55 protein-coding genes and 1 tRNA gene are annotated in these 57,027 nt (G+C 61.8%); 30 read left to right on the forward strand and 26 right to left on the reverse strand.

The window, feature by feature from the left end:
* Positions 1-320, forward strand: a 320-nt coding sequence (locus KZO83_RS16415; protein ID WP_336296569.1) for a hypothetical protein, incomplete at its 5' end; no start/stop codon positions are given.
* Between the two features lie 108 nt (positions 321-428).
* On the opposite strand, the gene KZO83_RS06380 is transcribed toward KZO83_RS16415, so the two are convergent.
* The 3 genes from KZO83_RS06380 to KZO83_RS06390 form a co-directional block, all read right to left on the reverse strand.
* Positions 429-1,247 (reverse strand): Tim44 domain-containing protein, encoded by an 819-nt coding sequence (locus tag KZO83_RS06380; RefSeq protein WP_247620190.1) that lies wholly within the window; start codon positions 1,245-1,247, stop codon positions 429-431.
* 119 nt (positions 1,248-1,366) lie between these two features.
* Positions 1,367-2,155 (reverse strand): peroxide stress protein YaaA, encoded by a 789-nt coding sequence (yaaA, locus tag KZO83_RS06385; protein ID WP_247620191.1) that lies wholly within the window; start codon positions 2,153-2,155, stop codon positions 1,367-1,369.
* A 110-nt stretch (positions 2,156-2,265) separates the two neighbouring features.
* On the reverse strand, positions 2,266-3,297 hold the full coding sequence (locus KZO83_RS06390) for an NADP(H)-dependent aldo-keto reductase (RefSeq protein WP_178999110.1): 1,032 nt from the start codon (positions 3,295-3,297) through the stop codon (positions 2,266-2,268).
* A 261-nt stretch (positions 3,298-3,558) separates the two neighbouring features.
* Between KZO83_RS06390 and KZO83_RS06395 the strand changes: the two genes are divergently transcribed.
* Together KZO83_RS06395 and KZO83_RS06400 are read left to right on the forward strand one after the other, a co-directional pair.
* Positions 3,559-4,068, forward strand: a complete 510-nt coding sequence (locus KZO83_RS06395) for a tetratricopeptide repeat protein (protein ID WP_247620192.1) — start codon at positions 3,559-3,561, stop codon at positions 4,066-4,068.
* Between the two features lie 131 nt (positions 4,069-4,199).
* On the forward strand, positions 4,200-4,697 hold the full coding sequence (locus tag KZO83_RS06400; RefSeq protein ID WP_040243142.1) for a hypothetical protein: 498 nt from the start codon (positions 4,200-4,202) through the stop codon (positions 4,695-4,697).
* A gap of 92 nt (positions 4,698-4,789) precedes the next feature.
* On the opposite strand, the gene KZO83_RS06405 is transcribed toward KZO83_RS06400, so the two are convergent.
* The 6 genes from KZO83_RS06405 to KZO83_RS06430 form a co-directional block, all read right to left on the reverse strand.
* Positions 4,790-5,353, reverse strand: coding sequence for an LOG family protein (locus KZO83_RS06405; protein ID WP_247620667.1), 564 nt, complete (start codon positions 5,351-5,353; stop codon positions 4,790-4,792).
* 74 nt (positions 5,354-5,427) lie between these two features.
* On the reverse strand, positions 5,428-5,949 hold the full coding sequence (locus KZO83_RS06410) for a DUF501 domain-containing protein (RefSeq protein ID WP_247620193.1): 522 nt from the start codon (positions 5,947-5,949) through the stop codon (positions 5,428-5,430).
* The gene (locus KZO83_RS06415; RefSeq protein ID WP_178999113.1) at positions 5,933-6,247 is read right to left on the reverse strand and encodes a hypothetical protein; all 315 of its coding nucleotides are present in this window, start codon (positions 6,245-6,247) and stop codon (positions 5,933-5,935) included. The genes KZO83_RS06410 and KZO83_RS06415 overlap by 17 nt, the downstream gene beginning before the upstream one ends.
* 28 nt (positions 6,248-6,275) lie before the next feature.
* On the reverse strand, positions 6,276-6,746 hold the full coding sequence (gene ybaK, locus KZO83_RS06420) for a Cys-tRNA(Pro) deacylase (protein ID WP_178999114.1): 471 nt from the start codon (positions 6,744-6,746) through the stop codon (positions 6,276-6,278).
* Positions 6,743-7,153: an acyl-CoA thioesterase gene (locus KZO83_RS06425; protein WP_247620194.1), complete on the reverse strand. Its 411-nt coding sequence runs from the start codon at positions 7,151-7,153 to the stop codon at positions 6,743-6,745. Before KZO83_RS06425 ends, ybaK begins: the two co-directional genes overlap by 4 nt.
* 94 nt (positions 7,154-7,247) lie before the next feature.
* On the reverse strand, positions 7,248-7,673 hold the full coding sequence (locus KZO83_RS06430; protein WP_247620195.1) for a hypothetical protein: 426 nt from the start codon (positions 7,671-7,673) through the stop codon (positions 7,248-7,250).
* A gap of 37 nt (positions 7,674-7,710) precedes the next feature.
* On the opposite strand from KZO83_RS06430, the gene KZO83_RS06435 reads away from it, so the two are divergent.
* On the forward strand, positions 7,711-8,868 hold the full coding sequence (locus KZO83_RS06435) for a MalY/PatB family protein (RefSeq protein ID WP_247620196.1): 1,158 nt from the start codon (positions 7,711-7,713) through the stop codon (positions 8,866-8,868).
* A 62-nt stretch (positions 8,869-8,930) separates the two neighbouring features.
* On the opposite strand, the gene KZO83_RS06440 is transcribed toward KZO83_RS06435, so the two are convergent.
* Entirely contained in the window at positions 8,931-9,875 is a 945-nt protein-coding gene (locus KZO83_RS06440) for a thioredoxin family protein (RefSeq protein WP_247620197.1), read from the reverse strand.
* Between the two features lie 155 nt (positions 9,876-10,030).
* Here KZO83_RS06440 and KZO83_RS06445 point away from each other — a divergent pair, with 155 nt between their 5' ends.
* Positions 10,031-10,819: a DUF3750 domain-containing protein gene (locus KZO83_RS06445; protein WP_247620198.1), complete on the forward strand. Its 789-nt coding sequence runs from the start codon at positions 10,031-10,033 to the stop codon at positions 10,817-10,819.
* Positions 10,820-10,887: 68 nt separating this feature from the next.
* Here KZO83_RS06445 and KZO83_RS06450 read toward each other — a convergent pair.
* Positions 10,888-10,964: transfer RNA gene (locus KZO83_RS06450), tRNA-Met, on the reverse strand.
* Positions 10,965-11,135: 171 nt separating this feature from the next.
* Here KZO83_RS06450 and phbB point away from each other — a divergent pair.
* Positions 11,136-11,885, forward strand: coding sequence for an acetoacetyl-CoA reductase (gene phbB, locus KZO83_RS06455; protein WP_247620199.1), 750 nt, complete (start codon positions 11,136-11,138; stop codon positions 11,883-11,885).
* Positions 11,886-11,943: 58 nt separating this feature from the next.
* Here the strand turns inward: phbB and KZO83_RS06460 are convergent, their stop codons facing one another.
* Positions 11,944-14,706, reverse strand: a complete 2,763-nt coding sequence (locus KZO83_RS06460; protein ID WP_247620200.1) for a DUF349 domain-containing protein — start codon at positions 14,704-14,706, stop codon at positions 11,944-11,946.
* 301 nt (positions 14,707-15,007) lie between these two features.
* Here KZO83_RS06460 and minC point away from each other — a divergent pair, with 301 nt between their 5' ends.
* The 4 genes from minC (at position 15,008) to sbcB (ending at position 18,444) form a co-directional block, all read left to right on the forward strand.
* Complete coding sequence (minC, locus tag KZO83_RS06465; protein ID WP_178999122.1) at positions 15,008-15,739, forward strand: septum site-determining protein MinC; 732 nt, start codon at positions 15,008-15,010, stop codon at positions 15,737-15,739.
* 76 nt (positions 15,740-15,815) lie between these two features.
* A complete protein-coding gene (gene minD, locus KZO83_RS06470) occupies positions 15,816-16,634 on the forward strand; it encodes a septum site-determining protein MinD (protein ID WP_040243132.1) in 819 nt (272 codons plus the stop codon).
* Entirely contained in the window at positions 16,631-16,885 is a 255-nt protein-coding gene (minE, locus tag KZO83_RS06475) for a cell division topological specificity factor MinE (RefSeq protein ID WP_011508315.1), read from the forward strand. Before minD ends, minE begins: the two co-directional genes overlap by 4 nt.
* Positions 16,886-16,956: 71 nt before the next feature.
* Positions 16,957-18,444, forward strand: coding sequence for an exodeoxyribonuclease I (gene sbcB, locus KZO83_RS06480; protein ID WP_040243131.1), 1,488 nt, complete (start codon positions 16,957-16,959; stop codon positions 18,442-18,444).
* A gap of 84 nt (positions 18,445-18,528) precedes the next feature.
* Here sbcB and KZO83_RS06485 read toward each other — a convergent pair whose 3' ends face one another.
* Positions 18,529-21,354, reverse strand: coding sequence for an insulinase family protein (locus tag KZO83_RS06485; protein WP_247620201.1), 2,826 nt, complete (start codon positions 21,352-21,354; stop codon positions 18,529-18,531).
* A gap of 16 nt (positions 21,355-21,370) precedes the next feature.
* Positions 21,371-22,042: an SOS response-associated peptidase gene (locus tag KZO83_RS06490; RefSeq protein WP_247620202.1), complete on the reverse strand. Its 672-nt coding sequence runs from the start codon at positions 22,040-22,042 to the stop codon at positions 21,371-21,373.
* Between the two features lie 242 nt (positions 22,043-22,284).
* On the opposite strand from KZO83_RS06490, the gene KZO83_RS06495 reads away from it, so the two are divergent.
* Complete coding sequence (locus tag KZO83_RS06495) at positions 22,285-22,899, forward strand: TetR/AcrR family transcriptional regulator (RefSeq protein WP_040243127.1); 615 nt, start codon at positions 22,285-22,287, stop codon at positions 22,897-22,899.
* Positions 22,896-24,788 carry an MFS transporter gene (locus tag KZO83_RS06500; protein ID WP_246894457.1) on the forward strand — a complete coding sequence of 631 codons (1,893 nt, stop codon included), beginning with the start codon at positions 22,896-22,898 and terminating at the stop codon, positions 24,786-24,788. Before KZO83_RS06495 ends, KZO83_RS06500 begins: the two co-directional genes overlap by 4 nt.
* Here KZO83_RS06500 and KZO83_RS06505 read toward each other — a convergent pair.
* The gene (locus KZO83_RS06505) at positions 24,785-26,068 is read right to left on the reverse strand and encodes an HlyC/CorC family transporter (RefSeq protein ID WP_247620203.1); all 1,284 of its coding nucleotides are present in this window, start codon (positions 26,066-26,068) and stop codon (positions 24,785-24,787) included. The genes KZO83_RS06500 and KZO83_RS06505 overlap by 4 nt on opposite strands.
* Positions 26,069-26,146: 78 nt before the next feature.
* Positions 26,147-26,947, reverse strand: a complete 801-nt coding sequence (locus KZO83_RS06510; RefSeq protein ID WP_247620204.1) for a cytochrome C assembly family protein — start codon at positions 26,945-26,947, stop codon at positions 26,147-26,149.
* 215 nt (positions 26,948-27,162) lie between these two features.
* Here KZO83_RS06510 and ffh point away from each other — a divergent pair, with 215 nt between their 5' ends.
* The 10 genes from ffh (at position 27,163) to KZO83_RS06560 (ending at position 37,375) form a co-directional block, all read left to right on the forward strand.
* Positions 27,163-28,584, forward strand: a complete 1,422-nt coding sequence (gene ffh / locus KZO83_RS06515) for a signal recognition particle protein (RefSeq protein ID WP_075367761.1) — start codon at positions 27,163-27,165, stop codon at positions 28,582-28,584.
* A gap of 137 nt (positions 28,585-28,721) precedes the next feature.
* Positions 28,722-28,973, forward strand: coding sequence for a 30S ribosomal protein S16 (gene rpsP / locus KZO83_RS06520; RefSeq protein ID WP_075367760.1), 252 nt, complete (start codon positions 28,722-28,724; stop codon positions 28,971-28,973).
* Between the two features lie 14 nt (positions 28,974-28,987).
* Complete coding sequence (rimM, locus tag KZO83_RS06525; protein ID WP_040243120.1) at positions 28,988-29,542, forward strand: ribosome maturation factor RimM; 555 nt, start codon at positions 28,988-28,990, stop codon at positions 29,540-29,542.
* A 38-nt stretch (positions 29,543-29,580) separates the two neighbouring features.
* A complete protein-coding gene (trmD, locus tag KZO83_RS06530) occupies positions 29,581-30,384 on the forward strand; it encodes a tRNA (guanosine(37)-N1)-methyltransferase TrmD (RefSeq protein WP_178999131.1) in 804 nt (267 codons plus the stop codon).
* A gap of 108 nt (positions 30,385-30,492) precedes the next feature.
* Positions 30,493-30,852, forward strand: a complete 360-nt coding sequence (gene rplS, locus KZO83_RS06535) for a 50S ribosomal protein L19 (protein WP_178999132.1) — start codon at positions 30,493-30,495, stop codon at positions 30,850-30,852.
* 132 nt (positions 30,853-30,984) lie between these two features.
* The gene (xerD, locus tag KZO83_RS06540) at positions 30,985-31,872 is read left to right on the forward strand and encodes a site-specific tyrosine recombinase XerD (RefSeq protein WP_247620205.1); all 888 of its coding nucleotides are present in this window, start codon (positions 30,985-30,987) and stop codon (positions 31,870-31,872) included.
* 2 nt (positions 31,873-31,874) lie between these two features.
* Positions 31,875-32,609: a DsbC family protein gene (locus KZO83_RS06545; RefSeq protein ID WP_246894454.1), complete on the forward strand. Its 735-nt coding sequence runs from the start codon at positions 31,875-31,877 to the stop codon at positions 32,607-32,609.
* 84 nt (positions 32,610-32,693) lie between these two features.
* Complete coding sequence (locus tag KZO83_RS06550; protein WP_178999135.1) at positions 32,694-34,010, forward strand: homoserine dehydrogenase; 1,317 nt, start codon at positions 32,694-32,696, stop codon at positions 34,008-34,010.
* Positions 34,011-34,121: 111 nt separating this feature from the next.
* Complete coding sequence (gene thrC, locus KZO83_RS06555) at positions 34,122-35,510, forward strand: threonine synthase (protein WP_247620206.1); 1,389 nt, start codon at positions 34,122-34,124, stop codon at positions 35,508-35,510.
* A gap of 68 nt (positions 35,511-35,578) precedes the next feature.
* Positions 35,579-37,375, forward strand: a complete 1,797-nt coding sequence (locus tag KZO83_RS06560; RefSeq protein WP_178999137.1) for a DHH family phosphoesterase — start codon at positions 35,579-35,581, stop codon at positions 37,373-37,375.
* 123 nt (positions 37,376-37,498) lie between these two features.
* Here KZO83_RS06560 and KZO83_RS06565 read toward each other — a convergent pair whose 3' ends face one another.
* The 3 genes from KZO83_RS06565 to KZO83_RS06575 form a co-directional block, all read right to left on the reverse strand.
* The gene (locus KZO83_RS06565) at positions 37,499-37,918 is read right to left on the reverse strand and encodes a VOC family protein (protein WP_247620207.1); all 420 of its coding nucleotides are present in this window, start codon (positions 37,916-37,918) and stop codon (positions 37,499-37,501) included.
* A 134-nt stretch (positions 37,919-38,052) separates the two neighbouring features.
* The gene (locus KZO83_RS06570; RefSeq protein WP_247620208.1) at positions 38,053-40,617 is read right to left on the reverse strand and encodes a heavy metal translocating P-type ATPase; all 2,565 of its coding nucleotides are present in this window, start codon (positions 40,615-40,617) and stop codon (positions 38,053-38,055) included.
* A gap of 23 nt (positions 40,618-40,640) precedes the next feature.
* Positions 40,641-41,078 carry a MerR family transcriptional regulator gene (locus KZO83_RS06575; RefSeq protein WP_040243108.1) on the reverse strand — a complete coding sequence of 146 codons (438 nt, stop codon included), beginning with the start codon at positions 41,076-41,078 and terminating at the stop codon, positions 40,641-40,643.
* Between the two features lie 315 nt (positions 41,079-41,393).
* On the opposite strand from KZO83_RS06575, the gene KZO83_RS06580 reads away from it, so the two are divergent.
* Complete coding sequence (locus KZO83_RS06580) at positions 41,394-42,737, forward strand: OmpP1/FadL family transporter (protein ID WP_247620209.1); 1,344 nt, start codon at positions 41,394-41,396, stop codon at positions 42,735-42,737.
* 85 nt (positions 42,738-42,822) lie between these two features.
* Here KZO83_RS06580 and thpD read toward each other — a convergent pair whose 3' ends face one another.
* The 5 genes from thpD to KZO83_RS06605 form a co-directional block, all read right to left on the reverse strand.
* On the reverse strand, positions 42,823-43,728 hold the full coding sequence (thpD, locus tag KZO83_RS06585) for an ectoine hydroxylase (protein WP_040243105.1): 906 nt from the start codon (positions 43,726-43,728) through the stop codon (positions 42,823-42,825).
* 250 nt (positions 43,729-43,978) lie between these two features.
* Complete coding sequence (locus KZO83_RS06590) at positions 43,979-45,577, reverse strand: ABC transporter ATP-binding protein (RefSeq protein ID WP_247620210.1); 1,599 nt, start codon at positions 45,575-45,577, stop codon at positions 43,979-43,981.
* 7 nt (positions 45,578-45,584) lie between these two features.
* A complete protein-coding gene (locus KZO83_RS06595) occupies positions 45,585-46,484 on the reverse strand; it encodes an ABC transporter permease subunit (protein WP_247620211.1) in 900 nt (299 codons plus the stop codon).
* A 14-nt stretch (positions 46,485-46,498) separates the two neighbouring features.
* Positions 46,499-47,425 carry an oligopeptide ABC transporter permease OppB gene (gene oppB / locus KZO83_RS06600; RefSeq protein ID WP_178999144.1) on the reverse strand — a complete coding sequence of 309 codons (927 nt, stop codon included), beginning with the start codon at positions 47,423-47,425 and terminating at the stop codon, positions 46,499-46,501.
* Between the two features lie 100 nt (positions 47,426-47,525).
* On the reverse strand, positions 47,526-49,118 hold the full coding sequence (locus KZO83_RS06605; RefSeq protein ID WP_247620212.1) for a peptide ABC transporter substrate-binding protein: 1,593 nt from the start codon (positions 49,116-49,118) through the stop codon (positions 47,526-47,528).
* A 264-nt stretch (positions 49,119-49,382) separates the two neighbouring features.
* Here KZO83_RS06605 and prfB point away from each other — a divergent pair.
* From prfB to rimI, 7 genes are all read left to right on the forward strand, one after another.
* Positions 49,383-50,481 (forward strand): peptide chain release factor 2 gene (gene prfB, locus KZO83_RS06610; protein ID WP_247620213.1). Its coding sequence is split into 2 segments (ribosomal slippage): positions 49,383-49,457 and positions 49,459-50,481, totalling 1,098 coding nucleotides; the frame shifts between segments, so codons are not numbered across the junction.
* 159 nt (positions 50,482-50,640) lie between these two features.
* Positions 50,641-52,143, forward strand: a complete 1,503-nt coding sequence (gene lysS / locus KZO83_RS06615; RefSeq protein ID WP_247620214.1) for a lysine--tRNA ligase — start codon at positions 50,641-50,643, stop codon at positions 52,141-52,143.
* Positions 52,144-52,416: 273 nt separating this feature from the next.
* A complete protein-coding gene (locus KZO83_RS06620) occupies positions 52,417-52,803 on the forward strand; it encodes a hypothetical protein (RefSeq protein WP_246894442.1) in 387 nt (128 codons plus the stop codon).
* Between the two features lie 106 nt (positions 52,804-52,909).
* A complete protein-coding gene (locus tag KZO83_RS06625) occupies positions 52,910-54,289 on the forward strand; it encodes an MFS transporter (protein WP_247620668.1) in 1,380 nt (459 codons plus the stop codon).
* A gap of 66 nt (positions 54,290-54,355) precedes the next feature.
* Positions 54,356-54,667 (forward strand): BolA family protein, encoded by a 312-nt coding sequence (locus KZO83_RS06630; RefSeq protein WP_040243100.1) that lies wholly within the window; start codon positions 54,356-54,358, stop codon positions 54,665-54,667.
* A complete protein-coding gene (locus KZO83_RS06635) occupies positions 54,615-55,520 on the forward strand; it encodes a hypothetical protein (protein ID WP_247620215.1) in 906 nt (301 codons plus the stop codon). Before KZO83_RS06630 ends, KZO83_RS06635 begins: the two co-directional genes overlap by 53 nt.
* Positions 55,510-55,980 carry a ribosomal protein S18-alanine N-acetyltransferase gene (gene rimI, locus KZO83_RS06640; RefSeq protein ID WP_247620216.1) on the forward strand — a complete coding sequence of 157 codons (471 nt, stop codon included), beginning with the start codon at positions 55,510-55,512 and terminating at the stop codon, positions 55,978-55,980. Before KZO83_RS06635 ends, rimI begins: the two co-directional genes overlap by 11 nt.
* A 32-nt stretch (positions 55,981-56,012) precedes the next feature.
* Here the strand turns inward: rimI and KZO83_RS06645 are convergent, their stop codons facing one another.
* Positions 56,013-56,222: a cell division protein ZapB gene (locus KZO83_RS06645; RefSeq protein WP_246941282.1), complete on the reverse strand. Its 210-nt coding sequence runs from the start codon at positions 56,220-56,222 to the stop codon at positions 56,013-56,015.
* 123 nt (positions 56,223-56,345) lie between these two features.
* Positions 56,346-56,969, reverse strand: a complete 624-nt coding sequence (gene rsmD / locus KZO83_RS06650) for a 16S rRNA (guanine(966)-N(2))-methyltransferase RsmD (RefSeq protein WP_247620669.1) — start codon at positions 56,967-56,969, stop codon at positions 56,346-56,348.
* Between the last annotated feature and the right edge of the window lie 58 nt (positions 56,970-57,027).

The raw sequence follows: 57,027 nt of genomic DNA on the forward strand, positions 1-57,027 counted from the left end.
AGCGGGGGTTTTTTTATGTCGACGCATATGCTCGTGGCTTGCGTGCTATTTGCCTGTTGCCGTCCTCTGTGCTTAAGTGTGTGCCGTACATGGAGTACGTAACCATTAAGGAGAATAGTATGCTGCGTAGTGAATGGCTTCGGAAAATGGCCTTGGCATTGATCATTGGCATGACGGCAGTTGGTGTCGTGGCGTGTGACGACGAAGGTCCCGCAGAAGAGGCTGGAGAGTCTGTGGATAACGCCATGGACGATGCTGGCGATAGCATGGAAGAAGCGGGCGAAGATGTTCAAGATGCCGCCGAGGACGCTCAGGACTAAGGCTTAGCGCTGATCGCTTGGAATTCTTAAAAGGCCGGGCAAATGCCCGGCCTTTTGCATGCTTTCAACAGGATAATGCACCACCAGCGTGGCGCATGTTCTCTGATATCAGACGCCGGGATTCTGCTCGATACCTTGCACATACCAAGGTGCTTCGTCACGTAAGTCGCGGATCAGGTGCCAGGTCTCGTTGAACTCGGTTTGCTCGCCGTTTTCATCGAGGATGCCGTGGAAAAGAACGCTGGCTTCGGCTTGCTGTCCGATCTCCCTTATGTCTCCCAACTCGGCGAAAAGACGTATAATCTCCGTGCGGTTGTTCGCGGGCTGCTGCGCGCGCTCTTCGCGTAGTAAGTTGTAAAGTGCCGGAGTGACGTATTCTTGAATATGCGCTAGATCGTTGTTGTCCCAGGCGCGTTGCAAGGTCATGAAGTGCTCCTTGGCGCCGCCCAGGAAACGCTCCTTGTCGAACCACTCAGGTGTCGAACCAACGCTACCTGTGGCTGTGCTGCCGGCATTGGAAAAGGGCGACGTGTCTTGGCGGTGGGAGTGACGCGCGTGGTGCTGTGGCCCACTGGCGGTTGAGACGCGGCGCGCCCTCAAGAAGCGGAAGGCCAGCCAGGCGACGAGGGCGACTAGCAAAATGTCAAAAAAACGTAGGCCATCGAAGGCACCGCCGAAGAACAAGGATGCCAACAAGCCGCCTGCAAGCAGGCCGGCGAACGGGCCCGCCCAACGCGAAAGCCCGGCACCGGGTTGACGCTGGGGCGTCGTCGCATTGTTACGACCGATCGTCGAGGCGGAGCTATCTGCGGAGCGCGAATAACTGCCAAAACTCTTGCCACCACCGAACCGTTTCGCCTCGGCGTGATCGATGCCAAGGCCAAAGCCGAGCAAGCCGACCAAAAGCATCACGAAGATGTTGCGCATGCACGTTCTCCCGCAGAATGAGTAAGAGTCCGAAAGTGGATGCTCGATTCTAGCCGGGATTCAACGTTGAAGATATCTAGGCGGAGGCGGGGCCGGCTCAACGCCGGCCACACAAACGCTTAGGAAGCGATCGTCTCACTTTCCCGGCGCGTAAAAACCCAGGTATCGCCGTCAGACAGGCTGTTGTTGAAGCGATAGCCGTCGGCGTCGAAGCGTTTCAGGTCCTCGGGATCGTCGACACGCTGGCGAATCATCCAGGCGGCCATCAAGCCCCGAGCTTTCTTGGCATAAAAGCTGATGATCTTGAATTGACCGTTCTTCTCATCCTTGAAGACTGGCGTGATGACGCGACACGTCAAGCGTTTGGCATCAATGACTTTGAAGTACTCGTTGGAGGCGAGGTTGACCAGCACCGGTGAACCGCTTTCTTCCACGGCTTGAGAAATATCCTGGGTGAGCCGATCTCGCCAGAAGGCATAGAGATCCTTACCTGCCGAGTTGGCCAGCTTGGTTCCCATCTCCAGACGATAAGGCTGAATCAGGTCGAGGGGGCGCAGTAGCCCGTATAGCCCCGAGAGAATGCGCAGACGTTGTTGTGCCTCTTGGTTGTCCTGCTCACTGAACGAGGGGGCGTCCAGCCCATGGTAGACATCCCCCTGGAAAGCCTGCGCTGCGGGCTTTGCATTCTCCGGTGAGAACTGTGGTGCCCATTCGGCAAACCGTGCGGCATTGAGTCCTGCCAGCTTGTCACTGATGCCCATCAGCTCGGAAAGCCGTTGTGGGGAATAATCGCGCAGGATTTCGATTAACTCGGCGCTTTGCTCAAGATACGCCGGTTGGGTGTATGTCGCGGTCGTGGGCGGTGTCTCGAAATCCAGCGTCTTGGCCGGTGAAATGACACTTAGCATGCGCAGTCCTCGCGTTCGGAATCGAAAGGTTTATTTCCGTCAGTATAACAAGCGCACCAGGGTGCTCCGATGAAGACGTGCCTATCGCGGTGATAGGCACGTCATCAGCGTTAGGGACAGGGGTTGGGCTGTTGACGATGCACCGCCTCGATGGCCTCGAGTACGTTATTGTCCAGCGTCAGTTCTTCGCTGGCCAAGTTGGCATCGAGCTGCTCGAGCGTGGTCGCGCCAATGATGTTGCTGGTCAAGAACGAGCGTGAGTTGACGTAGGCCAAGGCCATCTGGGCAGGATCCAGGCCATGTTCGCGTGCGATCCCGACGTAGGCGCGGACCGCCTCCTCGGCAAGGTCGGACGTATAGCGCTTGAAGCGCTCGAACAGGGTCAAGCGGCCCTGGGGTGGGTGGGCGCCATCGAGGTATTTGCCGGTGAGCGCGCCGAAGGCCAAGGGCGAGTAGGCCAGAAGGCCGACGTCTTCACGATGGGCGATCTCGGCGAGCCCAACCTCGAAGCTACGATTGAGCAGGTTATAGGGGTTCTGCACGCTGGCCACGCGCGGCACACCCAGGGTGTCGGCGAGTCGCAGACTCTGCATCACGCCCCAGGGGGTTTCGTTGGACAGGCCGATGGCGCGGATCTTGCCGGCGTCGACGAGCTCCTTCAAGGCCTGGAGAGATTCGGCCAACGGCGTGGCGTTCTCGCTCTCATCATGCTGATAGCCCAGTTTGCCGAAGAAGTTGGCGTTACGGTCGGGCCAGTGAAGCTGGTACAGGTCGATATAGTCGGTCTGCAGTCGCGTCAGGCTGTCGTCGACGGCGCGGTGCAGATGCTCCGGGGTCAAACGTGGGCCGCCGCGTACATGATCGAGGCCAGGGCCGGCGGCTTTGGTGGCGATGACCAGGTCGTCGCGTTTGCCGCGTGCCTTAAGCCAGCTCCCGATGTACGCCTCGGTGCGTCCTTGCGTTTCCGCCTTGGGCGGGACGGGGTACATTTCGGCGGTGTCGATGAAATTGATGCCCGCGGCCGTGGCGCGATCGAGTTGAGCATGGGCATCGGCTTCGGTGTTCTGTTCGCCGAAGGTCATGGTACCTAGGCACAAGCGGCTGACATTAATGCCGGTTTGACCAAGGGGACGTGTCTGCATCTGGGGCTCCACGCGGGTATAGAAAAAGGAATGGAAACGGCATGGTAGCGGTGCCGTGAGCGGGCGGCAAATGGGGGTTGAGTCCGTCTGAGGGTAGGCGTATGCTTGGCGCCCCGTTGCCGGGGACAAGGGCACTAAGCGGTATTTCAGGCAACGGTGACAGTGAGTTTATCCGGGGTGTTGGCGCGTGCAGGGAGAGCCCGAGCCGACGCAATCGTTTACGTACCTTTCTTGGTTACGACGACTTCAGGGTCGATGGTTATGCAACAGGTATCCTCTCTGCGGATTCGGCTCGAATACCGTCTCGCAGCCCAACTGTTACATGCCCGCTGGATGACACGCTCTCCCGGCAAGCATCGTTTGACGATGCGACTTCTTCAGCGCTGTGCCGAAGCCGGCCACACCGCCGCGCTTTCGTTCTATGGCCATATGCTGTTTCATCGTGGTAACTCGCCGCAAGATAAGGCCAAGGGCGCGCGCTATGTCTTTCAGGCCGCCTACGCGGGCGATGTGCATGCGCAGTACCAGGCGGGCCGCATTTACGAGTTCGGCTGTGCGCAGTACGCCCGCCGCGAAGAAAAGGCGGTCACATGGTATGCCCGTGCCGCCGAAGCTGGCCATGGCCTGGCCGCCGAGCGTATGGCCGAAGCCTACCGTCATGCCCACCTGGGGCTTCCCGTCGATTCCCGGCGTGCCACACAATGGGCGGCACTTGCCGAACGCGCGCAACGTAGCGAAGCTGGCGAGTCGATCGCGTCACTGACGCACTGAGACGCACTGCGAGTAGTGCCGTTGGGGCTCGCATCGTGCTCCCCGTTCACGTAGTCTGATTGGCGTGGCCCCGATGGACATCGTGGGCCACGCCACGTTCGTGATATCGCTTTGAAGAGGAATGCTGCCACGTGTTGCCGATACTGCTCGATATCGAAGCGTCCGGTTTCGGGCGTGGCAGCTATCCGATAGAGGTGGGCATCGCGCGGGCCGATGGCAGTACCTGTGCCTTCCTTATCCAACCGTTGGAAGAGTGGACCCACTGGGACCCCAAGGCCGAGCTTTTGCATGGCATTTCGCGTGGCCGGCTGCACCGCGAGGGCTATCCCGTCATAGAAGTCGCGCGCTGGCTCAACGATGAGCTAGCGGCTGACGGCATCGCCTATAGCGATAGCTGGGGATACGACAATACCTGGCTGTCGCTATTGTTCCACCACGCGGGCATGCTGCCGCGCTTTCGCCTAGAGGCCTTGCGTCGTTTGTTGGATGAATCGCAACTCGAACGGTGGGGAGCGATGAAAGAGGTCATCATCCGCGAGCGAGGCATTCAGCGTCACCGAGCCGGTGATGATGCACGTCTATTACAGCTGACCTATCAGCGTACGCGTGATGCTGCAGGGCTCGCCTAGGCATTTTAAAGCCCTCTAGACCGCTTTCCAGTCCCCCCCACCGTGTAGTAGCTTTAGATCGTTCGCCCCCCTTGAGGCGTCGCGGCATGCGCTCATGAGGTCGTCGGTGGAGCGTGTTGCGCTGCCATCAAGTGGTCGAGCAAGTGATCGGGGTCAGCGGCGGCGACGAGTCTCGCGCGTGTCTCGGGATTGAGAAAGCCTTGCGCGACGGTGTGATCCAAGAATTCCAATAATGGGCGATAGAAGCCGCTGACGTCGAGTACGCCGATGGGCTTGTCGTGAAGCCCCAGATATTGCCAGGTCCACGTCTCGAATAACTCTTCCAAGGTGCCGATGCCGCCGGGCAGGGCGATGAAGGCATCGGCGTGCTCGGCCATGGCCGCCTTGCGGGCATGCATGTCGTCGACACGCAGCAGATGCGTCAGCCCCTCGTGCGCCATTTCGCGCTCGACCAGGTGATGGGGAATGACGCCGATGACCTCGCCGCCCTCATGGAGTGCGGCATCGGCCACGGCCCCCATCAGGCCGACGCGGGCACCACCGTAGACCAGTCCCCAGCCGCGTTGCGCGATGCACCGACCCAGCGTCTCGGCGGCGTGACGAAAGCCGGCATCGCGTCCTTCACGCGATCCCATATAAATACAGATGCGCACGATTCCCCCTTATCAGATCGATAGACTTGTCTCGACATCCGTGCCTTGCGCGATGATCGGCCAAGTGCCACAGAATGCTAGCGCAGACAGGCGAGCACATCGTACTCGGCATCCATCCAGCGGCCGATGGCATTGTCGCCGCATAGATGATGCGCATATTGCATATGCAGACAGCGCACCTGATCCCAGTTGGCGATGCCGCCGATGCCACGCCGTGTGAAGAGGTCGCGATAGCCTTGGCGGTCGACGATGTCGCGTTCCGCGTCACTCATGGTCTGCCAGCGCTGAGCCACGTAATCCTCATGGCTACGCCGGTACGCAGCCATGAAGTCGGCCTCTTCCTGAAGGCGTGACTCGAGGGACTTGATAACGCCTTGGGCCTCGATGCGCGAGATGGCGACTTTCAAGTGGTCGGAGCATAGCCAGAAATGCGTCGGGAACGGTTTGTCGTCGACGATGGCATGCATGCGCAGCACCAGCGGGGTTCCGTCTTGCGTGGCTGCAGCCACGGTTTGGATACCACGCGGCGCGCGGCCCAGTTGTTGAGTAATGAGGGCCAGTTGGCGCTCATCGGGCGCCTTTTCAGGACGAATCACCATCGCGGGGGTCCAGTACGAATTTCGGCGAGTGGGCCACGGCCCGGAAGAATGCCGTATTGAGCTGCGCGGGCGTCGGCACGTAGTGCCATTCACGCTCGCAGTAGTCGCGTGCTCGTGCGAGTAAGGCGTCATACAGGCGATTGAAAGGAGCATCATAATCGTAGGGGTCAGCGCCGGGCAACCGCAGGTGAGGATAGTCGGCGAAGCGTGCCACGAAGAAGCGCTCCAGCGCCTTCTCTACCCTACGGTGTCGGGGCTTGTCGTCAGGCGTGAGCCATAGATCGTAACGAATCGCCATGCGAGCCTCCCCACCTATCGAAGGTGCTTCATTCCCGCGCCAGCGGGGCCGTGGTCGCCTCGAGCAGCGCGATCAATGCCGAGGGCGCCAGGCTTATTTCCAGGCCGCGCCGACCGCCACTGACGTGGATCGACGATAAGGCAAGGACGCTGTCATCCACGACGGTGGGCAGTCGCTTGCGCTGCCCTAGTGGGCTGATGCCGCCCACGACATAGCCCGTGGTGCGTTCGGCCAGGGCGGGGTCGGCCATCCTGGCCTTGCGTGCACCGACGGCCTTGGCAAGTCCTTTGAGATCGAGCGTGGCCATGACGGGCACCAGGGCGACGACGAGACGCCCATCATCGAGTTGCGCGAGCAAGGTCTTGAACACGCTATCCGGCGCCAGCCCCAGCGCCTTTACGGCTTCCTCGCCGTAGGCGGCGACCTTGGGATCATGCGTGTATTGCAGCACCTCGTGCGGGATGGCCTCGCGCTTCAGAAGTCGAATGGCAGGCGTCATGCGGGGGCGGGCTCCTCGTCGATCAGGTGCGCGGCGAGTGCCTCACGAAGGTTGCCGGTCAACGCTACCGCCGAGCCCTCGGTGTGATCGTAATGCACCAGCACCACATGGCCTCGAGCGCCCAGGCGACCTGCCTGCCAGGCCTCCTGGGCCACGGTGAAGGAGCTGTTGCCCAGCCGCGAAATCCAGGTGCGAATCTCGACATCCTGCCCATAGAACAGCTCGGCGCGGAACTCTACGTCCAGTTTGGCCATGATTAACGGCCACTTACGGGGATCAAGATCGGGCACGAACAGACGAAAAAGATCGTTGCGTGCCAGCTCGAACCAGGCCGGCAAGCGCGTGTTGTTGATGTGCCCGAGGGCATCGGTGTCGTAGAAAGCCGGCTCCACGCGGCGTGTGAACATGTCGTTTCCCAGGGTCGTCGCCATCGAAAAAGGTGCTTTGCAAGCTAATTAGCATCGGCCGCCGGTGGCATGCGGTCAAGTCCGCTCTTCGTCCTCAGACAAGGCGCAAGGCGTCCTGGTCGACCCAGGCAGCATCCAGGGCCTTGGCAAGCGGTTCGCGTAAGTGACTCGGCAGGGCCTCGTGAGCGGCGTCGAGGGACTGAAAATCGCGGTTGCGCAGCCAGCAGTAGGCCCAGGCACAGGCTTCCTCCTCGTCGTCAGGCGTTGGGCGTGCCGGCATCTGGATTAACAGAAAGACGGCGGTACGTGCCGCCCACAGAGGCGGTTGGCAGTCGCTGCTCCATTCACGCAGACAGCGCCCATCGGGTTCGACTTGCGGTTCGCCGAGCCCGGCCAGGCGCGAGGTGTCGGCGAGAATCATCGCCAGACGATCGGGGGCGGCCTGGCCCAGCATCAGCCAGCGTCTCACCAGACGTGGCGTGCCTCGCATGGCCTTGGCATAGAACGAGGTTTCAGGCATGTTCGAGAGTCTTCCGTTCGAGTCGATGAGTCTTAGCATGCCATACGATTTTGCCACGCCGTTGGATCGGCGACAGTATCCTTCACAGAAATGGCAGCGTTATGCTGACGATGTCCTGCCGCTATGGGTCGCGGACATGGATTTCGTATCGCCCCCGGCGATCGTCTCGGCGCTCGAGGAACGCGTGTCCCATGGGGTCTTCGGTTATGGCAGATTGACCGATACGCTTCGCGAGACGCTCTGCGCGTGGAGCGCCGAGCATTACGGCTGGTCGATCGAACCTGACTGGCAGGTATGGATCCCCGGCGTGGTTCCGGCGCTACATCTGGCCGCCCAGACTTTCTGCAGTCCTGGCCAGGCGGTGCTGACAGCGACGCCGATCTATCCGCCTTTTCTACGTGTAGCCGAACGCAGCGGCCGCATCGCCGAGCGCGTGATGCTGGCCGAGCCCGAGGCGCCGGGCGCGCCTTGGCGTCTCGATCTCGAAGCGCTGGAAGCCTCGATCACGCCGCAGACACGCCTGCTGCTATGGTGCCATCCGCACAATCCCACGGGACGCGTCTGGGACGAGCACGAACTACATACCCTGGGCGAGATTGCCGAGCGCCACGACCTGTTGATCGTCTCCGACGAGCTGCATTGCGATCTGATACTCGACACGACGCGCCAGCATCGTCCGTTGGCGTCTTTATCGCCGGCCCTGGCCCAACGCACGATCACCCTCTGGGCGCCTTCCAAGACCTTCAATATCGCTGGGCTGTCGAGCGCCTGCGCGGTGATTCCCGACCCCGAGCTACGGCGGCGTTTTCGCGAGGCGGCAGCGGGGTTACTTCCCGAGGTCAACATCCTGGGATTGACCGCCTCTCAGGCGGCGTATGCTCACGGCGAAGCCTGGCGCCGTGAATTGCTGGCGACGCTTAACACCAATCTGCAGAGGTTGCGCGATCATGTAAACCGGTGGCCTGGCGTCACGATGGCGTCGCCCGAGGCGACTTATCTGGCGTGGCTCGACATGCGCGAGGCGGGGCTTGGCGCCTCGCCACAGCAAACCCTGCTGGACTCGACGCGCGTCGCCTTGTCAGATGGCGCCGATTTCGGGTGCCCCGGCTTCGTGCGGCTTAACTTCGGCACGCCCACTTATCTGCTCGAAGAAGCGTTGGAACGACTCGACGCACGGCTTTGTTTTTCCGAATAGCCCTGTACAGGGTGGTGCGAGGTTCAGGGGGGCCTGACGTGAGGCACCCCCTGTGGCAGGGCTTAGTAGAGCAGCGCGAACATCTTGCGGCGGTAGGCGACCGTTAGAGGATGGTCGGCGCCGAGGGCGTCGAAGACGCGCAGCAAGGTCTTGCGAGCCACATCGTCGCCATAAGCACGATCAGCTTTCATCAATGCGAGTAGCGCATCGAGACCGGCTTCGTATTGGCCATCGGCGACTTGGCGCAGGGCGCGCTTGAATTGTGCCTCGCTATCGTCGCGCTCGCCCAACTCGGCTACTTCCTCGGCACTCGGAGCTTCCTCGCCGAAGTCTAGGCGTGCGCGGACGCCGCGTGCCTTGGGCGTATCGCGATGCTCCGGTGGCAGGTTGTCGAGCAGCGCCCGGGCATCCGCCGCATTGCCTTCTGCGGCTAGTGCGCCTGCGAGCTCGATCTGATAGTCATAGTGCTCGGGCCACTCCTTGACCAGCGTTTCGTAAATACCGCGCGCAGTAGCGGCATCGCCTGCTTCGAGGGCCTGCTGGGCTTTCTCTTCGGGGGTGGCCTCGGCAGCCTCGGGCGCCTTGAGATACTGCGACAGCCATTCGCGGATCTGCGACTCGGGCAGCGCGCCCTGAAACTGATCGTAGAGCTGGCCCTGCACGATTAGCTTAACGTCGGGCACCGAGCGGATGCCGAGTTGCGTGGCGATTTCCTGATTGTCCTCGATGTTCAGCTTGGCCAGGGTAAAAGCGCCGCCGTATTCGCGGGCAAGCTTCTCGAGCACCGGCATGAGGTTCTTGCACGGCTCGCACCAAGACGCCCAACTGTCGAGCAACACCGGCCCCTGCATCGAGCCTTCGAGCACGACTTGCTGGAAGTTGGAGATGTCGACATCGACGATGTACTGAGAGACATCCTGAGTGCCGGCATTGGTTTGAGAGGCGCTAGTGTCCCCGCTTTGAGGAGACGTAAGAGGTTCGCCGGTACGCGGGTCGATGATCGGCATGGCAATGGCCTTTCGATAGTATCGTGTGAACGTAAAGCGTAAAGACGCTGTTGAACTGCCTCTCGTTATGCGGGTCACGCGGCGCGGATTCAAGCCCCCGGGGCTGGCGCGTGATGGTATGTAAGGCGTGCGTCACGATCTCTGGAGACATCCGCATGCACCGAGCGATCAAGAAAATCCTATGGCTGACGGTGAGTCTGATCATCGTGCTGGCCCTGTTGCTGGCGGGTCCGGCCTATATGCTGGCGAGTCAGCGCGTCGCACTAGGCGGCGTTTGGTCCCAGGCGGATCGCTCGCCGGTAGGGCTGGCGCCGGCGCCGCAAGCGCACCCGGAGGCCTTGGTGCAGGTTTATGCGGCCCGCGCCTTAGATTGGCGAGGGGCGTTCGGCGTGCATACCTGGATCGCCACCAAGCCGGCCGGCGCGACGCATTACCAGGTCCATCAGGTTCTCGGATGGCGGCGGCCCACGGTGTCCTCGCGTCCCGGCGTGCCCGATCGGGCTTGGTATGGAAGCGCCCCGACCTTGCTGACCGAGCTGCGAGGTAAGGCGGCCGAGCGTGCGATTCCCGAGATTCGCGAGGCCGTGGCAGCGTATCCAGTGACCGACCGCTATCGCGTGTGGCCGGGACCTAATAGCAACACCTTCGTGGCCTGGGTGGTACGTCGGGTGCCTGGATTGCGTGTCGACTTTCCGCCGACCGCCGTGGGCAAGGATTACCTGCTGAATTCCATCGTGGCCGAGGCGCCTAGCGGGACTGGCTACCAGGTATCTCTGGGCGGATTGTTGGGCCTGACCGTGGCCTATGACGAGGGTATCGAGTGGCAGTTGCTGGGCCTGACGCTGGGCGTGGATATCACGCGGCCAGCGCTCAAGTTGCCGGGCATCGGACGACTGGGCATGGCGTCATCCGAGCATACGAAAGGGGTTGGAGAGGCTGAGTGAGGTGTGACGCTTGGTCAAGGAAGCATAAAAAAAGCGGTGTCCCTAAGGACACCGCTTTTTCATCTGTTTGGTAGCGGGGACCGGATTTGAACCGATGACCTTCGGGTTATGAGCCCGACGAGCTACCAGGCTGCTCCACCCCGCATCGACAGGGACGTATTCTACGGTTTTTGAGGCCTAAGTCAAGAATGGGTTCATCCGGCGTGCAGCCCGCTCAAACTCGATCATACTGAAGTGAGGTAAGACGCCATGGAGGCGAGTCAAGGTGGCACTTCCCGCTAGAAGCGCCACATCACGACATCACGGGGGGATGGACATGACCACGCAAACAGCACCCATTGCCTGGGTCACCGGGGGCACCGGGGGCATAGGGACAGCAATATGCCTGGCGCTGGCCAAGGCGGGATATTTCGTCGTGGCGAGTTATCACAACCGCGAGAAAGCTCAGGCTTGGCTGGCGGATCGTCGCGCCGAGGGCGTCGACAATGTGGCGCTGGCAGGCATCAATCTCACCGACTTCGATGCCTGTCACGCTGGTGTAGATGACATTCGCCGTGAATACGGTCCGGTTGAGCTGCTGGTCAACTGTGCCGGCATTACACGTGACAGTACGCTCAAGAAGATGTCACCTCAGCAATGGCGTGAGGTGATTGATTGCAATCTCAACAGTGTGTTCAACACCTGCCGTTGTGTGGTCGAGGACATGCTCGAGGCTGGCTACGGGCGCATCGTCAACATCGCCTCGATCAACGGACGTAAAGGGCAGTTCGGTCAGGCCAATTATGCGGCGGCCAAGGCGGGGATGCATGGTCTGACCATGTCATTGGCGCAAGAAACCGCGACCAAGGGTATTACCGTCAATACCGTCTCGCCAGGCTATATCGCCACCGACATGATCATGCTGATTCCCGAGAAGATTCGCGAATCGATCCGCGAGGGCATTCCGGTCAAGCGGTTTGGCGAGCCGGAGGAAGTGGCGCGAGCGGTGGTGTTCTTGGCCGACCGCGAATCGGGGTTCATTACCGGTGCCAACCTGGACATCAACGGTGGGCAGTTCATGGGCTGAATCGGCCATGGTAGCGCTCCGCTAAAGCAGGTTGGCGGAGCGCTCATCGCAAGCATCCTCAGGCTACGCGTTGGGCGATAACATCGAACAAGGAATCGAAGCGCGTGACGCGGGAGGCCCACACATCGGACGCGACAGGGCCGGTTTCCAACAATTGACGCAAGACGTCGGCCAGTTCCTGGTCGGGTTGCGGTGCCTGGCCCAGGCCATTATTGAGCCGTGCGACTTGCACCTCCAGGCGCAGCGGTTCTTCCTGTGCAGCCACCGGCTCGTCGGCAAGCAGCGCCACTTGAACCACCAGTCGGCTCAGTTCGTGATTCGCCGTTTCGCTGTCGCCCTCTCGGCGAGCCGCATTACGTGCCGTATGGGCATCCTGTAGGTCCTGAGGCATGCCCTCGGGAAGCGCGACATCCGCCGTTTGGCCGTCTCGCAAGGATGCGTCATCCGCGGCGACATGAGAGTCGAGCAGAGGGCGTAGGCGCGTCCAGCGTTCGGCTTGCTCAGCGAGGATCAGTTGCGCGAGACGCTCGCGACGGGCACGTACGATCCCTTGCCAACGACGGCGCATGCCTTCGCTACGACGGCCGCCGGGTAAGGGCTCTAGGGCTTCGGCGTCACGCACGGCACGTTCCAGCGTCTCGCTGTCGTCGGCGCGTTGGGGTTGCCAGGCATCGAAGCGGTCGATCAGGGCTTGCATGTCGTCCAGGCGTGCCTGGGCTTTTTGGGCACGATTTTCCCGCTCGGCCTCGCGGGCGGCGAAGATACGATCGCAAAGTCCCCGGAAATGGCGCCAGAGCATCTGCTCTTCGCCCTTGGCGGCGCGCCCCAGTTCTCGCCAGCGGGATTGGAGCGCCTTGGCCGCTTCGGTGCGTTGCGAGGAGGGCATGTCGGCTTCCATCAGGTTTTCGGCCTCGGCGATCAGGCCGCGCTTGGCCTCGCCGATTTCATTGGCCCGGCGGTCGATTAACGTCTGCAATTCATGACGGATGTGGCCGAAGCGTTGGCCGAGCGGTTTGGCATGCTCGCGCGGGACGGGCGAGAATTGCTGCCATTGCTCACGTGCACGGTCGCGAATCTGGCGTAGCACATCCGGGTCAGCCTGGGCATCGGGATGCGTGATGAGTTCCTCGAGTTGTTCGCACAGGGCTTCGCGTGCCTCGAGGTTACGGGTACGGGCGGCATCGCGTTGTTGGTACCAGTCGTTGAGGGCCGCGTGGATACGCTGCGACGCGCTACGAAAACGCTGCGAGAGTTCGGCCGTGGCGGCAGCATCGCCCAACGCTGCCCATTCCTTGACCAGTTGACGATGACGACGGTCACGCTCGGCGTCAGGGGACTCGTTGTCCTCGGCCAAGGCTTCGATGCTTTCGATGAGTTGCGTGCGCTTGGGACCGGCGACGAAGCCCCGCCAATCGCGTAACTCGGCCAGCCGAGCACCGAGACGCTTGAGGTGGGCTTCCAAGTCGCCGCGCGAGGCGCGGGGCAAGGCATCGATACGCTGGCGCAGCTGCCGATGTAGACGGCTGGCGGTCTTGAGAGTGCCACGATCGAGCTGGCTTTCGAGTTTGTCGAGGTCCGTACGCAGCGCCGAGAGGTCGACGGGCGTGCTTGCATTGGCCGCTTCGGCGTTACGTAGTTGCCGGGCTTCGTGAATCAGCGGCGTGGGTGGCAGGTCGTGCGGCCAATCGATCCTCGTCAGGCAGTCGTCGATGGCGGCATGGTCGTCGCGCAAGGCGGCTTCGAGTGCCTGAGCCTGCGTCGAGGCACGGTCCCAAGCATCGCCAATATGCTGGCAAGCGGCTTGCGCTTCGGCATAGCGTGTCTGGATGTCGTCTTCCGGCGGGTAGTGATCGGAAAGGGCCAGCCAACGTTCGCCATGCAGGCGCTGTTGGGCGCGCAGGCTGTCGATATCCTGGTGGGTCAGTTGTGAGGCCTGCTTGAGGCTCGCGACGGCATCCTCGAGTGCTTCGACGAGCGCCTCGCGGGTACGTGCCGCCTCGTCCTGGCGTTGTATCGCCTGATGCTGGGCATGCCCTTCGGTCTCATGATCGGAGAGCGTCTTGTGACAGCGCTGGCTAGCTTCCTGAAAACGCCGCTCCTGGTCGTCGCTAGGGGTGTCGGTCAGTGCTTCCCACTCGCGGACAAGATGGCGATAACGCGCACCGTAGAGAGGTTCCCAGGCATGCAAGGCATGCGCTTCGAGGGCCTCCAGAAGGCGTTTTCGAGTGGCCTGTTGGGCTTGCGTTTCGGCGGCATCGGCACGTTGGCGTTGTAGGCGCTCGCGAGCCTTGCGCGTGACGATTTTGTCGCGCCTCGCTTCGCGCGCCAAGCGTTGCAGGCCTTCGGTGCTCGAGACGCGCTCAGCCGCGGCGTGGCGAACCACGGCAATGCCATTGTCGCGTGCCTGCTGGATCAGCGTTGCCTCGTCATCGAGCTTGGCTAGCGCGGTCAGGCGTAGCTCCTGATTGTCCCCCGTCTCGACGAGTTGCACGAGCAGGTCGCGATCGTTCAGTGTGTCGAGCAAAGCGAGGCGTTGCGTCAAGGGCGGTGCCCCGGGCACGCTGCCGGACAACAACTGCATGAGACGGGCTCGCAGCTCGGGGCTGTCATGCGTGCCGAGCCATTCAAGCAGCGTCGAGGGGTCCTCGAACTGGGCGAGAGCCTCGCGCCTTACGCTAGCATCCGCATCGTGCGTTAGGCGCTCGAGGGCGTGGCGGTCGGCCGATTTGTGAATATCGAGTTGCGCAATGGCAGCATGACGGACGCGAGGGTCGCGATGTTGCCAGCGTGGTGCAAAAAAACGGCGGAAGAATCCAGACATGACCGGGCATGCATCCCTGTTCTTGGCGTATTAAATGCGTGGCGATAACGCCGAGACGGCGTTCCTGTCGTCTCGCGTCGGCCACGATATTAGCAAAAAGCGTCACGTAATTGAGTGTCGTGTGTGCTATAGCGTATCAAAGCATGCGAGCCGGCATCGGGAAAAGGCGACGATGGCAAGGGCGTCGGTTCGCGGAGACACCTGACAAAGTCGGGACGCTGGTCTTATCATCAGTTGCAGCCATCACGACCCTCGCTTAGCTTTACCTTTGTACATCAGTCATCAGCTGTGGAGTGTGGCCATGAGCCTCAACATGGATCGGGTAGCATCGGCGTTCACCTTCAAGGGTGGCATGTTGCCCATGACGGTCATGGAGCTGACGAGCGCCGACCCTGAGCAGATACGGGCTCAGTTGGCCGGCAAGGTGAGCCAGTCGCCAGCGTTTTTTCAACATACGCCGGTAGTGCTCAGTGTCGAGCAACTCGATGAACCTCATTTGGCGTTGGAGCGTATTTGTGCCGTGTGCCGCGCCCACAAGCTGCTGCCGGTGGCCGTGCGTGGCGGCACCGACCCCGTGAAGCAATCCGCGTGGGCACTGGGGCTGGGATGGTTCCCGCCACAAGAAGCGCGTCCGCGTGCCGTGGAGGAGGCGCCGCTCGCTACCGCCGAGCCGCAACCCGAGGCCGAGGCGTCGTCCGCACCGGCCGTAGGGCGTATCTACCGTGGTACAGTGCGCTCGGGCCAGCAGGTCACCGCGCCTGAGGGCGACTTGGTCGTGGTCGGCGCGGTCAACCCGGGGGCTGAGGTCCTGGCGGCAGGCAGCGTGCACGTTTACGGCCCGCTGCGCGGCCGTGCGCTGGGCGGCATTCACGGGGATCGCCAGGCGGGCATCTTCTGTAAGGAATTGCATGCCGAGTTGTTGTCGCTGGCCGGCAATTACAAACGGCTGGAAGATATCGACCCGCGCTTGCTGAACCAGCCTGTACAGGTTCAACTGCGCGATGACCAATTGAACATTTCATCGCTCGGCTAGCCGGGATGTCAGGGCGCCATGTCGCGCCAATGTGGATGGCTAGTACGAACGACTCAATAGCAACAGGAAGCTCATCTTGGCCAAGATCATTGTAGTGACCTCCGGCAAGGGCGGAGTTGGCAAGACGACCAGCGCCGCGGCTATCGCCACGGGCTTGGCGTTGCGTGGCAACAAGACCGTGGTGATCGATTTCGACGTGGGCCTGCGTAACCTCGATTTGATCATGGGGTGTGAGCGTCGCGTGGTGTACGACTTGATCAACGTCATCCAGGGAGAGGCTGGCCTCAATCAGGCGTTGATCCGTGATAAGCGGACCGAAAACCTGCATATCCTGCCGGCCTCGCAGACACGCGATAAGGAGGCATTGACCCCTGAAGGCGTGGAGAAAGTGCTCGAGACGCTGTCCCAGGAGTACGACTTCATCGTCTGCGATTCGCCGGCGGGGATCGAGCATGGTGCGCAGCTGGCGATGTACTTCGCCGACGAGGCCATCGTGGTAACCAATCCCGAAGTATCGTCGGTCCGCGATTCCGACCGTATCCTTGGTCTATTGGCCTCCAAGACACGTCGCGCCGAGCGCAGCGAGCCACCGGTCAGGGAGCATCTGCTGATCACGCGCTATGACCCCAACCGGGTGACTTCTGGCGATATGCTGACGCTCGAGGACGTGCGCGAGATTCTGGCCATCAATCTGGTGGGGCTGATCCCCGAGTCGGAAGCGGTGCTGCGCGCCTCGAACCAGGGCGTGCCGGTCGTGCACGACATGGACAGCGACGCCGGTCAGGCTTATGCCGATACCGTTTCGCGCCTGCTGGGCGAGGACGTACCGCTACGTTTTCATGAGTACCAGAAGAAAGGGCTGCTCTCCCGTATGTTCGGAGGAGGTCGCCGGTGAAACTACTCGAATTTCTCAAGCGCGAACGCAAGAAGTCGGCGTCGGTGGCCAAGGAGCGCCTACAGATCATCGTGGCGCACCAGCGCGGTCAGCGTGACCAGCCGGACTACATGCCGATGCTGGAAAAAGAGTTGCTCGAGGTGATCAGGCGTTACGTGCAAGTGGACCAGGATGCGATCAATATCAGTCTCGATCGCGATAATGATTGTTCGGTGCTCGAGCTTAACGTCACGCTACCGCGTGACGAGTAGGGGCATTCCGGCTGAGTCGGTTGGCCGGGTATGCTAGGCTGATCGCTTTTGGCAGTGGGGAGACTGCGGCCATGGCGCAGGGCAAGAGCGAGCCGACCTTTCTTTGGCATGACTATGAAACTTTCGGTGCCGATCCTCGGCGCGACCGCCCTGCGCAGTTCGCCGCGATCCGCACCGATCTCGATTTCAACCCGATCGGCGAGCCGCTGACGTTCTATTGCAAGCCGGCGGATGATTTCCTGCCACATCCCCAGGCCTGTCTGATTACCGGTATCACACCACAAGCCGCGCGTCGTCGAGGTCTTGCCGAGATCGAGTTCGCCGCGCGCATTCATGACGAAATGAGCGTGCCCGGTACCTGTTCGCTGGGCTACAACACGCTGCGCTTCGACGATGAAGTCAGTCGTCATCTCTTCTACCGCAACTTCATCGATCCGTATTCCCGCGAGTGGCAGAACGGCAATTCACGCTGGGACTTGATCGATGTGGTGCGTACTTACCATGCCCTGCGTCCGGAAGGCATTGAGTGGCCGACGCGTGACGACGGTGCGCCGAGTTTTCGCCTCGAGGATTTGACCGCCGCCAACGGCATCGACCACGCCGGGGCCCACGACGCCCTGGCCGATGTACGGGCGACCATCGATTTGGCGCGTCTTCTCAAGTCGCGCAATTCTCAACTGTTCGAGTATCTGCTCAAGCTGCGCGACAAGCGCACGGTCGCCAAGATGCTGGACATCCAGGCGCGCAAGCCGATGCTCCATATCTCGCGGCGCTATCCTGCCAGTCGAGGCTGTAGTGCTCTGGTGGTGCCGCTGGCCGAGCACCCGAGCAATCCCAATGGGGTGATCGTCTATGATTTGTCGGTAGACCCGACGCCGCTGCTGTCATTGAGTGCCGCACAGATTCGCGAGCGGGTATTCGCCAGTGCCGATGAGTTGTCCGAGGGCGAGGCACGCATTCCGCTCAAGGTGATTCAAATCAACAAGAGTCCGGTGATCATGCCGGCCACCTCGCTCAAGGACACCAGTGGCCCCCGTCAGGGTGAGTATGGCGACATCGTGGCCCGGTTGGGGCTGGACATGGACGCGTGCCGGGGACACTGGAAGCAGCTTCAGGCCGCGCCGGACGTGGCGACCAAGGCCGCCGAAGTGTTCGCCGATGGCCCCGGCGCGCCGTCCAGCGACCCGGATTTGATGTTGTATTCGGGAGGCTTTTTCTCGCCGGCGGATCGTCGCGAAATGCAACGTGCCCGCGAAATGGCGCCCTGGGACCTGGCTGATGCGCGTTTCGCCTTTCAAGATCCACGTCTGGAGGAAATGCTTTTCCGTCTGCGCGCGCGCAATTATCCCGATACGCTGAGTAGCGATGAACAGTCGCAATGGGAAACCTACCGCTGGGCGCGCATGAACGATGCCGAGGTGTCGAGCCTGACGTTGACGGGATTTGCGCGCGAGATCGAACGCCTCAATCAGGCCTCGCTGGATGCCGAACAGCGTCAGCTGCTCGAGGAGCTGGTCATGCACGTCGAGGCGATGATGCCGCCGCAGGCGTTCGATTGACACGCGATACGAGCTGACCAGATACAACACGCCCGGGCCATGAGCCCGGGCGTGTTGCATGGTGGGTATCGTCAGCGACCGCGCTCAGTCGCTGGCGGGGAGTGGCCGGAAGTCGTGCGTCAGCCCCATGACATCGCTGGGCTGGGTATCGGCGTCGTAGCTCACCGTGAGTGGCTTTGTGTGCCGCAGCGAGCGCCATGCCTGGCTAATGGCCGAGGCATCCATGGCGTCGACGCGATCCGCGAGTTTCTCACGCCGTGAGAAGTCAGGCTCGGCGTAGGCCAGCGTCTGCCAGAGGCGGTTGGTCAGCTCGCCCAGGCTGTTGTCGCGCTCCCTCAAGCGACTGCTGACCGCGTCGCGATAAGGCGCCAGCTCGCTATCGTCGAGTGCTTGAAGGCGTGTGTCGAAGTCATTCAGGAAGGCATCCATGCGTGCGGCGATGCGCTTGCTGGGCGTATCCGGAGATTGCACCAGCATCGCCAGGCCCGGTGCATCGAGTACGGGCGAATAACCGGCCGTGACGATATAGCCGAGTTGCTCCTCGGTGCGTAGCTGGTTGTAGAACGGCGATTCGAGCATCTTGCCGAGTACTGCCAGACGGGCTTGACTGTCGAGACTGCGGTCCGGGCCTTGCAGATAGCGCAATACGGCGGCGTCGTTGCGGGTACTGCGCGGATGCAGGGTCGGCGGCGTCTCTGGAACCGCCAGCGGTGACAGAGCTGGGATGTCCGAGGCCTCGAGCCGGGGTGTGAGTGCATTGGCGACTTGCAAGCCCTCACGGCGTGCCAGGTCGGCATCCAGGTTGCCTACCGCCATGGCTTGCAGATAAAGATTCCCGAGGAAGGCGTCGCGATAGTCACGCAGGTCGCCGACGCTCAGCGTATGCAGCGCCTCGAGCATCGCGGATGTTGTCCACTGAGGGCGCAATAGCGACTCACCGAGCGTGCGATACATCTGCTGATGCAGCGGCGCTTGGGGCGCGTTTTGCCATTGCTGCGAGAGGCGGTACTTGACGCGCGAGAAGCTTTCTTCGCTGATGTCACCCTCCTTTAAACGTTCGACGACGTCTCCCATCAGCCGTGCCTGACGGTCGCGCCAACCCGAGAAGGTGAGCGTGATACCGCGGGCGTGGGCGTAGGCATCGAAGGATTGTCCGGCCAGCCGGGCTGGATAGAAGCGCTCATTGAGACTGTCGGTGATCCAGCCGGCGAGTAGACGCGTCAAGGCGGCATGGCTGGCGCTGTCGGAGGCGTCGGGGTTCTGCAGGCTGAAGCGCCACTCCACGCGCGGAGTACCGAAGCGATCGTTGGCGAGGTGCCAGAGCTCTACGCTGGGCGCCTCGACAATGGCCTGCGGTTCATCGCCACTGGCGTCGTGAACTTCTAAATCGCTGGCGATGAAGGGGTTATGCGGCGGCAGGCCGAGTTCATCGAGCGGCGCGGCCTCCGGCCAGTCCGGGAGGCGCGTCAGCGTATAGGGTGCGTCGAAGTAGGGCGAGGTATCATTGCCGTCGACGTCCGGGCCGCTATAGACGCGCAACAAGTGCGACGGGGTCATGTCGGCGAGATAATCTCGAATACGTGTGGCATCGAAACCGTCCATGCGGTACGGCGCGTATTGCACATCCTCGAGCGGATAATCGGCCAGATTCATGGCCAATTGGCTGACTTGATCGATGGGCTCGCCCGGTTGCTGAAAACGAAACGCTTGTTGGTTGAGGCGAGCTTGCTCGTCGTAGCGCCACGCCTGCAGCCCGTCCTCGCGAATCCGTGCTATCTGATCGAACAAGCTAGCCTGAATGCGATCGATGTGTTGCGCGCCTTCCGGCGTGAGGCTGACCGAGACGGCGAAGAGCGCGTGCTGTCCATCGCCGTTCATGGTGCCTGCCGAGAGACCATCGGCCCATCCCTTGTGACGCAATGCCGCCAGCAGACTTCCTTCCCCTTCATGGCCCAACAGGTTGGCGAGATAGTCGGCCGGTTTGGTGCGATAGTCACCCTGCGGATCGGGAATCGGAAACAGGAAGCGCATCTGCTTGTCCTGCGATAGGCTCTTGACCTTCAGGCGTGCGGGGAGCTCGTCGTCGGTAACCAAGGGAGTGTCGATCTCGCTGCGCGATAAATGACGATCGGGCACCTGGGCGAAGCGGTCGCGAATCATGGCTTCAAGCTCATTGAGCGATTGTGGACCGATGACCGTCAGATGCATGACATTAGCGCCGTAGTGCGCCTTGTAGAAATCGACCAGACGTTCGCGGAGCGATGACGTATCTCCGTCCCTGAGTGTCTCCAGGCTACCGACCGAGAAGCGGGTCATGGGATGTTCGGGATTGAGTGCCTGATTGAGGGCCTCTTGAAGGCGCCGGCTATCGTCGCGCAGGCGAGCCTGGTACTCCGAGTTGACGGCGTTGCGCTCGCGATTGACGTACTCGGCATTGAAGCGCGGAGCCACGAAGAAGCGGCTGAAGCGATCCAGGGCCTCGGGCAGCGCTTGCGGCTCGATGTCGAAGAAGTAGTTGGTGTCGCGTGAGGCGGTGAAAGCGTTGTGATCGCCGCCGTGGGCGGAAATGAAGTTCTGGTAGGCGTCGGCTTCCGGATAACGGTCGGTGCCCAGGAACAGCATGTGTTCGAGGAAGTGTGCCAAGCCGGGGGTAGTGTCGGGGTCGTCGGCGCTACCGACGTCCACGTTCATGGCGGCGGCAGCCTTATCGGCCTGAGGATCGCTGACCAGCAAGACTTCGAGGCCATTGTCGAGCGTCAGAGCGCGGTAGTCGCGAGTATCGTTGGGGCTGACGGTGGGCTCGACGACCTCGGCCACGGGGTCGCTGGCGCGCGCCGTCTGATAACCGGCGACGAGAACGATGAGCGCGCCGAGCAGCCAGCGGCATGCAAGGGGAGGGAACGAAAACACGGTGAAGACTCCTTGTTCAGTGATGCCAGTAGGTCATCGGGCCGGTGGGATGTCCGCAGGCCCAGTCTTGATGCTTTGGATCGTTGACACGTCTTGATACAGGAAAAGCGCCCAACAGTTCCAAGGAGGCGGGGGCGAGCATCTCATGGGCACGCTCGTTCGAAGTGGTTGGCGCCAGCCACTCGTGGGCATCGCCCGCCTCGATGACGGCCGGGAAGCGATCGCTGAGCGGTGTCAGCAGCGCATTGCTGGGCACCGTTATCAAGGCCGTGGAGTCGTTGAACTCCGTCAGCGTGGTGTGGTAACGGCACCAGACCCCGGCCAGCAGCAGCGGCGCCCGGTCGACGCGCGTGACCAGAAACGGCTGCTTCATGCGTGGCTGCGGTTTCCACACGTAAACCCCGGCGACCGGAATCAGACAGCGCCGTGCGTGGAAGGCCTCGCGAAACATCGGACGTTGCTCGAGCGATTCGGCGCGGGCGCAATGCGGGGCATGGTCCAGCACCTTGAGCCAGGGCGGGGTCAATCCCCAGAATGCCGTGGCCCAATGCGCTTCGCCCGCGTCCTGACGAATGATCGAAATAGGGCGTCGCGGTGCCAGGTTGGGGCCGACGATCGGCTGGTCGTCCTGGCGTAGCGCGTCGAGCGGCGGCGTTGTCCAGGGCTTGATGTAAAGACGGCCGGCCATGCTCTCTCCTCGCGGTTCGACGCGACAGGGTAAGCCACGCTGGCGGGCGCTTACCAGCGCTGCTTTTGATTTATCGCAGGGCTTGCCACTTGCGTTTGCGTGCGTTCCCGATATGCTGGGGGAAACGCTGTTCGATCACGCGCGGTTCGGACTCTTGTGCTCGCTAAAAGCAAAACCAGTAAGAGCGGCACAAGTAGAGTGACAAGAGTGAAGTGCCGCGCATGCTCATCACGAGGAATCCGATGGCTCGTCCCAGACAGCATGCACCCGAGGTGCTGCATGGTCAGGTAATGGCTGCGTGTGACGCCTGGCTACGCGATAATCCTGTGCATACGCTGTCGCTGCGCTCGTTGGCGCGCGAGGTGGGATGTGCGCCCAGCACGCTGCTGAAACTCTACGGCAGTTTTGGCAACCTGCTTCAATACGTCAACGTCGAGACCTTGGGGCGCCTACGGGTTGCCGTGGAGGGGCTCGAGGGTGCCGATCCCGAACCGCGCCTCAAAGCGCTGGCGACGGCTTATTGGCTATTCGCGCAGCACGAGCCCTATCGCTGGCAGATGTTGTTCGATTACCCGCTGGCCCAAGAAGGCGAGTTGGACCAACGCCAGAACGACATGATTGAAGGTCTGTTCGTGCGTGTCGAGGCGGCGCTTGCCGAGTATCAGCCGCTGATGGGTGAGCTCGAAGCAAGACGCATGGCCCGCACTCTATGGGGCAGTGTGCATGGTCTGGTCCAGTTGGGGCTCAACGAACGCCTGGGCGTTTGGCAGGGTCAATCGCTGGAAGTGACCGAGTTGCTCGATCAATTGCTGACCACCACGCTGATGGGACTCAAGTACGGTCCGAGAGAGCCGTGATTCCCCGATTGCTAACCCAGCGTCGATTCGCTCCCTTCTTCTGGACACAAGCCTTGGGCGCGTTCAACGACAACGTGTTCAAGAATGTCCTGCTGTTGCTACTGACCTTCGTTGCCGTGCCGCGCTATGGCTGGGATACGGGGCTGCTCAACAATCTTGCGGCAGGGCTTTTCATCCTGCCTTTCCTGTTGTTTTCGGCATGGGGCGGCTTGTTGGCCGACCGTCTCGACAAGCGTCGTCTGGTCAGGCGTCTCAAGGTGCTGGAACTCGTGACCATGAGCATGGCAGCGGCCGCCGTCTGGTATGAGGCCTATGCCGTGCTACTGGCATTGTTGTTCATGATGGGTACCCAGTCGGCGCTTTTCGGGCCGGTGAAGTACGCCATTTTGCCGCAACATCTGTCGCCGACCGAGCTCGTCAAGGGTAATGCCTGGATCAGTCTGGGCACCTTTCTTTCGATTCTGCTGGGAACGCTGCTGGCTGGTGTGCTGGCGTCGCTAGGCGGTGCCTGGGCGCGGGGGAGTATCGCTGCCACCTTGGTGGTGCTGGCGCTTTTGGGACTCGTCGCTAGCCTATGGGTGCCTAGTGCACCGCCCAGCCAAGAGGGTGCTACTCAGTGGCGGCCTTGGCATGGCGGGCGTGAAGTGATGCGCGATGCCTGGCGTCAGCCACGCGTCTTTCGTGCCTTGCTGGGCATCAGCTTGTTCTGGTTCCTAGGTGCCTGCTACCTGACCCAACTACCGGCCTGGACGCGCGATGTCGTGCATGGCAATGAAGCCGTGGTCAGTGCCTTGCTGGGTGCGTTTGCATTGGGCGTTGGCGCGGGCGCGCTGCTGTGCGCGCGGTTGTCGGCAGGGCGTCTGGAAGTCGGGCTGATACCGGCCGGCGCCATGCTCTTCGGTCTGGCCGGCCTCGACCTGGGACTGAGTCAGCCGCTGGCGGGAAGCGATACCGGGTTGGCGGTATTGAGCCTGTCGCCGGGGTTCTGGCGCCAGCTCTTCGATTTTGCGGTAATCGGTTTGGGTGGCGGCCTGTACATCGTGCCGTTGTACACACTGATTCAGCTCGAAAGCGACGATGACAATCGTGCCCGAATGATCGCCGCTAACAATATTCTCAATGCACTGTTCATGGTGTTGGCGGCGGGCTTCGGCGTGGTCGTGCTGAGTGTGATCGGCGCCTCGCTCAATACCTTCATGCTGGCCTTGTCGGCAGTGTCTCTGACGCTGGCGGCGATCATCCTGTGCATGGTGCCGCGCCCGGCACTGCGTCTGTCGATTTTCATGTTGATTCGCGTGCTGTATCGGCTGCGTTTTCGCGGCCGCCAATCCGTGCCCGCACGTGGCGCGGCGCTGGTGGTGTGCAACCACGTCAGCTTCATGGATGCCTTGATTCTGGGCGGTGGATGCCCGCGTCCGCTGCGCTTCTTGATGGATCGCCCGATCTACGAATCCCCGTGGCTCAACTGGTTTTTTCGCATTGCCGGCGCCATCCCGGTGGATTCCGAGCGTTGCGACCCAGGCGGCGTGCGGCGAGCCTTGGATGAAGTGAGTCATGCTCTGCGTCAGGGAGAGGTGGTGATGTTGTTCCCCGAGGGACGCTTGACGTCCGATGGCGAGATGCAGCGTTTTCGGCGTGGCATAGACATCATCCTGGCGCGAGACCCGGTGCCGGTGGTACCCGCCGGCCTGGCCGGTCTATGGGGGTCATGGACATCCAACCGTGGCGGCAAGGCGTTGACCAAGTGGCCACGGCGTTTCCGGGCCCGCGTGGCGCTTCACTTCGGTGACCCTATTCCGGTAGGCGAAGCCAAACGCGCCGATATGGAGCGGCGCGTGAATGAGCTCAAGCGCAAGGCCGAGGCCGAGATCGGAGTGACGTCGGACTAACCCAATACCCGGGCGCGGCGTGCCGATTGCCAGCAGCGCGCCGAGGTGATCAGGTTGTCCTTGATCTGCAGTATTTCCATGCGGATCGCCCCCAACTGCAGGCAGGCGGGCGCATCAGGAAAGGCCTCGAGGTGCTCCAGCATCAATCCGTTGAGCGTCTTGGGACCATCGGTAGGCAACTGCCAAGCGAGCACTTTGTTGATGTCGCGGATGTTGGTAGTGCCCTCGATGATGTAGCTGCCGTCTCCCTGAGGATGGATCTCGCGGTGTGTGGCCGCTTCGTCGGTGGTGAACTCGCCGACGATCTCCTCGAGGATGTCTTCCAGTGTCGCCAGCCCTTCCACATCGCCATATTCATCGACCACGATGCCGATACGGCGTTTCTGTTGCTGGAAATTGAGCAGCTGAGTGTGAAGCGGCGTCGACTCAGGAATGAAATAAGGTTCGCGGGCTTCCTGGACGATGGCGGCCTTGGTCACCTCGGGCTTCGATAGGAAGCGTGCGGCGTTACGCAGGTGCAGGATGCCGATGATGTTGTTGATATCACCCTTGTAGACGGGCACTCGCGTGTGCTGACTGGAGCGGATCTGGGCGAGAATGGCCTCGAGGTCGTCGTCGAGATCGATGCCAGCGATTTCCTGGCGCGGCACCATGATGTCGTTGACGGTCACGTTTTCCAAATCGAGGATCGACAGCAGCATGGATTGGTGACGTCGAGGGATCATGGTGCCGGCTTCGTGAACGACCGTGCGCAACTCATCACGCGTCAGGTTGTCGGCGCTGCCGTCGATATCCTTGACGCCCAGGAGCCGTAACAGGCCATTGGAAATCGCATTGACGAGCCACACCAGCGGATAGAAGAGCTTGAGTAGAGGTTCTAACGCCAAGGATGCAGGATAGGCGATGCGCTCGGGCTTGACTGCGGCGAACGTCTTGGGCGTGACCTCGGCGAAGATCAGAATCACGATGGTCAACACAGCGGTCGAGATGGCCGGTCCGGAGACATCGCCGAAGAAATGAATGGCGATGATCGTGGCGATGGAAGCAGCGAGGTTGTTGACGAAGTTGTTGCCGATGAGGATGACGCCAATCAACCGGTCGGGCCGGCTCAGCAGCCGCAAGACCCGCTTAGCGGTGCGCTCCCCGCTATTGGCCTGGTGCGACAGGCGATAGCGGTTGATCGACATCATCCCGGTTTCCGAGCTGGAGAAGAAGGCGGATAGGCAAATGAGCACGAGCAGCAGCGTTAACAGCAGCCCTAAGGGTATGTCATCGCTCAAGGTGGAGAGGTCCTCGCTGAAAAGCCAACATCGTTTGTAGGGTTTCCCCTTGGAAGTGTCAAGTTGCTGCGTTTTCGCCTAGATATCGTGAAAGATCAATTGCAGAGCGACCTTGGTGCCGAAGTAGCCGAGCACCAGTAACAGGCAGCCGCCCAGCGTCCAGCGCATCGCACGCGCGCCGCGCCAGCCCAGCCAGTGTCGACCGATGAGCAGCCCCGTGAAGACCAGCCAGGCGGCAAGAGAGAATACCGTCTTATGGACGAGGTGCTGGGCAAAAAGATTGTCGATGAAGATGAAGCCACTGACGATGGCCGCCGTCAGTAATAGCAAGCCGGCGCCGATGAGCTCGAACAGCAAGCGCTCCATACTCGTCAGCGCGGGCAGTACCTGGATGATCCCGCGTGTATGACGGCGTTTTAGGGCGTGATTCTGAAACGCTACCAGCACGGCTTGTACCGCCGCGATGCTGAGCAGTGCCGAGGCCACGCTGGAGGTCACGATGTGAAAGACGATGCCGGGCGAGACGTTGGCTTCGACCATGTGGCTGGGATAAAGCATCAATGCAACCAGCGACAGCGCGGCCAGTGGGAAAAGGCCGACACCGGCATTCAACAATGGCTTGACCAGGCTGACCGCGATCAAAAGGGCGGCGATCAACCAAGTGAAGAGTGAGGCACTTTCGAAAAGTCCCAGATGCAGGCCACGGCCGAGAAATACACTGTGTGCCACGACCACGGTATGGGCGCTGACCGCGAGCAAGCCCAGCGAACGCACCAAGATCGTCTTGGGCGGGACACGCCTAGCAAGCGCGAGCGCCTGCCAGGCGCCCGCGGCGAGATAACAGACAATGGCGAGAATCGCAAAAGGCAGCGCCTGCATCGGTGGCCAATCCCTGCGCCGGTCGGCGTCGAAGAAAGTGAAGCGTCAATATCACGTGAGCCTGTCACGCGGACCCGGGAGCGTTACTATAGCGAATCCCCGCGCCGTAGCGAATCCCCCCGCCGCTTGCGTATTGCGACGGGTGCATGGAGACAGTCGCCACGAACGCGTATAATCGCTTTTTCATGCCTAGGCAATTCCTGCCGGAGAGCGCCATGTTTGAAAGTTTGACCGATCGCCTGTCGGGCACGCTGAAGTCGATCACCGGTCAGGCCAAGCTGACCGAGGACAACATCAAGGACACGCTGCGCGAGGTGCGTCGTGCGCTGCTGGAGGCCGACGTGGCCCTGCCGGTGGTCAAAGCGTTCGTCGATCGGGTGCGCGAGCGCGCCGTGGGCCAAGAGGTCTCGCGCAGCCTGTCCCCGGGCCAGCAATTCGTCAAGATCGTCCAGCAGGAGCTGGAAGCGATCATGGGCGAGGCCAACGAGGCGCTGTCGCTCAAGAGCGCGCCCTCGGTGGTCTTGATGGCTGGCTTGCAGGGTGCGGGTAAAACGACCTCGGTCGCCAAGTTGGCGCGCTTCCTGCGTGAGCGGGAAAAGAAAAAAGTGCTGGTGGTTTCCGCCGACGTCTATCGTCCGGCCGCCATTGACCAGCTCGAGACGCTGGCCAAAGAGGTAGAGGTCGATTTCTTTCCCTCGACCAGTGCCCAACAGCCGGTCGACATTGCCCAGGCAGCGATCAAGCATGCCAAGATCCAGTTCCACGACGTGGTGATCGTGGACACCGCCGGGCGACTATCCGTCGATCAGGCGATGATGGAAGAAATACAGGCCTTGCATGGGGCGGTGTCGCCGGACGAGACGCTGTTCGTGGTCGATGCCATGACTGGCCAAGATGCCGCCAATACCGCGCAGGTGTTCCATGAAGCGTTGCCGCTGACCGGGGTGATTCTCACCAAGGCGGACGGTGACGCCCGTGGCGGTGCAGCGCTCTCGGTGCGCCATGTCACCGGCAAGCCGATCAAGTTCATGGGCATGGGCGAGAAGGTCGATGCTCTCGAGCCGTTTCACCCGGATCGCGTCGCATCGCGGATTCTCGGCATGGGCGACATGCTGTCGCTCATCGAGGAAGCCGAGCGTAACGTCGACCAGGGCAAGGCGGAGAAACTGGCCAAGAAGGTCAAGAAAGGCAACGGTTTCGATCTCGAAGACTTCCGCGAGCAGCTCCAGCAGCTCAAGAAGATGGGCGGCATGGGCGGCTTGATGGGCAAGCTGCCCGGCATGGGGCAGATGGCCGAGGCTGCGCAGGGGCCGGGGGCCGAGAAGGAACTAGGCAAGCTCGAGTCGTTGATCAACTCGATGACGCCGAAGGAGCGCCGCAAGCCGGAAATCATCAGTGGCTCTCGCAAGCGTCGTATCGCGGCGGGTGCTGGCTTGCAGGTGCCCGATCTCAACCGTTTGCTCAAGCAGCACAAGCAGATGCAGAAGATGATGAAAAAGGCCGGCAAGAAAGGCGGCATGCAGAAAATGATGCGAGACATGGGCGGTGGCATGGGTGGCCCAGGTGGTATGGGTGGCCCTGGTGGCATGGGTGGCCCTGGCATGGGCGGTGGCCGCGGTGGCTTCCCGCGCCGTTGATAACGCCTTTCCTTGTCAAGGAAAAAGGTTTCCAATACGTGCCTTTTTCCGTAGAATGCTGCGTCTTCGCAGGTGGGTCTTGCCCGCCGCGACAGTCCGTGGCGTAACGTAAAACTTCAACCGTAGGATTATAGCGCATGGTTACCATCCGTTTGGCCCGTGGTGGCGCCAAGAAGCGTCCCTTTTATCACCTCACTGTCAGCGACTCGCGTAAGTCTCGCGACGGCCGCTTCATCGAGCGTATCGGCTTCTTCAACCCGGTAGCCCGTGGTCAGGAAGAGCGTCTGCGCGTCGATCTAGAGCGTGCCGAGCATTGGCAGGGTCTGGGTGCGCAGCTCTCTGATCGCGTCGCCGAGTTGCTGAAAGAAGCTCGCAAGCAGCAAGCGTGAGTGCACTGCCCGCTATGTCGCACGAGACCGGTCGCGCCGCTGCGGCGCAAGACGACGAGCACGTGGTGCTTGGCCGCCTGACCAGTCCTTACGGCGTGAAAGGGTGGCTGAAGGTGTATTCGTACACTAGCCCCATCGAGGGCATCTTCGAGCATACCGAATGGGTGTTGTCACTGCGCGGCGAGCACTTTGAGTGCAAGCTGAGCCAGGGACGCCCCCATGGAAAAGGGCTGGTCGCCAGCCTTGAAGGTATCTCGAGCCGCGAACTGGCCGAACGTTGGGCCGGCGCGGATATTCTCCTGCCCAAGCAGGCGTTGCCGGCGCTCGCGCCGGGCGATTATTACTGGTATCAGCTCGAAGGCCTGCGGGTCGAGACGCTGTCTGGTGAATGTCTGGGGCAAGTGAATTATCTCTTCGAGACGGGCGCCAACGATGTGTTGGTGATCCAGCCCAGCGAGGCGAGTCTCGATGACCGGGAGCGGTTGATACCGTTTCTGCCCGACGGCGTGATCCGCGAGGTGGATCTCGGTGCCGGGCGTATGACAGTGGATTGGGATCCTGAATTCTGACGCCGTATCGTCGGTGTCGCTGGCCGAGTGATGAAGCCGTGTGGATTGGTGTTGTCTCCCTGTTCCCGGAGATGTTCGAGGCGATCACCCGTTACGGCGTAACGGGGCGTGCCGTCGACCAGGGATTGCTAGCGGTGGATTTCTGGAATCCCCGGGATTACGCCACGGATAAGCACCGCACGGTGGATGATCGGCCCTATGGCGGCGGCCCCGGCATGCTGATGAAGGTCGACACGTTGCGACCCGCCATCGCCGAGGCGCGACGTGACGCTGAACGCCGTGGTTGTGCGACAGAGCGCACACGTGTGGTTTATCTGTCGCCTCAGGGGCGGCGGCTCGATCAACGCGGCGTGCGGGAGCTGGCCGACCTGGAAGCACTGATCGTCGTTGCCGGTCGTTATGAAGGTATCGACGAGCGAGTGGTCGAGGCCGATATCGACGAAGAATGGTCGATCGGCGACTATGTGCTCAGCGGCGGTGAGTTGCCGGCCATGGCGATGGTCGATGCCGTCTCCCGGCTGATACCGGGCGTGCTCGGCCATGGCGATTCGGCACTTGAGGATTCCTTTAGCGAGGGGCTTCTGGACTGTCCGCACTACACACGCCCCGAGACCATCGATGGGCGCGGTGTTCCGGACATCCTGCTTAGCGGCAACCATGCGGCGATTCGCCGCTGGCGGCTGAAGCAGTCTCTCGGACGCACCTGGCTCAGGCGACCCGACCTTCTCGAAGGTCGCGCTCTGGATCGCGAGCAGCAACAATTGCTTGACGAGTTCATCGCGGAAAATGCCACGAGCCAGCACGTCGGTAGGACGGAGGAGCGACGGATGCTCGATGAATGAGCGCCGCGCGTCACCCACAACGTCGATTCCCGCGTTTCGCGACGCCGGGATCACGACCGGCTCTCGACACATGAAGAGACGGTCATCCAAACATCAAGGAGTTTAGTCATGAGTAGCAAGAACAAGGTGATCCAGGCGCTCGAAACCGAGCAGATGAGCAAGAAGGTTCCGGAATTCTCGCCGGGCGACACCGTGACCGTTCAGGTCAAAGTGGTGGAAGGTAGCCGCGAGCGTCTGCAGGCTTTCGAAGGCGTTGTGATCGGCAAGCGCAACCGCGGGCTCAACTCCGCTTTCACCGTGCGCAAAATTTCCCACGGTGTCGGCGTCGAGCGTACATTCCAGACGTACAGCCCGCTGGTCGATTCCATCGAGGTCAAGCGTCGCGGTGACGTGCGCCAGGCCAAGCTGTACTACCTCCGCGAGCGCAGCGGCAAGTCCGCGCGCATCAAGGAAAAGCTGACTCGTTAATCGGCTTGCGGCGTCGTCGAGACGTCATGAGCACTCCCTTTGGGGAGTGCTCGACGAAAACCCCGCGGGCCCTTGGCTCGCGGGGTTTTTGCATATGAGGTAGGCGAAGGCGGCGCGGGGAGGACAGAATCGGTGGATGATCTCGAGTGGCGCGATGCTTTTATCGATGGGCTCTGGTTGGAGCGCGGACTGAGTCGACATACGCTGGATGCCTATCGGCGCGATCTGGATGCCTGGCTCGCGCACCTCGCGTCGCGCAGCGAGCGTCTTCTGGCACCCGGAGACAACGCGCTGGAGGCATTTCTGGCGGCGCGTCGCGAGCACTATCATCCTCGCTCGGTGGCACGCCTGTTGTCCTGTCTGCGGCGCTTCTATCGCTGGGCGCTGGCCGAAGGACACATCGCCCATGATCCCTTGGCCGAGGCACGTGCTCCCAAGGCCGTCGCCAAATTGCCCAATACCCTGGATGAAGCCGAGGTCGAGCGTCTGCTCGAAGCCCCGGATCCAGATGCGCCGCTGGGACTGCGCGACCGCACCATGCTCGAGGTGTTGTATGGTTGCGGCCTGCGCGTCTCCGAACTGGTCGGTTTGACGGTGGATGCGGTCAACTTGCGCCAGGGCGTGCTGCGCGTGCTCGGCAAGGGCGATAAGGAACGCTTGGTACCGCTGGGCGAGGAGGCGAGCGCATGGCTCGAGCGCTACCTGCGTCAAGGGCGTGGGAACTTGATGAACGATCCGACCCGACCGCCTTTGTTTCCCGGACGCCATGATGGGTTCATGACCCGCCAGACATTCTGGCATCGTATCAAGCGGCATGCCGTGGCGGCTGGCATCGACAAACCGCTCTCGCCACACACGCTGCGCCATGCATTCGCGACGCACCTGTTGAATCATGGGGCCAATTTACGTGTCGTACAGTTGCTGCTGGGACACAGTGATCTGTCGACCACGCAAATCTATACCCAGGTGGCCCAAGCGCGCTTGGAAGCGCTGCACGCCCAACATCATCCTAGAGGTTGACCATGTCTAGAGCCGTACTGCCCATCATGGGGGGCGTTTTGGCCCTTCTGGCTACTCCACTAAGCTTTGCCGCGCCCCCCGAGGGGCTGGCCGACAAGCTGACCCACAACGGGCAGCCAATGCCGGTAGCGTCGGTCGAGGAGTCGCCGTTACCGGGGCTCTATGAGGTGCGACTCGAAAGCGGTGAAACCCTGTATACAGACGCCGATGGCGAATACATGGTGGTCGGTGACCTGTATCGAAACCGCGACGGGCAGATGGTCAACCTGACCGAGCGTGCTGCCAACGAACGCCGCCAGGCGCGTCTCGATGACGTCCCCGAGAAGGAACGCGTCATCTACAAGCCCGCCAGCGAGGTCAAGGCGCGCATTACCGTCTTTACCGATACCTCGTGCCCTTATTGCCAAAAATTGCATAAGGAAGTCCCCCGTCTCAATCGGATGGGAATCGAGGTAGACTATCTAGCCTTCCCGCGTGCTGGCGTCGACTCCGAAGCGGCACGCGTGCTGAGCCGGGCCTGGTGCGCCGACAATGCCACCGAGGCGCTCAGCGCCGCGATGCGCGGGGAAACCCTAGAAGCCACGGCGGAGTGTGAGGCACCGGTGGCCGAGCAATATGAACTTGGACGTGAACTGGGAATTCAGGGAACGCCCGCCATCGTGTTGCCGAATGGCCGTATGGTGCCGGGCTACGTGCCGGCCGAGCGGCTGGCGTCAATGCTCGGCATCCAGGAATGACCGAGCGACGATGAATATGATGACCTCCGACACTAGGCGCAGGAGGTCCGCTGGACACATACACTAAGCAAGGGGAGCGTGACGTTGAAACCGGTGAGAGTAGGTATCTGTGGGCTAGGGACCGTGGGTGGCGGTACCTTCAATGTGTTGACGCGCAACGCGGACGATATCGCCCGCCGCGCCAGTCGACCGATTATCGTCGAGCAAGTCGGTACGCGTCGCGATAACCCGCAATGCGAAACCGCCGGGGTCAAGGTCACCCGCGATGTCTTCGAAGTGGCGCGTAATCCCGATGTCGATGTGCTGGTGGAGTTGATCGGTGGCTACGACGTGGCCCGTGAACTGGTAATGACCGCCATCGATAATGGCAAGCACGTGGTCACCGCCAACAAGGCGCTGATCGCCGTGCATGGCAACGAGATCTTCCAGGCCGCGCACGAAAAGGGCGTGATCGTGGCCTTCGAGGCGGCTGTGGCCGGCGGCATCCCGGTGATCAAGTCGCTGCGCGAAGGGCTGGGCGCCAATCGCATTCAATGGCTTGCCGGTATCATCAACGGCACCGGCAACTACATTCTGACCCATATGCGCGATGAAGGCCGCGCCTTCGACGACGTGCTCGCCGAGGCGCAGGCGCTGGGTTATGCCGAAGCCGACCCGACCTTCGATGTCGAAGGGATCGACGCCGCTCATAAGCTGACCATCCTGGCGTCGATCGCCTTCGGTGTGCCGCTGCAGTTCGATAAGGCCTACACGGAAGGCATCTCGCGGGTCACGGCCGACGATGTCGAACAGGCCGATCAACTGGGCTACATCATCAAGCACCTGGGGATTTCCAAGCGCACCGAAAAGGGCCTCGAACTTCGCGTGCACCCGACGTTGATTCCTAAAGAGCGCTTGTTGGCCAGCGTGCATGGCGTGAAGAACGCCATCGCCGTGATGGGCGATGCCGTGGGCCCGACGCTCTATTATGGCGCCGGCGCAGGGGCCGAGCCTACGGCCTCGGCGGTGGTCGCCGACTTGCTCGACGTAGCCCGCGATATCACTACCGAGCACCATTACCGTGTTCCGTATCTCGCCTTCAGCGGCATTGACGAAGCCGACGGCTCGCTGCCGATCCTGCCCATGGAAGACATCGTCACTGCCTATTACCTGCGTCTGTTGGCGGTGGATCGCCCGGGCGTGCTGGCGCGGGTGGCGACGATTCTCTCCGAGCAGGGGATTTCCATCGAGGCAATCATCCAGAAAGAAGCCACCGAAGGCGAGTTGGTGCCCATCATCTTGATGACGCACCGCACCCGCGAGCAGCACATGAACGAGGTGATTCGTCAGCTCGAATCGCTGGCCGATATCGCGGGTCCGGTGACGCGGATTCGTGTCGAAACCCTCGACGAGCAGGAATAAAGCGCCGGTTTCGGGGCGCTATAACAAGTGGCTTCGAGTGACGAGCCGCGAGCTTCGAGCAACGACAGCTCGGAGTCCGCGGCTCGAAGCTCGCCACTCACGGAGTGAAGCATGCGTTATATCAGTACGCGCGGCCAGGCGCCGGCACTGAGTTTTGAGGAGGTCGTGCTGACCGGCATGGCCTCCGATGGTGGCCTTTACGTGCCGGAGACGATTCCCACGCTCTCGACGGAGGATCTCGAGGCGATGGCGGGGCTATCGTACGCCGAGATCGCGTTCCGGGTGATGAAGCCGTTCGTGGGCGGGGAGATCGATGACGCGACCTTCAGGAACCTAGTCGAGGACGCTTACTCGACCTTCAGTCATGAGGCGGTGGTGCCGCTCAACCAGCTCTCCAGCAACCATTTCCTGCTCGAGTTGTTCCACGGCCCGACGCTAGCGTTCAAGGATGTCGCCCTGCAGTTGCTGGGGCGTATCCTCGATCACTTCCTAGCCAAGCGTGGCGAGCGCGCGGTAATCATGGGGGCGACCTCCGGCGATACCGGATCGGCGGCGATCGAAGGTTGTCGCCATTGCGACAACCTCGATATCTTCATCCTGCATCCGCATAAGCGTGTCTCCGAGGTGCAGCGTCGGCAGATGACCTCGGTGCTGGCTGACAACGTCTTCAACATCGCCATCGAGGGCGATTTCGACGACGCCCAGGCGATGGTCAAGGCAAGTTTCGCCGATCAAGCGTTCCTGAACGGCACGCGCCTGGTGGCGGTCAACTCCATCAACTGGGCGCGCATCATGGCGCAGGTGGTCTATTACGTGGCCTCTGCGGTGGCCTTGGGCGCGCCGCATCGCGAGGTGAGCTTCTGCGTACCGTCGGCCAACTTCGGCAATGTCTTCGCCGGCTACGTGGCCTATCGCATGGGACTGCCGGTCAAGCAGTTCGTCGTCGCGACCAATGCCAACGACATCCTGCATCGCACCCTGGCCGACAACGACTTCTCCAAACAGGCGCTCAAGGCGACCCTGGCACCGTCGATGGATATCGTGGTGTCGTCGAACTTCGAACGTTTGCTGTTCGAGGCTTACGACCGCGATGGCGACGCCGTGCGCGATCTGCTCGAGCGCTTCCAGCACGAGCCGGCGGTACTCGCCGAAGCGCCGCTGGCAACGCTACGCGAGAAATTCGTCAGCCACAGCGTGGATGACGACACCATCCTCGAGGTGATTCGCGACGCGCATGGGCGTACCAAGGAATTGCTCGATCCACATACCGCGACGGGCTATCGTGCCGCCGAGCGTGTTCGTGCGGATGCCTCGACGCCGATGATCACCCTGGCGACCGCGCATCCGGCCAAATTCGCCGACGCGGTGCTTCAGGCGGGCTTCGAGGGCGTGCCGCTGCCCGCACACATGGCGGGTTTGCTCGAGCGTGAAGAGCGCTACACCGTGCTACCGGCCGAGCTCGAGGCCGTGCAGGCCTTCGTCGCCGAACAGCGCCGCTGACGCCCCGGAGCGTCGTAGTGACCCGCGACGCTCCAGCTTGCCATCCGCCGTCTCCCGAGGAGCCTTTCGTGTCAGTAGCCGAGCATGATCCGCAACGCCTGCTGAACCGTCGCATCTTGTCACGTCCGCGTGATGAGAGCGTCTACCGCCGCGCGCAGTCGGCCGGGCTCAGTGAGCTGCAGGCGCGGATATTGGCCGGGCGCCTGCACGACTACACGGACGATATCGCGTCGCTGATTGACCCCAGCCTGCGCTATCTGGCGCACCCCGAACGTCTTCAGGACGCGCGCCGTGCCGCCGAGCGGATCGCCCTGGCGGTGGCCGAGGGCGAGCATATTGGCATCTTGACCGATTATGACGTCGACGGTATCACCTCGCACGTCGTTATTCTGCGAACGCTGAACGAGCTTTTCGGTGTGCCGATGCATAAGCTGCACAGCTTGATCGGCCATCGTATCTTCGATGGTTACGGCATCAGTCTGCCGCTGGTGGAGCGCACCCTGGCGTTGTCGCCACGCCCCAGCCTAGTGATCACTGCCGACTGCGGTAGTTCCGACGAGCCGCGTATCGCGCGTCTGCGTGAGGCCGGGCTCGATGTCGTGGTCACCGACCATCACGCCTTGCCGACGGCGGGGCCGCCGGCGTCGGCGTATGCCACCGTCAATCCGACGCGCAGCGATTGCGATTACCCGGACCCGACCATCGCCGGTTGCATGGTGGCGTGGCTGACCATGTCGCTGACGCGCTCGGTGCTCATCGAGCAGGGCGTGGCCGCGCCCTCGACCCCGAAGTTGTCGCCGTGGCTGTCTTACGTCGCCTTGGGGACCGTGGCGGATTGCGTCTCGCTGGGGGCGAGCCCTGCCAACCGCGCCGTGGTCAGCCACGGGCTGACGTTGATCAATCGCATGGGTGCCGCCTGCTGGCGGGTCATGGCCGAGCGGTTGGGGGACGATAGCGTCCCTTTCGATGCCGAAACCCTGGCCTTTCAGATGGGGCCGCGCATCAACGCGCGCTCGCGTCTCGACGACCCCTATGCGGCGCTGCATTTCATGCTCGCCACCGACGATGCCTCGGCGCGTCGTCATCTCGAAGTACTGGATACCGACAATCAGTCGCGCAAGGCGATCGAAGCGGACATGGTCGAGAGCGCCCGGGCATTGGCGCTCGACGCCCTGGCGGAGGGTGCCTCGGCGATCGTGGTCTTTCTGGAGGAAGGACATGCCGGCGTGCAGGGCATCGTCGCCTCGCGTCTGGTTCAGGCCTTTGGACGTCCCACGTTGGTGCTTACGCCCGCCGCCGCGCCGGGCATGCTGACCGGCTCGGGACGTTCCATCGAAGGGCTGCACCTGCGCGATGCATTGCAGCGGGCGCATGAACTGGCTCCCGAGGCGTTACCGCGTTTCGGGGGGCACCGGGGAGCGGCGGGCATTGGCGTACCGCGCGAGCGTCTGGCGGAATTTCGCGAGGCCTTGCTCACGGCGGTCGAGGAACAACTCGGTGGCCGCGAACTTTTTCCTTACGTGCTGACCGACGGCGCCTTGACGCCCGAGCAACTGTCACTGGCGGCGGTGGACGAGCTGGCGCGTTTGGCGCCCTACGGTCGCGAGTTCGACGCCCCGCTTTTCGACGGTGAGTTTCGCATCGAGCAACTACGTCCGGTGGGTGCCGAGGGTAACCATCTGATGCTCGAACTTTCGTGTGGCGCGGTGAGTCTCAAGGCGATCTGGTTTCGTGCGCTGACACCCGGCGAGCTGCCGCCGTTCGGGCTCGGCGATCGTCTGCGCTGTGCCTACAAACTATCGCGCAACCGCTGGCGGGGACGGGAGTCGTTGCAGTTGATGATCGAGCATGCCGAGCCTGTTTAAAAGGGAAGAAGGAAGAGGGAAGAGTTGAATCGCCCCTAGTGTCGTAGACACCTTTCTTTACACAACGAGTAGGGGCGCCGTTCTTCCTTCTTCCAGCCGCGCAGCGGCGCTCTTCCAGCTTGATTAGTAGTTCGGCCAGACGCCGGGCGTGGCCAGTTCCAGCAGATGACCGTCGGGGTCGCGGAAATAGAGGCTTTCACCGCCTTTCGGCCAGTGGGTGCGGCCTTCGATGGGAATATCGTGGGCGACGAGTTGGGTTTCCCAGTCTTCCAACTCATCGCGCTCAATGGCCAGCGCCAGATGCACGCGTCCGGAGCCGTCATGGGGCGGTATGGTGCCCATACCATGCGGCAGGTTCACGGTTTCGTCGGTGCTGCCTTGTTGAAACAGCAGCACCACGCTGCCCGGCCCGGCCTCGTATGCGGTGAAGCGATGATCGGCGGTAAAGGCCGACAGCATCATCACGTTCTCGAAGAAGGCCCGGGCGCGGGCCATGTCGTTGACGTAGAGGGCGGTTTCGAGAACGCCTTGAATGCGTGGCATATCACTCCTCGTTTGCCGCGACGCGATGCCTTCCAGCATAGCCATCACGGGGCAATGACCTCAACGTGGCGATAGCCAGAACCACCAGACGATGCCGGCTATCAATGCTAGCCCGATCAGATTGACGAGAAACGTCATGTCTCCTCCTGGGATGTCTTGGCGCTGCGTGGCGTGGATTTGAACAGCCTCAACCGGTTGGCGTTGCTGACCACGGTGACCGAGGACAGCGACATGGCCACGGCGGCGACGATGGGCGAGAGCAGCATCCCCGTCAGCGGATAGAAGACCCCGGCTGCGATGGGAATTCCCAGGCCGTTATAGCCAAAGGCGCCCCACAGGTTCTGCTTGATGTTGCGCAGCGTGGCGCGGCTGATCTCGATGGCATCGGCCACGCCGTGGAGCGAATTGCGCATCAGCGTGATACCCGCCGATTCGATCGCCACGTCGGTGCCCTGGCCGATGGCGAAGCCGACATCGGCTTGTGCCAGGGCCGGGGCGTCGTTGATGCCGTCACCGGTCATGCCGACGAGATGGCCGTCGCGTTGCAGTTGGGCGACGATTTCGCGCTTGTCCTCGGGTAGAAGCTCGGCCTCGACACGCGCGATGCCAAGCGCCTTCGCTACGGCTCGGGCGGTATGCGCGTTATCGCCGGTCAGCATGACCACCTCGATGCCGTCCGTCTGCAAGCGCGCGACGGCGTCGCGACTATCCTCGCGCAACGGATCGCTGATGCCGAAGACGCCCAGTACCTGTCCGTCGGCGGCCAGGTAGAGCGGTGTCTGCGCCTTTTCTTCAAGTTCAGCGCCCCACCTCTGGGCCTGACTCAGTTCGACATCGCCTTCGCGCATCAGAGCGGCGTTGCCCAAGCGCAGAGACTGGCCGGTGTCGGTCATGGCGGTGACGCCGCGCCCGCTGAACGCTTGAAACTCGCGTAGCTCGGGAAGTGCGGTCTGCGTGGCGCCCTGTTGGTCGGCATAGTCGCCGAGGGCCTCGGCGAGAGGATGCTCGGAGCCACGCTCGAGGGCTGCCACCCAGCGCAAGGCGGTGTGGGTATCCTCGGTAGCCCACTGAGCGGTGGTCACGCGCGGGCGGCCCTCGGTCAGCGTGCCGGTCTTGTCGACGACCAGGGTGGTCAACTTGCTGGCGGTCTGCAGTGCATCACCGTCGCGTACCAGGATGCCGTGCTCGGCGGCCTTGCCGACGCCGATCATGGTCGACATCGGTGTTGCCAGGCCCAGCGCGCAGGGGCAGGCGATGATCAGTACGGTGGTGGCGGTGACCAGCATGTGGACCAACTGCGGCGCGGGGCCGACATTGAACCAGACCAGTGCCGTGAGTACGGCGATGATCAACACACTGGGCACGAAGATGGCGGAAATTCGGTCGGCCAGGGCGCCGATGGGAGGGCGCGAGTTCTGGGCGCTGGCCACTTGCTCGACGATACGCCCCAGGCGACTGTCGGCGCCGATACGGGTGGCGATATAGACCAGCGTGCCACGGCCGTTGACCGTCCCCGCACTGACTTCGTCGCCGGCATGCTTGGCGGCGGGCAGCGGCTCGCCGGTCAGCATCGATTCGTCGACATGGCTGTCGCCTTCCTCGACACGGCCATCCACGGCCAGGCGTTCGCCGGGACGCACGCGAATCCGCTCGTCGACGGCGACGTCCTCGAGGGGGACATCGTGTTCATCACCGTCGCGAATCACCCGGGCGGTGGGCGCCTGCAGGTCGAGCAGACGATTAAGCGCCCGGGATGTGCGTCCCCGGGCACGCAACTCCATGGCATTGCCGAGGCTGATCAGGCCGATGATCATCACCGAGGCTTCGAAATAGAGCCCGCGCGCCGCGACTGGAATCGCCTCGGGAATCAGCACCACCGTCATCGAATAGAGCCAGGCGGTGCCGGTGCCGACGGCGATCAGCGTATCCATGTTGGCCTGGTGATGACGGAAGGTTTTCCAGGCGTTGACGTAGAAGCGCCGGCCCGCCGTGGCCATGATGCCCAGCGTGACCACGCCGATCAGCAGCCAGACCCAGCGTTCCGGACCACTCAACTGTGGATGGTGGAACAGCATGCTACCCATCAGCAGCACACCGGGGATGAGCCCTAATGCGGTGTCGCGGAGCCGTTGGCGGTACTCGTGAGCCTCGTTTTGTTCACGGGTGCGTGCCGCCTGGCCGAGATCCTCGATGCGTTCGGCGCCGTAGCCGACTGCTTCGACGGCATCGATCAGTTGCTGGGCGCGCGCATCGCCGAAGACCTCGGCGGTATGCGAGCCGAAGTTGACGCTGGCCGAGCGCACCCCGGGCGTGGCGTTCAAGGCCTGGGTAATGGTGTTGACGCAGCCGGCGCAGGTCATCCCGGACAACGATAGACGGACTGGCGCTCCGTCGCGCGTTGCTTGGGCATCGTGCCGGTCGCCGCTTGAGGCAGTCGAAGTCACTGCTGATGCGCTGTCGTCAGTGGTACTCGTCGTCGTTTCCGGTGCATGCGTTGTCGGAGGGTAACCTGCCTGCTCGAGCAACGCGCCCAGGCGTGTCGTGTCCAGGGATGATTCGACACTGAGACGCTTTTCACCGGGCTCGCCGGTGACTTCGGCCTGCGTGTCTTCGGCTTGGATCGCCTCGCGCATGCGTTTGACGCAGCCCTGGCAGTTCATGCCGGGCACGGTGAAAGAATGGGGAGCCGTTGTGCGCATCTTGCGTTCTCCTTCGGCTGAGCTCATGGCGCCTGGCGTGAGAAATCGTCGTCACTTTCCATTGGCAGGCTCTCGATCAGCCGGCACAAACTGTGGCCGTCGGGCGTGCCATCCGGCATATCGCGCCAGGTCTCCAAGGCGTGCTCCATGCGTGTCGCCAGGGCCTGCAACTCACGGATGCGCGACCGAATTTCCGGCAAGCGCTCGGCCAGCAGGTCGCGCACCATGGGGCATGGAGAGTCGCCATGGTCGGCATGCTCGAGAATCTCGCGCACCTCACGAAGACTGAACCCCAGCGTGCGAGCGCGTTGTATGAAACGCAGTCGATTGAGGTCGTCGGCATCATAGAGTTGATAGCCGTTGTCGGGATCGCGTTGCGGATGCAGTAATCCCTCGCGTGTGTAATGGCGTACCGTTTCGCCGGTAACGCCAGCGGTGCGGGCCAGATCGCTGACTTTCATGGCACTCTCCTGAATGGTGAGAAAAGTCTAAAACCTGTGTGTTACACAAAGGTCAAGTCGATCCTAGCCTATTTTCACTGACCTACGATAAAAAGCTGAAATTCTTGAAGAAGTATTCCTCATGCCCTGAAATAGATCAGATGAGGGACTGCTTATAAGACTAAAGAATGAGCGTTTCTTAGATTAAAACAAACGTTTGCTCTTGACTTGAAAACGCCCATCGGCCAAAACGAAGAGGCACGCCATTATTCGGGCAAGGGTAAAAAAACCTAAGACAATTTTCGCCTCCACGTCTCCGCAGAAGAGGACGTTTTCATGCATAACAAGATCAACAAGCTCACACTCGCAGTGACTCTGGCATCCGCCGTGATGGCGACCGGCCAAGCCGCCGCGTCGGGCTTTCAGGTTCGTGAACAGAGCGCCAAGGCATTGGGTAACGCCATGGCAGGTGCGGCGGCCGGTGCCGAGGATGTCAGCTACATGACCTTTAACCCGGCGGCCATCGGTAACGTTGAGGGTACGCAAGTCGCCGGTGGCATTTCCTATGTCGATGCCAACTTCGAATTGACCGACGCCTCGGCGAGCTCCGCCCGCGGGGACGATTATACGGGAAGTGGCGATAACGAAGGGGGCGAGAAGGCCTGGGTGCCCAGTTTCGCCTTCAAGACGCGCCTGAGTGAACGCTTCGATCTGGGGTTGGCGATCTCCGCGCCGTATGGCCTGTCCACCAAGTACGACGAGGACTGGATCGGACGCTATCACGCCGTCGAAACCGAACTCGAGACCATCGATATCCAGCCGACGCTGAACTATCGTGCCACCGACCGCCTCAACCTCGCCGTGGGGCTACGTGCTCAGTATGCCGATGCCACGCTCTCCAATGCCATCGACTTGGGCGCGTTAGGTGCGCAGGCCAGACAATTGCCGCCTTCGGCTATCGGCCGTTACGACGGCATGGCCGAGGTGACCGGTGATGATTGGGGCTATGGCTACACCTTGGGGGCGCTGTTCCAGGCCACCGAGCGCACCCGTCTGGGCATCAGCTACCGCTCGGAGGTCGAGCTGACGCTAGATGGTGACGTTGACTACAGCGCCGACGATCCAGTCGGCCAGCAGGTGCTGGCAGGCTCGGGTCTGCAGGACGGCGGTGGCAAGGCGGATATTACCACGCCGGCCAACCTCAACCTGGGGATTTATCACCAATTGACTGATCGGCTCGCCCTGATGGCCAACGCCGAATGGACGGAATGGAGTAGTTTCAAGGAACTGACCGTCGAGTTCGAGAATGGCCCACCTTACACAAGCACCACGACTGAAAACTGGGACGATACCTGGGCCTTCTCGGTGGGGGCTAACTATCAGCTCAACCGGCAGTGGTTGCTGCGCGCCGGTCTGGGGGTCGACGAATCACCGGTGCCGGACAGCGAGCACCGCACGCCGCGTGTACCCGATGCCGATCGCCGCTGGGCGACGCTCGGGGCAACCTGGATGCCGACCTCGAGCCTTGGCGTGACGGCGGGCTACATGCACGTCTTCGGCGACGATGGCGACATCGACCAATCCGGCGCCAAGCCCGAGAATGCCAGCCGTGGCAACCTTTCCGGAACCTATGAAGTCGACGCCAACGTCTTTGCGCTGTCGATGGATTATCGTTTCTGAACCTAGGACTTCAACCAGTATGAATAACGACGAACCCCGGCGATTTGCCGGGGTTCGTCGTTTTCGCAATTTTCCTGACGATGCCTTATTTGGCAGGTTTCAGGGGGCTCCAGTCCTTGCGGTTGGCCAGGAACTCGGGCCGAGGCCGGTTGCCGCAGTACGGATCGTGTAGCGTGTTCTCGACACTGTTGTAGACGAAGAACAGGTTACTGCGTGGCCAGCACGACATGTTGATGTTCGAACCATGCAGGGTATTGCACTCGAACATCACCAGCGAGCCGACAGGCCCTTTGGGCGCCTCGATATCGCCTTGGATCATCAGATCGCGCAGGCTGGCGTCATCCGGTACGCCGATTTCCTGACTCTTCAGCGACTCTTTATAGTTGTTCTCCGGCGTGCGGCCCACGCAGGGAACGAAGTAATTGTGCGAGCCGGGCACGAGCATCAGTGGGCCATTGAATTCACCGTTTTCGGTGAGAATGATCGAACAGCTCACCGAGCGCATGCGTGGCATGCCGTCTTCGCTGTGCCAGGTCTCGAAGTCGGAGTGCCAGTCGAAGCCTTTGCCCTTGAACCCGGGCTTATAGTTGATCCGCGACTGATGAATATAGGCATCGCCACCGAGGATCTGCTGGACCATCGCCAGTAGGCGTGGGTCGCGAGTCAGGCGGCTGAAACGCTCGGATACCTCATGGATACCGAAGATCGAACGAATTTCCTGTTTGCTGGGCTCGAGGATAGTACCTTCCGAGAGCTTGAGGTCATCGTCATTCTCGTAGTCGCCCAACTCCTCGAGGAACGCGGCCATCTCGTCTTCATCGAAGAATCCTTCGAAGGAGAGAAAGCCTTTGCGTTCGAACTCGTCGAGCTCGGCTTCGCTGAGCGGCCCTTTGCGTTGCTCGCCCTCGCTATGCACCACCGGGTCGATGCGCTCGAACATCCCCAGTTTGCGTTCCAGGCGCGTCGGGAATAGATCTTGAGTCTCTTTCATCGCAAACTCCTCCATTAGTCTGCTGGGAACGGTATTGCTGCCATCCCCCGTGTAAACGTAGTCGGAGAGGCTGGCACCGACAAACACAGCCGTGTATGTCTTTGTAGCTCGCCAGATTTGCTAGGCGAACACGCTGAGGCTACGCCTCTGCTGAGAGCGTGTATTTAGCATGTGTTAAGGCAGGCCCATTCCTTGCCGCTGCAAATACTGACGCTTGCAGCGGACTAGACGAAGATGGGGGAGGTCAGGGTCAAGCGGCATCTTCGACGAAGGCGGCCCTCATCAGTTCCTGGGTATAGCGTTCGCGCGGATTGGCGAAGATCTCCTCGGTATTGCCCTGTTCGACGACTTCACCCTCTTTCATCACCAGTACGGTATCGGCCAGCGCACGCACAACCGCGAGATCGTGACTGATGAACAGATAGGTCAGGTCATGCTTTTGCTGCAGGTCGCGCAGCAGGTCGATTACCGTGACCTGCACCGAGCGGTCGAGCGCCGAGGTGGGTTCGTCGAGCAGCAGAAATTCCGGCTTGAGTACCAGCGCCCGGGCGATGGCAATGCGCTGGCGCTGACCACCGGAGAATTCATGTGGGTAGCGGTTACGCATCGCTGGATCGAGCGCGACCTCCTTGAGCGCCTCGATCACCTGCGCCTCGCGCTGGCGGCGGTTGAATTCTGGGTGATGCACGCGCAGCCCCTCGCTGATGACTTCGCCGACGGTCATGCGCGGCGACAGCGAACCGAAGGGGTCCTGGAAGACCACCTGCATGCGCGAGCGCAGGGGACGCATGCTGCCAGTATCGAGCGTGGCGATATTGTGGCCGTCGAAGCGAATCTCGCCGCGACTCTTGAGCAGTCGCAACAGCGCTCGGCCCAGCGTCGACTTGCCCGAGCCGGACTCACCGACGATGCCCACGGTCTGGCCGCGGCGAATGCTCAGGTCGATGCCGCGTACCGCCTCGAAGTACTCGCTGGCACGGAATAGACGCTTCTTGAGCGCGAAGCGTACGCGCACGTCTCTCGCCTCCAGCAGCATGGGCATCGTCATGTCGACCGGTGCCTTGCGGCCACGCGGGTCGGCATCGATCAGCATGCGTGTGTAATCGTGTCGCGGGTTACCGAACACTTCGCCGGTGGTGCCCGTTTCGACGAGCTCACCGTGGCGCATTACGCACACCCGGTCGGCGAAGTGGCGCACGATTCCCAGGTCGTGGGTGATGAACAGGATCGCCATGCCGTAGCGCGCCTGAAGATCCTTGAGTAGCGCCAGAATCTGCGCCTGGACGGTGACGTCGAGCGCAGTGGTGGGCTCGTCGGCGATCAAAAGCTCAGGCTCGCAGGCCAGCGCCATGGCGATCATCACGCGCTGGCGTTGGCCGCCGGAGAGCTCGTAGGGGTAACTGTCGATGCGCCGGGAAGGCTCGGGGATACCCACCTGCTCGAGCAATTCGATGACCTTGGGGCGCGCTTGACGTCTATTGAGACCGAGGTGCTTTTCCAGCACCTCGGCGATCTGTGCCCCGATGCGTTGCAAGGGATTGAGCGAGGTCATCGGCTCCTGGAAGATCATCGAGATGGCGTTGCCGCGGATACGGCGCATGCGTTTGGGCGTGACGCTCAAGAGATCCTCGCCCTTGAAGCGGATGGCGCCAGACGTTTGAGCCAACTCAGGCAAGAGCCGCATCGCGGCGGTCGATGATACCGACTTGCCGGAGCCCGACTCGCCGACCAGTGCCAGCGTCTCGCCGGGCTGGATGGAAAAGCTCACTTCCTTGACGGCCGAGACGGTACCGTTGGGCAGTTGGAAGTCGACGCTCAAGTTGTCGATTTCAAGCAGGTTATCAGCCACGGTCACCTCAGCGTGTTTTCGGGTCCAGGGCGTCTCTCAGCCCATCGCCCAGGAAGTTGAGACAGAACAGCGTCACCGCGAGGAATAGCGATGGCACGAGCAGCAGCCACGGCGCGCTTTGCATCATGTCGGTGCCTTCGGAGATCAATACGCCCCAACTGGTCAGCGGCTCTTGCACGCCAAGACCGAGAAACGACAAAAAGCTCTCCAGCAGGATGACCTTGGGGACGGTGAGTGTGACGTAGATGATCACCGGACCGATGGCGTTGGGGATCAGGTGGCGGGTGACGATCTTGCGATCGCGTACCCCCAATGCGTGGGCGGCTTCGATGAATTCGCGCTGCTTGAGCGCCAGCGTCTGGCCGCGCACGATGCGTGCCATGTCGAGCCACTCGACCGCGCCGATGGCAGCGTAGATCAGGAAGATATTGCGCCCGAAGACCACCATCAAAAGGATGACCAGGAACATGAACGGCAGCGAGTACATGATGTCGACGAAGCGCATCATGAGGCTGTCCAGTCGCCCGCCGACATAGCCGGAGATGGCCCCGTAGAGCACCCCGATCACCAGGCTGACGAAGGTGGCCACCAAGGCCACCGAAAGTGACACGCGGCCGCCATAGAGAGTGCGGGTCAAGAGGTCGCGACCGTTGGCATCGGTACCCAAGAAGTGGCCACTCTCGAGGCTCGGCGCGGCGCTGAAGGCGTTCCAGTCGACGTCGGCCAGTCCCCATGGAAGCAGGTAGGGGCCGATTAGGCAGGTGACAGCGATCATGACCAGTAGCACCAGGCTGACCATCGCCGCCCTGTTCTGCTTGAGGCGTCGCCAAGCATCGCGGCCGAGGCTCTCGCCGGCCGTGGCGTCTGACAGGGAAAGACGGTTATCGGAAAGCGTATCGGTGGTCATGGCATGAGGTCCGGTCAGTCGTCGTAACGGATTTGCGGATCGAGCGCGGAATAGAGCAGGTCGACGAGCAGGTTCATCAGCACGATCAGTGCCCCGTAGAACACCACCGTGCCCATCACCAGGGTGTAGTCGCGGTTGAGGGCGGCCTGCACGAAGTAGCGGCCAATGCCGGGAATGCCGAAGATCTGTTCGATCACCACCGAGCCGGTGATGATGCCTGCGATCGCCGGCCCCAGGTAGGAGGTCACCGGCAGCAGGGCGGGGCGAATGGCGTGGCGCCAGATCACCTGGCGCTCGGAGAGCCCCTTGGCTCGCGCGGTGCGAATGTAATGGCTGCCCAGCACCTCGATCATGCTGGCGCGCATCATGCGTGCGATATAGGCGATCTGCTGAATCGACAGCGCGATCACCGGCAACACCAGATTGGGTAGGGCACCGCCATTCCAGCCACCGGCCGGGAGCCAGGCGAGCAGCACGCCGAAGACCAGCGCCAGGATCGGTGCGATCACGAAGTTGGGCACTGCGATACCCGCCAGTGCCGTCCCCATGACTGTGTAATCGATCATCGTGTTGCGTCGTAGGGCGGCAATGATGCCCAGCGGGAGTCCGATCAAAAGTGCGAGCAGAATTGCCAGGCCGCCGATCTCGAGACTGACCGGAAAGCCCTGGGCGATCAGCTCGGTGACCGAGAAATCCTTGTACTTGAACGATGGCCCGAAATCGCCCTGCAGCAGGTTGCCCATATAGCGCAGATATTGCTGGGGCAGGGGCTCATCCAGGTGATAGGCCGCCTTGAGGTTGGCCTCGATTTCTGGAGGCAATTGGCGCTCGCCGTCGAACGGCCCGCCTGGCGCGACGCGCATCAGGAAAAACGAGATCGTGATCACGATCAGCAGGGTGGGAATCGCGGTGAGCAGGCGCTTCAGGGTATAACTCAACATGGCAGATCACTGTGTTGGAAAGCCGTCTTCATCGATATCAGGCAGTGCCGCACTCAAACCATGGAAGGGGCCCGAGTGCGGCAGTTTCGACATACAGTGCTCAGTCGCCGTCGTGAAATTTCACCCAGCGTGAGGGGTGGTCATCCTCGGCATTGTCCTGCCAACCAGTGATCTCGGGATTGACCAGGTTGCGCGTCACGTAGTAGAGCAACGGCACCAGGGCGTAGTCATCGAGGGCGGTGTTCTCGGCCTTTTCGAGAAGCGCTTCGCGTTTGTCGAGGTCTTGAGTGCTGGCAGCCTGGTCGAGCAGCGTGTCGTACTCGGCGTTGTCGTAGTCGCCGTAGTTGTTGCCGACACCGCCGCGCAGCAGCGTCAGGAAGTTTTCGGCATCGTTGTAGTCGGCTATCCAGCCGGCGCGGGCCACATCGAAGTCGCCTTCTTGAATGGTCTGGTAATGCACGGTGGCTTCGGCGTTGGTCATTTCGACCTCGACCCCCAGCGGCTTCCACATAGCCGCCATGGCGATAGCGATCTTCTTGTGCTCGTCGGATGTGTTGTAGCGCAGCTTCAGTTGCAGCGGATGGTCGGGGCCGTAGCCGGCCTCCTTGATTAGTTGCTTGGCTTTGGCCAGGCGTTTGGCGTAGTCACCCTCGACGCCGTCCATGTGCTGGACGTCGTAGTGGCTGGTGCCCGGGGGGACTAGCGAATAGGCGTCCTTGAAACTGCCGGCCATGATCTGCTCGGAGAGTACCTTGCGACGTGCGACCAGGTTCAGGGCTTTGCGGACGCGCTTGTCGGCAGTCGGGCGGCCGTCGCGGGTGTTGAGCACGTAGTAGTAGGAGCCCAGCATCGGGCTCAGGTGAGTGGCCTCGGGGAGATTGTCCTTGAGCCACTGGTAACGGCTCGACGGATACTCGCGCAGCACATCCAGCTCACCGGCGCGAAAGCGCGAGATACCGGCGTTACGGTCCTCGGTATTGAAGTAGTTGACACCATCGAGGCTGACGTCGTCGGCGTCGTAGTATTCGGGATTCTTCGCGACGGAGATTCGCGATTGCGAGACCCATTCCGTCGGCGTGAAGGCGCCGTTGGTAACGATATTATCCATCTTGACCCACTGCTTGCCATATTCCTCGACGGCATGCTTGGGCAGCGGGTAAGCGGTGTAGTGGGTCAGCAACTGCGGAAAATAAGGCGTCGGCGCGTTGAGCGTCACCTTGAGCGTCTTGCCGTCGTCGAGTGATTCCACGCCCAGTGCGTCGAGCGGCTTCTCGCCGCTGTTGACGGCTTCGGCGTTCTGGATCGGGTAGAGCAGGTACGCGTATTTCGAGGCGCTGGCCGGATCGAGAAGGTGTTGCCAGCCGAAGACGAAATCCTCTGCGGTGACCGGCTCACCGTCGGACCATTTGGCGTCGTCGCGCAGATGAAAGGTGTAGGTCTGGCCGTCCTCGGAAATGTCCCAGTCGGTAGCCATGCCGGGGATGGCCTCGCCCTCGGGATTTTTCTTGACCAGCCCTTCGTAGACATCCATCAGGACTTGGGATTCCCAGACGCCGCCGGAGACCTGCGAAGTATCGAAGGACGCTAGTTCGCCCATCACGCCGATGTTGAGGGTGTCGGCCTGCGCTGGCGCCGCCAGGGCCAGGGAAGACAGCGCCATGGCGCCGAGTAGGGTATGCGAGTGTCGAAGCATGTTGTCTATTCCGCTTGTTGTTGTGCCGGGTGCCGCGAAAGGCGCCACATCATGGGATTACCATCTCTCCACCTGGCAAAACGTGTCCATTGCAAATTTCGTATATGCTTTTTCATATATTCGATAGAGCGCTTATTAATGCCGCGAAACGCGGCATGGGATAGCCGCTCGCGGGTGCATTGGCTACAATGTGTCTCTTTTCTTCACCGTGTACCGGCGAGTGCGCCGTTGCGGTGCGAATCAGCGCGCCTGAAAAGGATTCCCATGCAAGAGATCAACCCGATCAACCACCTCCTCAAGGACCTGTCCGAACGGACAGACGTCCTGAGGGGGTATCTTTGACTATGCCGCAAAGAAAGAACGGCTAGAGGAAGTTACCCGCGAGCTGGAAAACCCGGATGTGTGGAGCGATCCGGACTACGCGCAGAAGCTAGGTAAGGAGCGCGCTACTCTGGAGGCCGTCGTCGAGACTTTCGATGCGTTGGATCAAGGCCTGACAGACCATCAGGAATTGCTTGAGCTGGCGGTGATGGAAGAAGACGACGCCACCATCGACGAAGTGCGAAGCGAACTCGACAAGCTCGAGTCCCAGCTCGCCAAGCTCGAGTTCCGGCGTATGTTTTCCGGCGAGATGGACACCAATAACGCCTATCTCGATATCCAGGCCGGCTCCGGCGGCACCGAGGCCCAGGACTGGGCCAATATACTGCTGCGTATGTACTTGCGCTGGTGCGAACATCACGGCTTCAAGACCGATATTATCGAGTTGTCCAGCGGCGATGTGGCGGGTATCAAGTCCGCGACCTTGCACATTCAAGGCGATTACGCCTTCGGTTGGCTACGCACCGAGACCGGCGTGCATCGCTTGGTGCGCAAGAGCCCGTTCGACTCGGGTGGGCGTCGGCATACCTCGTTTGCCTCGGTGTTTCTATCGCCGGAAATCGACGACAACTTCGAGATCGAGGTCAACCCGTCCGATCTGCGCGTCGATACCTATCGTTCCAGCGGTGCCGGCGGCCAGCACGTCAACACCACCGACTCGGCGGTGCGTATCACCCACGAACCCACGGGGATCGTGGTGGCATGTCAAGGCCAGCGCAGCCAGCATGCCAACCGTGACTTCGCCATGAAGCAGCTCAGGGCGAAGTTGTGGGAGCTGGAAATGGACAAGCGTAATGCCGCCAAACAGGAAGCCGAGGACAACAAGTCGGATATCGGCTGGGGCAGCCAGATCCGCTCCTATGTGCTCGATGACCAGCGTATCAAGGATTTGCGCACCGGCGTGCAGTCCAGCAACTGCGAGAAAGTGCTCGACGGCGATCTGGATCAGTTCATCGAGGCGAGCCTGAAACAAGGGCTTTAAGAAAGCCTGAAGAGCGGCACTTCGTGCCTGGAAGCTGTAAGAGGGAAGAAAGATCACAAGTCAAACTTCAAAAGCCGTGGAGTGGTTGTGGAGTGGTGGTTTGATCTTGGCTTCTAGCTTCTAGCTTCCAGCTTTCTTTTATTCTTCACAGGTAACGATATGGCCAACCAAGACTCCCCTCAGCACGACGAGAATCACCTGATCGCGGAACGCCGCGCCAAGTTGGCGGCACGTCGCGCCCAAGCCGCAGAAGAGGGCGGTAGCGCCTTTCCTAGCGACTTTCGCCGTGACAGTCTCGCGGCTGAACTGCAGGCCGAGCTGGGCGACAAGGACAAGGCCGAGCTGGAAACGCTCGACCGTCAGGCGTCGGTTGCCGGGCGCATCATGCGCCAGCGCGGGCCGTTCATCGTCATCCAGGACGTTTCCGACCAGATTCAGCTTTATGTCGACAAGAAAGGCCTGCCCGCCGAGGTGCTGGAGGACGTCAAAAGCTGGGACATCGGCGATATCGTCGCGGCGCGCGGACCGGTGCACAAGTCCGGCAAGGGCGATCTTTACGTGATGATGGGCGAGGCGCGCTTGCTGACCAAGAGCCTGCGGCCCCTGCCTGATAAGTTTCATGGCTTGACCGACACCGAAGCGCGCTATCGCCAGCGCTACGTCGACCTGATCATGAACCCCGAGTCGCGGCGTGTCTTCGAGGTGCGCTCGCGGGTGATCAGCGGCATTCGGCGCTTTTTGGTCGATCGCGGCTTCATGGAAGTCGAAACGCCGATGCTGCAGCAGATTCCCGGCGGCGCCACGGCACGGCCGTTCGTCACGCATCACAATGCGCTGGATATCGACATGTACCTGCGCGTTGCGCCGGAGTTGTATCTGAAGCGGCTGGTGGTAGGCGGCTTCGAGCGGGTATTCGAGATCAACCGCAACTTCCGTAACGAGGGGTTGTCGACGCGTCATAACCCCGAGTTCACCATGCTCGAGTTCTACTGGGCCTATGCCGATTACCGTGACCTGCTCGACCTGACCGAGGCGATGATTCGCGACGTCGCCCACGACGTGCTGGGCACGACCACGGTTGAGTATCAAGGCACGAACTATGAACTCGGCGAGCCTTTCCAGCGGCTTACCCTGCGCCAGTCGATTCTGGAATACGGCGAGGGCATCGGCGAAGGCGATATCGATACCTTTGACGGCGCTCAGGCGACCTGCGAGCGTTTGAGAGTTCCCGTCAAGCCGAACTGGGGCTTGGGCAAGCTGCAGACCGAGATCTTCGAGGCTGTTGCGGAAGACAAGCTCGATCGTCCGACGTTCATTACCGAATATCCGGCTGAAGTCAGCCCGCTGGCGCGGCGCAACGATACCAATCCGCACGTCACCGATCGCTTCGAGTTCTTCGTCGGCGGCCGCGAGATCGCCAACGGCTTCTCCGAGCTCAACGATGCCGAGGACCAGGCCGAGCGCTTTGCTGAGCAGGCGGCCGAAAAGGACGCCGGCGATCTAGAGGCGATGTATTACGATGCCGATTACGTCCGCGCGCTGGAATACGGCCTGCCGCCGACGGCGGGTGAGGGCATCGGTATCGACCGCCTGGTCATGTTGCTGACCGATAGCCCGTCGATTCGCGATGTGTTGTTGTTCCCGGCGATGCGCCCGGAATAACGCCGAATACAATAGCTGCGCCGTCCAATCGCGGCGTTGCGCGGTACTCGGCGCGCCTCACCTATACCCCATAGGCTCGGGCGCCTGTGTGCCGTGCGCCTTGCGCTTGAACAGGCTCGCAGATTGTCTCGATCTCATTCACCTACGTTGAGCGTCTGCCATCCTGTGAATTGTTTTCGCTAGACGTTATTGGTCAGGGGCGCGGTGAGCGCCCATAATGGCTGCGGTTCGAATTCCGCCGATCCCGAGCGGTTCCCAAAAGAGGTAACACCGATGAAGCTGCTCAATCGCTCCGCGCTGAGCGTCAAGCCGACCCAGGCGTTCGTTGACTGGATCAACTCGCTGGAGCCCACCGTCGGTGAGGACGATTTGACCCTCGACGATGTCGAGCGTGAAAGCACCGTCTATCTGATCCCGGAAATGGACTCGCCGGAGGTGTTGGCCGCCTACGTGCGCGAGCGCCACCTCGATCTGCTCGAGAACGAGCTGAGCGCTTGGGAAGAAGACGCGCGCCAGTGGCCGGAACCGCTCGACTGGGCGCTTTTCGAGCAGTTCCTCGTCGTCGAACACAGCTATCTGGCGCTGGATCTCGATGATGAAGTGCCGCTCGAGATTTCCGAGATCGACGATAGCCTGCTGCTTGAAACCGACGAGGATTGACGCGTTCGGTGAGTAGTGTAGAGAACCGGTGCGCGGCGGCTATTGAGCCGCCGGTGTGTCGCGGGATGAGAGCGTCGGTGAAGGTCAAGGGTATGTTGACGTGCTGATGCGGCGTCTTTTCGTGACACGTCCCGGCGACGAAGGGCTACCCGGCCCCCAGCGCCGCTTGGCGATGCTGGTGATGGTGTTGGGAACGTTGATGTCGGTGCTTGATAACGGCATCGTCAATATCTCGTTGCCCACTCTGGCGCAAGAGTTGACGGTGAGCGAGTCGCGCGCGGTGTGGGTCACTAACGTCTATCAGCTGGTATGCGCGGCCCTGTTGCTGGGATTTGCTGCCTTGAGTCGGCTTATTGGGCGGCGACGCCTGTACTTGGGCGGCCTGGCGTTGTTCGTGTTGGCCTCGCTATGTTGTGCGTTGTCGCGCAGTTTCGAATGGCTGGTAGCATCGCGCATGTTGCAAGGCATCGGCGCCGCGGCGATGTTGAGCATTGGCCCATCCATGTATCGCTTGATCTTTCCCTCGCGGCTGTTGGGCTCGGCAATCGGTATGGGTGCCTTGGTGGTGGCCTTCGGCATCGCCTTCGGCCCATCGCTGGGCGGCATCATCCTGCATTTCGCGAGTTGGCCGTGGCTGTTCGCGATCAACGTGCCGCTGGGGCTGCTTGCCTTGATCCTGGGGATTCGCGCGCTACCCAGCGAGACGATCGAGTCCCGGGGATTCGATTGGCTAGGGGCACTACTCTCGGCCTCGATGCTCAGCGGTTTCGTGTTTTCGCTCGATCATATCGGCCACGGTGCGCGCGGTACGAGTGCCTGGTTGCCGTTGCTGCTCAGCGTGCTGTGCCTGGTGCTGTTCGTGTGGCGCCAACGAAGCGCGAATGCGCCCTTGGTGCCGTTGCCCATGTTTCGTGCCACGCGCTTTAGCATCGCCGCGATGATCTCGTTGATGGCCTTCGTTGCCCAGGGAATCACCTTCGTAGGGCTGCCGTTCATGTTTCAGACGGTGATGGGCGCGACGCCGCTCGAGGCGGCCTTGCTATTCACCCCCTGGCCACTAGCGCTGATGCTGATAGGGCCGCTCTCGGGGCGGCTCGCCGACCGCTTCAATCCGACATTGATCTCGTCGCTCGGCCTGGCGATCTTCCTACTCGGGATGCTGAGCCTGGTAACGCTGACGGCCGAGTCTGGCGCCGTGTCGATTGCTTGGCGGGCAGTGTTATGCGGGGTTGGCTATGGGCTTTTCCAGGCGCCTAACAATCGCGAGATGATCGGCAGCGTGGCGTTGACCTACAGCGCCAATGCCTCGGGCGTGCTGGCCTCGGTACGGACCTTCGGCCAAGCCTTGGGGACCGCCTCCGTGGGATTGATGCTGGCACTTTCCTGGGGCTCGCTGTCGTATGCGCTGTGGCTGGGCTGTGCCAGTGTGGTGGTGGCATTGGCACTCAGTGTGTGGCGGATTCCGCTGGCGCGCGCCAAGGCGTGAGCGATGCTTATTCCCCACCGCGGGAAACGTTACAATGACGCGTATCCGACAGAGGAGGAAGGTGTCATGAGTGTTCAGGCACGTATCGAAGAGAAGCTGCAGTCACTCGACCCCGAGCATGCGGCGGTCGAGAACGAAAGCCACATGCACAATGTGCCGCCGGACTCCGAAACGCACTTCAAGGTGACGTTGGTCGCCGAGCGCTTCGCGGGCCTGATGCCGGTCAAGCGCCATCAGCAGGTCTACGCGTTGCTCGCCGACGAGCTTTCCGGTCCGGTGCACGCCTTGGCTTTGCACCTCTATACGCCCGAGGAATGGCACCAGCGTGCCGCGACGCGTCCAGATTCTCCCAATTGTCGAGGCGGCGGCGCAGGCTGACATGGTAGGCGACGTCCAGCGGTTGCAATATCTCGAGGCTATGGGGCTTGGCGCTTGGACCAGCCGTTATCGGCTGCCCAATGCGCTGCCTACGCCTGCGTGCGAATGGGAAGCGGCACCGGTCGAAGCGCCGACGAGCCACGGTGCGCGTTTGCAAGCGCTGCTCGACGATGCGGCGAAGGTACCGTCGACGCCCTCTTCGGGCGAGGCGTCTTCGGGAGCAACGCCGTCGCGAGATACCGACAAGCCGGTCGTGAATGCATCTGCACGGGCATTGTTGCTGGGTGATGCGCCGCCCGCGTCGTCGTCTTCGGCACCGGAGCCTGCCACCGAAGCCGAACCAGCGACGCCGACCACGGATGTCGGCGAGACCGAGGCGCACACGGCGCTGCGCTACGACCTGCAAGTCGCGGCCTTGGAGGGGCGCTGGTTGCTGCTGGTGCCCGAGGCTAGCGCACCCGATCGAGTGGCGCATGAACTGCTTGGCAACCTGCTGCGCGCGGCCGGCATTGCCGTGGATGTGGCGCTCGAGTTCCGCAGCTTTCAATGGCCGCTCGTCGATAACGCACCGGCGACAGCGCCCCTGGACGAGGCGCGCGATGGCTTGCGTGCCTATCTCGCTGGCCAGGCGCGGCGCGGCTGGCGTCCCGAGCGGCTGTTGGTGTTCGGCCAGAATACGACCCTGGACGCGGTACTGGCTCTCGAGGAAGCACGCAGCGAGACCTTAAGCTTGCCATGCTGGACGCTGCCGTCGTTGTCGGAGCTTAAGTCGTCCGCCGCTGCCAAGCGCGCTTTGTGGCCGCAGCTTGCGTCATGGCGCGACGCCTGGGCCGGACATGACGATGCATCTTGAGCGTCTCGCTGTGGCGCATCTGGAATCCGTGGCGGCGCTCGAGGAAGCGGGGCAGGTACACCCCTGGAGGCGAGCGACCCTCGCGCAGGCACTCGCCGACGACACCCTGGAAGTCTGGGGGGCGTGGCGTGATGCGGCCCTACTAGGGTATGCGGTGCTTGCCTGGTTGCCCTTCGAAGCCGAGCTGCAAGCGATCACCGTGGTGCCACATGCGCGTCGTCAGGGCGTAGCAGGCATGTTGCTCGCACATCTCGTGACGCGCTCCCGACAAGGCGGTGCCGAGCGCTTACTGCTGGAAGTGCGCGAAAGCAACGCGCCCGCCCTGGCGCTGTACCGTCGATACGGTTTCAGCGAAGATGGGCGTCGGCGTGGTTACTATCCTCCCGTAGAGGCGAGAGGCAGCGAACGGGAAGCGGCGGTCCTGATGTCGGTGTCGCTCCAAGCGCGAGCGGTCGACTGACGGCGCTTCCCGTCTTGAGTATTGGTTCTGGGTTACTGGCTTTGCGCGTTGTCGCTGGTGTCGTCTTCGATATCCTGGAACTTGCCTAACAGTCCGTTAAGACGGCGCTCCCATTCATCACGCTCCTGCTTGAGGCGCGTGTTCTCCTCGCGCAGCTCTTCCGCCTCCATTTTCAGCATCTCGATGGTCTCGACAGCGTTCTGCACCTTCTGCTCGAGCTGGTTGAAGAGTTCGAGGCTCATGGACTTCTCCTACACGTTGGATGGGGCGATGCGAGTGGCACGGGCGAATCTTGCCGAGCCGTTGGCGGCTAGCGTACGCGCGCGCGGCGCGCGCGACAAGCGTCTCCAGGCCCCGACAGGGCGTCAGGTAGCGCGGTGGCGGCGATAAAGACGCCCGATGCCATCGCCGGCGCTCACCTCGCGATGCAGTTGCCAGTTAGCGGGCACCTGAGGCACGCTCTCGTGCTCTATTTCCAGATAGATCAATGCCTCCTCACTGAGCCAACCGTGCTCCTCTAGCGCTTGGCAGGCATCGACGGCGTGGCCCTGACGAAAGGGCGGATCGAGGAACACGATATCGAAGGGCGTGACGGGGCCGGCGAGAAATGCCATGGCGGGTTGGCGCTGCACATGGCCGTTGGCGCCCAGCGTGTCGATATTGGTGCTCAGGCTGGCGGCGACATCGCTTTCGGTCTCCACGAAAAGGGCCTGAGCGGCGCCGCGCGAGAGTGCCTCTAGCCCTAGCGCGCCGGTACCGGCGTACAAGTCCAGAACGTGTGCGCCGGCGAGCTCGAAGGCCAGCCAGTTGAACAGCGTCTCGCGGATGCGGTCCGGCGTGGGGCGCAGGCCGGGCCGCTCGAGCACGGGCAGCTGGCGACGACGGTAGTCGCCGCCGATGAGACGCAAGCGTCCGTTTGCGCGTGACGGCGATGCGCGGCGTGTGCCATGGGCAGGGCGCTTGGAGGAGGAGGAACGACGTCGATTCATGATGGGCGGATTGTACCGCCACCCGCCGCACAGTGATAGGATGTGGCGATTCAGACAC

The sequence above is a fragment of the Chromohalobacter moromii genome (assembly GCF_023091865.1).
Classification (GTDB): Bacteria; Pseudomonadota; Gammaproteobacteria; order Pseudomonadales; family Halomonadaceae; genus Chromohalobacter; species Chromohalobacter moromii.

Excerpts from the sequence above, each read along its gene's own strand:
- KZO83_RS06570 (WP_247620208.1), bottom strand. The coding sequence starts at position 40,617 with ATGCGCACAACGGCTCCCCATTCTTTCACCGTGCCCGGCATGAACTGC.
- lysS (WP_247620214.1), top strand. The coding sequence starts at position 50,641 with ATGGCCAACCAAGACTCCCCTCAGCACGACGAGAATCACCTGATCGCG.
- thrC (WP_247620206.1), top strand. The coding sequence starts at position 34,122 with ATGCGTTATATCAGTACGCGCGGCCAGGCGCCGGCACTGAGTTTTGAG.
- KZO83_RS06415 (WP_178999113.1), bottom strand. The coding sequence starts at position 6,247 with ATGGCGATTCGTTACGATCTATGGCTCACGCCTGACGACAAGCCCCGA.
- KZO83_RS06595 (WP_247620211.1), bottom strand. The coding sequence starts at position 46,484 with ATGACCACCGATACGCTTTCCGATAACCGTCTTTCCCTGTCAGACGCC.
- rplS (WP_178999132.1), top strand. The coding sequence starts at position 30,493 with ATGAGTAGCAAGAACAAGGTGATCCAGGCGCTCGAAACCGAGCAGATG.
- KZO83_RS06620 (WP_246894442.1), top strand. The coding sequence starts at position 52,417 with ATGAAGCTGCTCAATCGCTCCGCGCTGAGCGTCAAGCCGACCCAGGCG.
- KZO83_RS06545 (WP_246894454.1), top strand. The coding sequence starts at position 31,875 with ATGTCTAGAGCCGTACTGCCCATCATGGGGGGCGTTTTGGCCCTTCTG.
- KZO83_RS06565 (WP_247620207.1), bottom strand. The coding sequence starts at position 37,918 with ATGCCACGCATTCAAGGCGTTCTCGAAACCGCCCTCTACGTCAACGAC.
- KZO83_RS06440 (WP_247620197.1), bottom strand. The coding sequence starts at position 9,875 with ATGCCGATCATCGACCCGCGTACCGGCGAACCTCTTACGTCTCCTCAA.
- minC (WP_178999122.1), top strand. The coding sequence starts at position 15,008 with ATGAGCCTCAACATGGATCGGGTAGCATCGGCGTTCACCTTCAAGGGT.
- sbcB (WP_040243131.1), top strand. The coding sequence starts at position 16,957 with ATGGCGCAGGGCAAGAGCGAGCCGACCTTTCTTTGGCATGACTATGAA.
- KZO83_RS06510 (WP_247620204.1), bottom strand. The coding sequence starts at position 26,947 with ATGCAGGCGCTGCCTTTTGCGATTCTCGCCATTGTCTGTTATCTCGCC.
- KZO83_RS06490 (WP_247620202.1), bottom strand. The coding sequence starts at position 22,042 with ATGGCCGGCCGTCTTTACATCAAGCCCTGGACAACGCCGCCGCTCGAC.
- KZO83_RS06575 (WP_040243108.1), bottom strand. The coding sequence starts at position 41,078 with ATGAAAGTCAGCGATCTGGCCCGCACCGCTGGCGTTACCGGCGAAACG.
- KZO83_RS06625 (WP_247620668.1), top strand. The coding sequence starts at position 52,910 with ATGCGGCGTCTTTTCGTGACACGTCCCGGCGACGAAGGGCTACCCGGC.
- ybaK (WP_178999114.1), bottom strand. The coding sequence starts at position 6,746 with ATGACGCCTGCCATTCGACTTCTGAAGCGCGAGGCCATCCCGCACGAG.
- KZO83_RS06460 (WP_247620200.1), bottom strand. The coding sequence starts at position 14,706 with ATGTCTGGATTCTTCCGCCGTTTTTTTGCACCACGCTGGCAACATCGC.
- KZO83_RS06380 (WP_247620190.1), bottom strand. The coding sequence starts at position 1,247 with ATGCGCAACATCTTCGTGATGCTTTTGGTCGGCTTGCTCGGCTTTGGC.
- rimI (WP_247620216.1), top strand. The coding sequence starts at position 55,510 with ATGCATCTTGAGCGTCTCGCTGTGGCGCATCTGGAATCCGTGGCGGCG.
- rimM (WP_040243120.1), top strand. The coding sequence starts at position 28,988 with ATGTCGCACGAGACCGGTCGCGCCGCTGCGGCGCAAGACGACGAGCAC.
- thpD (WP_040243105.1), bottom strand. The coding sequence starts at position 43,728 with ATGAAAGAGACTCAAGATCTATTCCCGACGCGCCTGGAACGCAAACTG.
- KZO83_RS06630 (WP_040243100.1), top strand. The coding sequence starts at position 54,356 with ATGAGTGTTCAGGCACGTATCGAAGAGAAGCTGCAGTCACTCGACCCC.
- KZO83_RS06580 (WP_247620209.1), top strand. The coding sequence starts at position 41,394 with ATGCATAACAAGATCAACAAGCTCACACTCGCAGTGACTCTGGCATCC.
- KZO83_RS06425 (WP_247620194.1), bottom strand. The coding sequence starts at position 7,153 with ATGTTCACACGCCGCGTGGAGCCGGCTTTCTACGACACCGATGCCCTC.
- phbB (WP_247620199.1), top strand. The coding sequence starts at position 11,136 with ATGACCACGCAAACAGCACCCATTGCCTGGGTCACCGGGGGCACCGGG.
- KZO83_RS06410 (WP_247620193.1), bottom strand. The coding sequence starts at position 5,949 with ATGGTGATTCGTCCTGAAAAGGCGCCCGATGAGCGCCAACTGGCCCTC.
- KZO83_RS06605 (WP_247620212.1), bottom strand. The coding sequence starts at position 49,118 with ATGCTTCGACACTCGCATACCCTACTCGGCGCCATGGCGCTGTCTTCC.
- KZO83_RS06495 (WP_040243127.1), top strand. The coding sequence starts at position 22,285 with ATGGCTCGTCCCAGACAGCATGCACCCGAGGTGCTGCATGGTCAGGTA.
- KZO83_RS06395 (WP_247620192.1), top strand. The coding sequence starts at position 3,559 with ATGCAACAGGTATCCTCTCTGCGGATTCGGCTCGAATACCGTCTCGCA.
- rsmD (WP_247620669.1), bottom strand. The coding sequence starts at position 56,969 with ATGAATCGACGTCGTTCCTCCTCCTCCAAGCGCCCTGCCCATGGCACA.
- yaaA (WP_247620191.1), bottom strand. The coding sequence starts at position 2,155 with ATGCTAAGTGTCATTTCACCGGCCAAGACGCTGGATTTCGAGACACCG.
- KZO83_RS06435 (WP_247620196.1), top strand. The coding sequence starts at position 7,711 with ATGCCATACGATTTTGCCACGCCGTTGGATCGGCGACAGTATCCTTCA.
- ffh (WP_075367761.1), top strand. The coding sequence starts at position 27,163 with ATGTTTGAAAGTTTGACCGATCGCCTGTCGGGCACGCTGAAGTCGATC.
- KZO83_RS06445 (WP_247620198.1), top strand. The coding sequence starts at position 10,031 with ATGCACCGAGCGATCAAGAAAATCCTATGGCTGACGGTGAGTCTGATC.
- KZO83_RS06645 (WP_246941282.1), bottom strand. The coding sequence starts at position 56,222 with ATGAGCCTCGAACTCTTCAACCAGCTCGAGCAGAAGGTGCAGAACGCT.
- KZO83_RS06430 (WP_247620195.1), bottom strand. The coding sequence starts at position 7,673 with ATGCCTGAAACCTCGTTCTATGCCAAGGCCATGCGAGGCACGCCACGT.
- oppB (WP_178999144.1), bottom strand. The coding sequence starts at position 47,425 with ATGTTGAGTTATACCCTGAAGCGCCTGCTCACCGCGATTCCCACCCTG.
- KZO83_RS06390 (WP_178999110.1), bottom strand. The coding sequence starts at position 3,297 with ATGCAGACACGTCCCCTTGGTCAAACCGGCATTAATGTCAGCCGCTTG.
- rpsP (WP_075367760.1), top strand. The coding sequence starts at position 28,722 with ATGGTTACCATCCGTTTGGCCCGTGGTGGCGCCAAGAAGCGTCCCTTT.